This is a genomic window from Streptomyces sp. PH10-H1, assembly GCF_030063355.1.
GTDB lineage: Bacteria > Actinomycetota > Actinomycetes > Streptomycetales > Streptomycetaceae > Actinacidiphila.
Genome location: NZ_JASISZ010000050.1, coordinates 1 through 57,226 on the forward strand (window position 1 = coordinate 1; position 57,226 = coordinate 57,226).

Below are 57,226 nucleotides of genomic sequence, written 5' to 3' on the forward strand. Positions count from 1 at the left end.
ATCCTCACCGAGCCCGAGCCCGGCTTGTTCACCCAGCCCCGCCCCTGAACACCAGCCCACCCCACCGAGCAGGGCACCTCACCCAGACCTCATCGCGAATCGGGCATCACGGCGCGAACCGCACTCTCAGTAACTGCTGTTAGAACTGGGCCAGGACGTTGTGACGTAGGGGGAACGCTGTGAATGACTCAACGCATCACGCCCGCCCGGTGGCTGGCCTCTACGAGAAGCTCATCACGAACCGACTCCAGGAGCGCATCCAGGAGCTCGACGCTGTGGGCTGGCACGCTATCGATGCCGTGGTCGGCAAGGACTCCTCTCCGCATGTTCTCTCGCGCTACATCTCCGCCACCGTGCAGCGGGTCCTCCAGGGGCTCAGTCCCGCCGAGCAGGTGGTCGCCGCTAACCAGATCCTCAAATCCCTCTCCACCATCGACGGCGCCAAAGAGTGGGTGGAGCTCATCGCCGATGGGCCTCGCCAGCTGCTTGCTATCGCCGAGCAGGAGGCTCCGGGCGTCTACGCGATCAGGCCCGCCACTCCCCTGTCCGAGACGGCTCTCCTCACCAACTCACCTGGGGATCCCAGCCTGGGCTTCGAACTCCGTGCCGAGCTGGCCACCGCTGATCGCGTCGATCTGCTCTGCGCTTTCGTGAAGTGGCATGGGCTTCGGGTTCTGGAGAGTTCCCTCAAGGCCGTTCATGAGCGCGGTGTGCGGATTCGTGTCATCACCACCACCTACATCGGCGCCACCGAACGCCGCGCCCTGGATCGACTCGTCCGGGAGTTCGACGCCGAGGTGAAAATCAACTACGAGCTGCGTTCCACGCGCCTTCACGCCAAGGCCTGGCTCTTCCGCCGAAACAGTGGATACGACACCGCCTACGTCGGCAGCTCGAACCTCTCCAAGGCCGCGCTCCTGGACGGCTTGGAGTGGAACGTCCGCCTCTCGTCGGTCGCCACCCCCGCCGTACTGAACAAGTTCGAGGCGACCTTCGACGCGTACTGGAGCGAGGCCGCCTTCGAGTCGTATGACCCGGACAACGACGCCAAGCGCTTGGACGAAGCCCTCCTCCAAGCGGGCGGAACGGGCAACGCCGCCATGCGGAGGATCAGCCTGTCTGGCCTGGAGGTACGGCCCTACCCCCACCAGCGGGACATGCTCGAACGCCTTGAGGTAGAGCGCACGGTCCACGACCGACACCGCAACCTCCTGGTCGCAGCCACCGGCACTGGCAAGACAGTCATGGCCGCACTCGACTACAAACACCTACGCCTCAAACACGGCCGCGACCTCCGCCTGCTCTTCGTTGCCCACCGCAAAGAGATCTTGGATCAGTCTCTGCGCAGCTACCAGGAGATTCTCGTCGACGCGAATTTCGGCGAACTGTTCTACGGCGGGGAGATCCCGGACAACTGGACGCATGTTTTCGCCAGTGTTCAGTCGCTCAACGCCCGTGCGCTGAACAGCTTTTCCGCCGATCACTTCGATGTGATCGTGATCGACGAGTTCCATCACGGCGTATCCGCGACCTACCGAAAGATCCTCGAACACTTCAAGCCGATGGAGCTTCTCGCGCTCACGGCCACTCCAGAGCGCATGGACGGTCGTAACGTCCAAGACGAGTTCTTCGACGGACGTATCGCTGCCGAGATGCGTCTCTGGGAAGCACTCGAGTACGACTTGCTGAGCCCGTTCCACTACTTCGGCATCACCGACAGCACCGACATGAGCGCAATCTCCTGGTCCAAGGGCGCCTATGAGATCAACGCGCTGAGCAACCTCTTCACCGGAAACGACGCCCGCGCCCGACTCGTCGTCAAGGCCGTGAAGGACAAGGTGACCGACCCGGGCTCGATGAAGGCGCTCGGGTTCTGCGTCTCCGTGGCGCACGCCCACTTCATGGCCGACTTCTTCCGCAGGGCCGGGCTCAACGCCAAGGCCCTGTCGGGCGAGTCACCCAAAGACGAGCGCAAGACCGCGCTGGATGAACTCAAAGCGGGCAATTTGCAGGTGATCTTCTCGGTGGACCTCTTCAACGAAGGTCTCGACATCCCTGACATCGACACCTTGCTACTACTGCGCCCAACGTCCAGCGCCACGGTCTTCTTGCAGCAGCTCGGCCGTGGACTTCGCCGCAGCGAAGGCAAGGCCGTACTCACCGTCCTGGACTTCATCGGTCAGCACCGCAAGGAGTTCCGCTTCGAGGAACAGTTCCGCGCCCTCACCAACCTCACCCGAAACCGACTGCTCCACAACATCGAGCACGATTTCCCCCAGCTCCCGTCCGGCTGCCAAATCATCCTTGAGGAGAAGGCCAAGAGTCTGATCGTCAACAACATCAAGGACCAGCTCAACGTCAACATCACCCAACTCGCCCGCGAGATCGGCGCCTACGCCGAGCCCCTGCTCGCCAAGTACCTCCACGACAGCGGCCGTGGGATCAATGAGCTCTACCGGAGCAACCACTCCTGGACAGAGCTACTCCGCAAGGCGAATCTCCTCACCGCCCCCGCACCAGACGGCGAAGACGCTCTCCTCAGACGTGTCTCAGCATTCCTGCACGTCGATGACCCGCTGCGAATCGCCGCCTACAGCAGCCTCCTCGAAGACTCGGCCCCCACCTACGACCAGCTGGACGAACAGGGACAGGCCTACGCCCGCATGTTCTTCTTCTCCATCTGGCCCTTGGGCAACGGCTTCACCAGCTACCAGGCGGCCTTCACCTCGCTGAGTCGTCAGTCCGCCTTCCGCAGCGAACTCCGCCAAGTCCTCGCCTTCAACTTGGACCACACCGAGCACGTCCCGGTCCCTCTCCTCGGCGACCACAAGGGCCTGCCACTCACCGTCCACGCGTCCTACTCCCGCGAAGAGATCCTCCCCGCCCTTGGCCAGTCCGCGATCGGCGGCTTCATGCCGGCAAACTTCCGCGAGGGCGTGAAGTGGTGCGAAAGCATCCAGACGGATGCACTTTTCATCACCCTCGAAAAGGACGAGAAGGATTTCTCCCCACAAACGCGCTACAACGACTTCGCGAAGAGCGAGTCACTCTTTCACTGGGAGTCCCAAAACCAGACCTCAGAAACATCCCCAACTGGCAAGCGGTACCAGAACCATGCGGCCGACGGCAGTCATGTACTCCTCTTTGTCCGCCGCTACAAAAAGACAGACACGGGCGGCCCGCAGCCATGGATACTCCTCGGCCCTGCCGAGTACGTCGCACACGAGGGCAGCAAGCCGATGGGCATCGACTGGCAACTCCGCCACGAACTGCCTGCGGACGTCTGGACCTACTCCGCGATCGCAGTGGGGTGACGGGCACCGTATGTCAATCGCGCCGGTCACACAATAAAATCTTCAAGTTCCCAGCGCGATCGATGAGCCCTGACGAACTGCGGCAGAATATCGTGGCCGTCAGCCTGCCACAACTCGCCCTTGTGCACATTCCCATTCAGACGGTCGATGATCTGTAGGTCATCTGTCAGAACGATGGCGCCCCGATCGAATCGGATATGGCAATTGGGGCACAAGCACAGCATGTTCGACACCTTGTCTGGCCCGTTATGCGGCTCACCCAGCGCCTGTATATGAGCACCCTCGCTATAGCGACCACCGGCCAGGGACACCCGCACCTCTATACGGCATATCTGACACAAGTTGTCGTGGAGACGCTTCACCTCAGCAGTGTTCTTGGCGTCGCGCACCAGACGGCTCTGCTCGACTATCCGGCGGAGCGCACGTTCAACGGGTGTTTCGTCACCGGCTCCCTGCCCCAACTTCGCCTCGTCAGCAGGTACCGGAGCGGGGCGCGCGCCCTTTACAAGTTTGAACTGCCAAATGCGCCATCCGTCGATACCGATCGAGTCCCAACCATCAACAGCCCTATACAATCCGCGATAGCGGTACTTCTTCGACCCACCTTTTACCTCGAATCCCTCGATCACGCGGATTGGATAGCCCTTCGCCATATTGACCAAGAACCCGGCGTTTGGCGAACCGGCCAACGGCATGTCCTCTACGAGGCGTTTCCGATCGTCTTGCTTGTCTCTTCCGGTGTAGAGGATCACGTCACCGTCGTCACGGTCATCTACATAGCCGCCTGACAGGACAATCGAATCGACACCCTCAGCTTCCGTTCCCGATATACCGCGACCGCTTTGGCGGTGAACGCCAAGCTTATTCATCTCCGAATGTCCACTAAATACCATTCCTTCAGCAACGCCCGGAATATCACCAAATGAGACCGCGCTCTTGTTCGCCATGACCGAATACTGCCGAACAAGTCATCGACCGATCAACTGGCGTCGCCTCATCCCTAGTTCATGGCAAGAAATGATCCAGGTGTGTCCGAAAGCGATCCGACAGCCTCGAGATAGGAGTAGCCACTCGACGCATACGCCGCCGTTGTCATCGCAATTCCCGCGAGGAGCGGAGCCGTGCCTCCTCTTGAAAGTCGGCACGTAGCCCTGCGGCCACCTCAGCGAGGGAGTGCAGGATGTGACTGACAGCGGCAGCAACTGAGACGTCAGGCGCAGGACGTAGGTCGCGCCAGTGGATCGCCGCTGAGGAGAGAGTGATTCGCCCCGTGATGTCGACCAGGACAAGGAAGCAGTCGCTGTCCGAGTCAAGGAGTTGGGCGATGGACAGGCCAGACAGCAGGCCAGAGGCCTGAGCGGCGACAAGGAGGTGCTCCAGATTCAGGGAGTCGCCCCAGTACGCTCCCTCGGCGTCAAACTCCAAGAGGAGTGCATCCAGCTTTGCGTCGCTGATCAACACAGCTACGCCTCCGCCGATTCCGCCTCGAAGTGCATCTGCGCGCGGTCCAGAACGTCGTCGGGGTCCAGGCCTTGGACGGTGAGCCAGTAGAGGAGGTCGGCGATCAGGTCTGTCGCGGCCTCCTCCAGGACGGGTGTGCCTCGAGTCAGCAGAACCGGGATGCCGGATTCGCAGGCGTAGGACTCCAGGGCGACGGAGGCGCGTTGAAGTCGGCGGCGTTGGCCGCTCTTCGGGAGGGCGAACTCGCACCACACGAGCTTTCCCGCCGTCGTGCGCAGGGATCCCCAGTCCGAGGTGATCGCGGCGAGGATCAGTAGGCCGCGACCGCATTCGTCGTCGGGTGACGGTTCGGTCGCGGCCGGGGGCTGCGGGCTGCCGTCGTGGAGTTCGAGGCGGAGTGTGTCGTCGTCGAGGTGCATGACGAGGGTGGCCGGGGCGCCGTGGCCTACGTGGTTGACGGCGTTCGCCGCCAGTTCTGTGACGGCGAGTGCGACGGGGTGGGCCAGTTCGGCGTTTCCCCAGACCTTCAGTTGGAGGCGGACGACGCGGCGGAGGCCGGCGATCTCGCCCGGGTCGCCCCCGAAGGGGAGCACGCAAGTTCGTTGGTGATTGTTTCGGTAGATGTGCATGGGAATCAGCCCTCCCTGTTGTCACTATGCGTGCCCGGGTTGGAGCGCGCCGCGACTGCTCTGGCAGGATGGCAGCACACATCCCGCTGTGCAATGTGCACGGATGGATTGGCCGCGAAAGGGTGAACGGTGCTCGTGAGTGTGGATCTGCGGGAAGCTTGTTGCCGCCGCGCTCCGGGCGTCGGAAGACTGATCGCGATCTGCCCCGAGAGGGAGGTACCAGTGGCCGGTTCGCCAACTGCCCGCCGTCGCCGCCTGGCGATCGAGCTCAAGAAGCTCCGCGAGGACAACAAACTCACCTGCGCCCAGGTGGGGAGCGCGCTGGATTGGAGCGGTTCCAAAGTCAACCGGTTGGAGACGGGGAACGGTCGGGTCCAGCCGTCAGACATCGACGCGCTCTGCCGGTATTACACGACCACCGATGAACTGCGTGAGTTTCTGAAGGGGCTGGCCAAGGACTCGAAGGTCCGGGGCTGGTGGCACGCCCACGGCGATGCCGTACCGCCATGGTTCTCGGTGTACGTAGGCCTTGAGCAGGACGCCGCCAGCCTGCGCCAGTACCAGTGCGAGTTCGTGCCCGGCCTGCTGCAGACACCGGAGTACACGGCGGAGTTGCATCGTGCGACGAACCAACTCAGCGGCGAGGAGTTGGAGCGGGCGGTGACCGTCCGTATGGAACGGCAGGCCCTACTCACCCGCGAGAACGCTCCGGATCTGTGGTTGATCGTTCATGAGAGCGCCTTGCGGCATATCGTCGGCGATCGCACGGTGATGCGCAATCAGCTCGAACGTATGCTGGCAGTAGGCCAGCTCGGCAACGTAACGGTGCAGGTCATCGGATTCGACGCGGGGACCTATCCCGCCACGGGAGCGTTCACGATTCTCGGCTTCCCGGAGCAGGAGGACCCCGATGTCGTGTACCGGGATGGGCTGACAGACGCCATCTACCTGGAGACGCCGGACGACGTCAGTCAGTACACGAAGGCCTTCGACAATCTGAGGGCCATTGCATCCAGCCCGCCGCGCTCGGCTGCGTTGATCAAGAAGCTATTGAAGGAGTACTCCTGATGAGCACCAACCCCCAGCAGCCGTTCTCCGAGGCGGGGTGGCGCAAGAGCAGCTACAGCAACGGGTCGGGCGGCGAATGTGTGGAAGCCGCGCCCCTTCACGGCGGCGCCGCCGTGCGGGACTCCAAGGATCCCGACGGGCCGGTGCTTCGCTTCTCGCCTGACGCCTGGGCGTCGTTCATACGCTCGGTGCGCGAGGGCGGGTTGGTGTAGGCGAGGGCCATCGGGTCCAGCAAGCGATAAGAGGACTGTCCAGATGACTGAGACGCCCTCAACTGGATGGTTCGCACCGTCGCGCGAGTTCTGCGGCAGCCTGATCGAACGGGACTTGGACCTGTTCACCACTGTCCATGTCCCGCACAGTGACCGTAGCGGAATCGCGTTCTGCTACGCCGTAGATCACGCAGAAGCGGGCCCCTTGGTCGCTGGCCCACTTCATTTGCTTGGCGAATTTCCCACTCGCTCCGAGGTAGACACCTGTGCGTACCCCGGAGCGGCGGATTTCGGCCGCTAGCCGGAAGGTTTCTGTTGCCAAGTCCTCGCCCATGACCGTGACGGCTACGTCGATCTGCGAGTAGCCGCCTGCTTCACCCTGGCTGATCAGCGGCAAGATGCGTTCGATGCCGAGCGAACCGCCGCACGCTGGGGAGTCTTTGCCGCCGAGGCCGCCAATGAGGCTGTCGTACCGGCCACCGGACGCGATTGATCCGGGCATCCCAGGTGCTGTCACCTCGAAAATGATGCCGGTGTAGTAGTCGAGCCCTCGCACGAGATTCGGCGTGAAACCGATGCGCTCGGCCGGAATCGTGCCCATGGTGAGTTCCAAGAGCCGATCGATTTCCGCGAGGCCTGCCTGACCGGTCTCACTGGACTTGAGGGCCGACCTGACGCGTTCGACGGCGTCCACCGAGGTCAGGTCGTCCACCAGGTCCTTTGCTACGCCGGCTGACAGCCCACGGTTGGAGACCAGTTCGCTCATGACCGCGTCCGGTGAGAGCTTGTCGAACTTGTCGAGCGTGATCAGTACGCCGGAACCGAGGTCGGACGGAACGGCGTACGCCTCCAACAGGCCGAATAGGACGTGCCTGGAGTTCACCAGGAAGCGGAACTCCGGCACGCCGAGCGCGTCCAGCGCGTCATGCAGGGCAAGAACGACTTCGGCGTCGGCCAGCGGCGAGGAGGAACCCACGATGTCCAGGTCGCACTGGACGAACTCACGAAAGCGTCCCTTGCCTGGCCGGTCGGCACGCCACACAGGGGCGATGGCGTAGCGCTTGTACGGGGACGGGAGTTGGCTGCCGTAGGCGGCTGCCGCGCGCGCCAGGGGGACGGTGAGGTCGTAGCGGAGAGCGAGGTCGGCCTCGCCGGTGGCTTCGTGTTCGCCGCGCCGAAGGATTTTGAAGATGAGCTTGTCGCCCTCGTCGCCGTACTTGCCGGTGAGCACGTCCAGCCGCTCGAAAGCGGGAGTCTGGAGCGGCTGGAAGCCGTAGCGGGCGAAGACTGTGCGGATCACCGCGAAGGCACGTTCGCGCCTCTCGTACTCGGCGGCGAGGAAATCACGTGTCCCGGAGGCGGGCTCAAACTGCTTCATCGAGGCCATGTTGGTCATGTTCCCGGAAGCCTGGGGGCGGGGCAAAACGCCTGGGGGCGGTGGCGCGGGCCTGTTGGTGATCGCCGATATGTCAATGGACGCTGCCCGTGCCGGGTCCGTTCGACGCGCTGGGCGTCGCTCCATTGGCGCTCCATTGTTGCTCTGTTGGCGCTCTGGGTACGCCGTCTACGCCGGAACGGCTGATCACTCGTAGGGGTGAACGAGGGTTCACATGGTGGGAGTTGGCGCTACAGTGCGTGACATCACATCACCACATAGTTGACCCCGGCGACGCAGCAACGTCCCGGGGTCCGACACCAGGAGCAAGACCTCCGATGCAGATTCATCGTAGCGCGCACCCCCGCGCGTACACCGTCATTGCCAATGCGGCGCTTCAAGACAATCGCCTCTCCTTCGTCGCACGCGGCGTCCTCGGGTACCTGCTGTCGCGGTTCGACGGCGAGCGGGTCGACGTACGGAAGCTGGCCGCGCTGTGCAAGACGGGGCGGGACCAGGTCGCCAACGCCCTCGACGAGCTGAAGGCCTACGGGTACTACGTCATCGTGCGGGAGCAGGATCCGGAGGCGGCAGCAACCGAGCCCCGGCGCGAGTGCGCGGACTGCGGGCGGCCGCTCGCGGCCGGCCCGGACGGGTGCGGGACGGACGGCACGGGCGATACGGCCAGGACGGGCGGCCCGGACGGGCTGTGCGGGCCGTGTGCGGGGCGGGGTCGTGCGCCGTCGGGCCCGGCCGCGTCCGTCGCGCGGGACGGACGGGCCCGGGTGCGGGCCGCCCTGGCGGGTACGGCCCTGGCGGGGACTGCGCTGGCGAGGACGACCCTGGCTGGGGCGCCGGGTTAGTGCTGGTGACCGGGCTGATTCACCGGGTTGAGGGCTCGCGCCGGTTGGCCGTGGGCCGGTTGGATGTGGGGACACATCCGATGGCCCGCCGCCGATACCGTGGCGTCAGTCCTTGAGTTGGGACCCTCCGCGACTCGGCAATGCGGCTGGTCGGCGACGCCGCGTCATGAGCCCGAAATGCCCTTTTACGAGTCTAGAGTGAATGATGCCGCAATCGGCACATGCGGTGCCGCTTCGCGCGGGCCATCATCCGAGGAAAGGCCATGGGCTGTGTCAGCCGTAATCTCTGACGACCTGAAGAAACTCCTTGACGACGTCCCTGTCTTTGTCACCCTGGCGACCATCCAGCCCGATGGCAGCCCCCAGCTGTCGGTCACATGGATCGCGCGCGACGGTGACGACCTGCTGGTCTCCACGACCATGGGCCGCAGGAAGGAGATGAACCTCCGCCGTGACCCGCGGATCACCGTCATGATCAACCCGCCCACCGCGCCGTACACCTACGCCGAGGTCCGTGGCACCGCCACGCTGACCACGGAGGGCGGCCAAGAGCTGATCAACAAGCTCTCGCGGAAGTACACGGGCAAGGACTACGCCGACTTCAACCCCGCCGCCAAGGAAGACGCTGAGCGCGTCGTCGTTCGCATCATCCCGCACAAGGTCGTCGGCTCGCTCTAGTCTCCCGGTGGTGTCACGGCCGAACCAGCCCACCACGGCCTCGGACGCTCCCGAGGGGGCCTGACGACGAAGATCCGATCTCCCTTGCCCGGTGGCGAATGGGCCGGCCTTCCAGGTGATGGCTTACGCCACGACAACTACGATGCAAGCTCACCCCGTATGAGGTGCGAGCGGGCAAGCGGAGGATGGGGGCGGCCGGTCGTGGGCTGGTACGTGTGGGTCGTCAGGGGGTGGCTGGTGGGGCAATCGGTTCCGCAACGCCATGCGTACCCGGCATGAGCGCAAGGTCGAGCTGATCTCCGCGGAGGGCGAGAAGCAGCGGGCGCTGCAGGCGGCGAACCGGCCGCCTGAGGCGATCTGCGGATGTACCCATCATCTGGCCAAGCACGACAAGCAGGGGAAGTGCCACGAGGTGGTGCAGACACCCACCGCGTGGGACGGGGACAAGAAGCCCCTCTCGTACGAGGCCCGGCCCTGCAACTGCCAGCAGTACATCGGGCCCCGGCCGCTGGAGACGCTCTACGCCGAGGACATCGTCGACCTGTCGTAACCGTGGGGCGCAGGAGGAATGCCGACGGCCCTGGTGTCGGGGGGAAGTCACCAGGGCCGTCGGGGTTTGCGGTTGGTCTGTTCGTCGGCTGGGTCAGACGTCTATGCCGTGGTCGCGCAGCCACGGCATCGGGTCGATCGGGCCGCCTCCGCCGGGGCGGACCTCGATGTGGAGATGCGGCCCCGTGACGTTGCCGGTGGCGCCGACCCGGCCGATGGTCTCGCCCGTGGTGACCTTGCCCGAGGTCTGCACCATGGAGGAGAGGTGGCAGTACCAGATCTCGGTGCCGTCATCGAGGGTGAGGATGATGCGGTAGCCGTAGGAGCCCGCCCAGGCGGCCGAGGTGATGGTGCCGCTGTGGATCGCGGACACCGGCGTGCCGGTGGGGGCCGCGAAGTCCTGGCCGGTGTGGGTGTTGGCCCACAGGGAGCTGGACTGGCCGAAGCTCGCCGTGAGGCTGTAGGAGGCGACCGGCTTGGTGTACGAGGCCGCGAGCTTGGCGAGGCGTTCGGCCTCGGCCTGCGCGGCGGCCTTCGCGGTGGCGTCCTCCGCGGCTTTCTTCTTGGCGGCGGCCTCGGCCTTCGCCGCCGCTGCGGCGTCGCGCACCTTCTGGGCGGCGGCCTCCTTGGCGCCCGTCGCGGCGGCTTCCCCGGCGGCCGCGTCGCGCGCCGCCCGGTCCGCGGCGTCGCGCACCTGGGCCACGTGATCGAGGATCCGCGCGCGGAGGGCCTCACCCGCACCGGCGGCCACGGAGTTCGTGGTCATGCCCGAGGACTGGTGCGAGAAGTCGGACGGCGCCGATGCGCCGGATCTGCCCGACGCGCCATCCGCGCCCATGAGGTCACCGATGCCCGGCATCTCGGACAGCTTCGGGAGGTCCGGCAGCGATATCGGCACCGGGGACTTGTCGGCGGCCGTCGCGATACCGGTCGCACCCCCGATGGCGGCCACTGCCGCGACGCTCAACACGGTCGAACCACGGGCTATGGAACGCTGCTTGGGGAGCCGGTGCTTGCCACGGTCGGCGGCGGCCGAATCGGCGGACGACTCCGTGGTGGGGTTCCATTCGTCCCATTCCCCGGCTTCTGGAGCCTGCGGGGCAGGGGCGCAGGCAGGCTGGTTCGACGCCACTTGTGGCGCTCTCCTTTCCTTCCTTAACGCCTACCGGGTTAGCTGACGGGTTCGGAGCAGGAAGGTCTCCTACGGGCTGACGCGCAGCCCGATTCACCCCAATTAGTGGGTCCCCGGTTCCCGCGGACGGGATTCGGCAAGCGCACGGTGCCGCCTCTACGGCGGCAGTGACGACCGCGCTGCGTTATCGAACGTTAATAGAGCTGGGGGTCTTTTCCAAGCCGAATGCCGGAGTTGGGCCTTGGACCAATAACGCGTATCGGTATGTATAGGGGTGAAGGAGGGTGATGGGAGTGACCCCGCAGTGACGTGAGCGTAAGTCGGTTGTTATCGGAGGGAGTTGAGTCCGCTACATACGGTGAGCGCCCCGGCCGGGTGACCCGGCCGGGGCGCTCATCCCCATCCCTGCGTACCTACGGAGTACCTCCGCAGTACCCACAGCGTTCAGTGCTGGTGGCTCCGACGGCGGCGGAGGCCGAAGAACGCCATGGCCGCGCCGAAGGCGATCAGGACGCCCGCGCCAGTGGCAAGGGTGCCGGTGTTGTCGTCGGCACCGGTGTGGGCGAGGGAGCCCTCCACGTTGGTCGTGGTCGGCGCGTTCGTGGTGGCCGATACGGACGGCGCGGGTGCGTTGGTGGTCGCGGACGATGACGGGACCGGCGAGCCGGTGGGCGTGGTGGCCGGGGCCGCGGGGAGGAAGGAGAGCTTCCCCTCGCCCTGGAGGAGCGGGCGCCCGCTACCGCCGCTCACATAGGTCACAGCCAGCTGCCGCAGCGCCTGGGCGTGCGTGACACCGTTCGCCGAGGCGACGCTGTAGCGCAGCTCGTAGCGGTGCTTCTGCCCGGCGGGGATACCGGAGGTGATCGCCGGGAGCATCCACTCGTTGTCCCGCAGGCCGCGACGCTTCACTTGCACCCAGTGGCCGTTCTCGCGGACCTCCAGGTTGATGACCGGCCAGCGGGTCTCGGAGGCCGAGGAAGGGTAGACGGACAGCTCGGTATCCAGACCCGCGCCGATGGCGCCCTTGCTCTCGTTGTCGATCTCCAGCCAGGTCTCCACCGGCTTGCCGGGGGAGAGCTTGGCCACCGGGCCGAACTTCTCCGTGACGTTCGGGGCACCGGGCCCGGTTCCAGTCCCGGGAGCGGTTCCAGGAGCGGCCTGGAAGGTGACCGAGGGAATCGCACCCGTGCCGTCGTTCTCATAGGTGCCGGTGTCGAAGGTGAGGGTGAGCGACGTGTCGTTCGCCGGGAAGCCGCTCTTCAGACCGGCGGTGATCTTCCAGCTGAAGCTGCTCCTGGCCGGGACCGAGAAGGTCCTGACCTTCTTGCCCTGGGGGTAGAAGCTGGCCAACATCGACGGGCCCTCCGCCCCCAGGGAGAAGGCGGTGGGCGGCGCCGAGAGCGCGTCGATCCGGAAGTTCACCTGGGATCCGGAGATCGCGCTCGGGCCCCCGGGGATGCCGAACACCAGCCCGTTGAACTCCACGGCCTTGTCGTTGTTGTTCGTCGCGGTGACGGTGTACGCCTCCGTGGCACCGCCGCGGGTGAGCGGGCCGGACGGCGACGGGGCGCCGATTTCGATGTGCAGCGGCTTGATGGCCGGGGCGGGGGCATCGGCGTACGCGGCTGCGGCCGGTACGAGCATCGAGCCGCAGACGCCGGCGACAACGGCGACGGCGATGGTGGAAGCGGCGAGGTGTGGACGGCGGGAGAGGGTGCGAGCAGACATGGTGATCCCCCCAGGGAACAGGAACGCGGTGGGTAGAGCTGGATGTTGCGCCCCGCTCAGCTTTCCGTTCGGCGTTCCCGTTCGGCCCTGGCGGCTTGCGATGTGCTGATGTTCACACGGAACCGGTCACTGGATCATGGGCGAACCGTCACCTGCGTGTAACAGCTGAACCCACGGTCCGGCGACGGCTCCGCTCGCGCCGAGCGCTCGTCAACGGCGTCTGAAATCCGGGCTGGAGACCGGGCCGGAGACCGGGAACCCGAACACAACGGAGACAAATCCCGGACCGGAGGTTCACAGCGAATTCCAGGGCCCCTGCATTTATGCATCCCGGCTTCCCGGCCTCCGGGACTTCGTCAAGAATTGGTTTAACGTCTCCTCTGATTACTACTCGCTCACACGTGCGTCAACCTGCGGAAACCCGTACCCAACCCTCCCCCCGACCAGTGTCGCATCGGTGAACATCCCGCTTTCGGAAATGAACAATGCTGTGCCTTTTTCACCGCCTTCCCGTTTCCTCTCCACAAAGCCTCACCTTTGCTCCACGATGTGTCACGGGCGACCTCAAGACGGGGAGATCTGACGGTCGCACGTAGCCCAGTTCACTGGAAAAGGGAGGGCCGTGGGGCGCCTGTGAGGGCTGTCCTGCTGTGCTCTCCCGGGGGAGGAACCATGGGTCGGACGACCCGTCTTGCCACCGCGTGCACTGCCGCGGCGATGCTCACCCTCACCTGGCCCGCCGCCGGAATGAGTTCCGCCACCGCCACGGCCGCCACCGCCGCCACGGCCCTCACACCCAGGATCGATCTGCGGGTGCTCGTCCTCGACGACGGCGGGCCCGCCACGCAGGCCATCGCCGCCGAACTCGACAGCGCGGGCACCCCGTACACCACGGTCGATCTGAACAGCGGCAGCCGGCCGCAGATCACCGCCACCTCCCTGAGCGACACCGTCAGCGGCCGGCCGCGCGCCAAGTACCAGGCCGTTGTGCTGCCGAACGACAACCCGTTCGGCACCGGATCGGCCGAGATGGCCGCGCTGGCCGCGTACGAGACGGCCTTCGGGATCCCGCAGGTCGACGCATACACCTATGCCCGGCCCGAGGTCGGGCTGAACTACGCACAGAACCCCGGCTACATCGGTTCGCTGGACGGAATCACCGCGGCGGTGACGGCCGCCGCCGGTCCCTTCGGCTATCTCCAAGGGAACGTGCCCTTCGAGGACAACTCACCTACGGCGAGCGAGAGTTACGGCTATCTGGCCACGCCGCTCGCGCAACAGGCGGCCGGGGCCGCCTTCACCAGCTACGTGGACGCACCGATCCAGGGCACCAGCGCCCGCGGCTCGCTCATCGGGCAGTACACCCACGACGGCCGCCGTGAACTGGTCGTCACCTTCGTCTACAACCAGTACCAGCAGCAGTACCGGCTGCTGGCGCGCGGCATGGTCGAGTGGATGACGCAGGGCATCCACCTCGGGGCCAACCACAACTACTTCGCGCTCCACATGGATGACGTGTTCCTCGCTGACGACCGCTGGAACAGCACGCTCAACTGCACCCCCGGCGACGTGGACTGCCCCGTCGGAACCGGCCCGGCTACGGACCCCATCCGGATGTCGGCCGCCGACGCCACCTACCTCAAGCAGTGGTCGCAGGCCAACGGCTTCACGCCGGACCTGATGTACAACGGCGGCGGCAGCGAGGACTACAAGGCGGAGGCGGGGCACGCCGGGGCCGACCCGCTGGCGCAGCAGCTCTTCGCCGACAAGAGCGCGTACCGCTGGGTCAACCACACCTACACCCACTCATACCTCGGCTGCGTCCAGGACGTGTCGGTGGTGCCGTGGAAGTGCGCGACCAACGCCGACGGCACGGTGCGGTGGACCAGCCAGGCCGACATCACCGCGCAGATCAAGGACAACACCACGTGGGCGGCGCAGAACGGCCTCACCGTCAACAAGAATGAGCTTCTCACCGGTGAGCACTCCGGCCTGAGGATCCTGCCGCAGCAGCCCGTCGACAACCCGAACCTCGCCCCGTCGCTGTCCGCGACCGGTGTGAACGTTCTGGGCAGCGACAACTCGCGGGACCCGCAGCAGCGCACGGTCGGCCCGGCGCTGAGCGTACCGCGCTTCCCGATGAACGTCTTCTACAACGCGGGTAAGGCGAGCGAAGAAGTCGACGAGTACAACTGGATCTACACCAAGGCGGCCGACGGCGGCAGCGGTATCTGCGAGGGCTCCGCGACGTCCACCTGCCTCCCCGCACCGCTGGACACGGCGAGCGGCTACGCCTCGTACATCGTGCCGTTGGAGGCGCGGATCGACCTCGGGCATGTGTTGTCCAACAACCCGCGGCCGCACTACGTCCACCAGTCGAACTTCGCCGAGGACCGGATCGCGTACCCGGTCATGGAGAAGATCCTCGGCGACTACAAGAACCTCTACGCCGCCAACACGCCCATCGTGAACCTCCGGATGGCCGACATCTCCGCCGAGCTGGCCAAGCGCACCAGCTGGGACACGGCCGTCAAGGCCGACCAGATCACCGCCTACCGGATCGGTGACACCGTCACCATCAGCGCACCGAGCGGGCTGCAGTCCACCGCGACCGTGCCCGCCGGCACCCGCCAGCAGCAGCTGCTCGGCACCACCGCCTTCGGCGGCGCCTACGCCGGACAGCTGGCCGGCTGGGTCGCGCCCGGAGCGCTGCAGAGCCAGGTGACGCTCAAGCTCACGGCCGCTGCCACACCCGCCGTGGTGGCCGCGACTCCGGCCAAGACCGCCCGGAGCGCCACGGCCGCGAAACTGCGGACCCCGGCAAAGGCACTGCCCGTGCCGACGGGTGCGGCCGCGCCGGTTCCGCACGGCCCCGGCGACACCGCCAAGCCGTAGCAGCGCAGCGGTAGCCGTTCGTCCTCGATCGCCGGACGGGCTGAATTCAGCCCGTCCGGCGGCTTCCCAGCGCATTCATTGACGGACCCGTGGGGGGACCGATTCGCCATGCAGACCCAGGTGACGACCCAGGTGACCTTGCTGACCGAGGGCACGTATCCGCACAGCCACGGCGGCGTAAGCGTCTGGTGCGACCAACTCATCCGGGGAATACCGGACTTCGACTTCCGGCTGATAGCCGTGACCGGCACCGGACGGGAGCCGCTCACCTGGGAGCTTCCGGGGAATGTACGGGACTTCACCGAGATACCGCTGTGGGGAAAGCCCCCGGCCGGCCGCGCGCCCCGCGGGCGCGAGGCACAGCTCTTCCGGGCCGGCTACGAGCGCTTCCTGCTGGCCCTGCTCGACCCGGCCGCCGAAGGCGAGTTCGCGGACCAGCTGTACGCGATGGCCGCACTGGCCCGCTCCGGGTCGCTGTCCGCCGCGCTGCGCTCCGAGGACGCCGTACGCATCCTCACGAGTCTGTGGAACCGGCCGCACCTCGCGGCCTCCGCCGCCCGGCCCACCCTGCACGACGCACTCACCGCCACCGATCTGCTGGAACACGCGCTGCGCCCGCTCGCAGCGGTGCCCCGGGCCGGAGTCGTCACCCACGCCGTCAGCGGCGGCCTCGCCACGATCCCCGGCCTGGTGGCGCACCACGAACACGGCACACCGTTCCTGCTCACCGAGCACGGCGTCTACCTGCGGGAGCGCTACCTCGGCTACCGCACAGGGCCGTACGGCTGGCCCGTCAAAGCACTCCTGCTCGGCTTCTACCGTCTGCTCGCCGAGGAGGCGTACCGGCGGGCGGCGCTCGTCACCCCCGGCAGTCGCTACAACCGGCGCTGGGAGGAACGCGGCGGCACCCCGCCGGACCGGATCCGCACGGTGTACAACGGCGTCGACCCCGCCGACTTCCCCTATTCAGGACCCGAGCCCGCCGTACCCACCCTCAGCTGGGCCGGGCGCGTCGACCCGATCAAGGATCTGGAGACGCTGATCCGCGCCTTCGCCGGCGTACGGGCCGAGGTGCCGCGGGCACGGCTGCGGCTCTTCGGCGGGACTCCGAGGGGCGGGGAGGCGTACCGCGATCAATGCGTCTCGCTGGCAGCCGAGTTGGGTGTCGGTGACGCGGTGACCTTCGAGGGGCGCGTCGAGGACATCCGGGACGCCTACGCGGCCGGGAACGTCGTGATGCTCTCCAGCATCAGCGAGGGATTCCCCTTCACCCTCATCGAAGCCATGTCGTGCGGGCGCGCCACCGTCTCCACGGACGTCGGCGGCGTACGGGAAGCGGTCGGCGACACGGGGCTGGTCGTCCCGCCCCGCGACCCCGCCGCGATGGCGAAGGCCGCGCTCGCGCTGCTCCGCGACCCGGCGACCCGCGCCTCCATGGGTGAAGCCGCCCGGCTCCGCGTCATCGACCAGTTCACCCTCCGCCAGACCATCGACACCTTCCGCGGTATCTACGGCGAACTCGCCGCCCGGCAGCCCTGGCTCGTCCTCACCCCCATCGGTGTGGAGTGGCAGGCCCGCCACCACCAGGAGCGCCACCAGGACCACCACCTCACCCTTCACGACAACGACATCACCCAGGACGACGCCATCACCGAGATCGCCCAGTGACCCGCGCGTGGGGCGGTGCGCGATGAGCGGCCCGCTGCGCCTCGTACCGCGGGAAGCGGGTGCACTGCCGAACGTGCCGATGCAGCGGCAGCGCCGACGGCCGTCCTGGGCCGAGGACCCGTTGGAGGAGCTCGCGGAGCGCCTCGCCGAGGTGTGCGCGGCGGCGGTGCACGCGGACGAGATCGCGGCGGTGCTGGAGTCGGACGGGCTGACGCACGAGCTGATCGTCAACCGGTACGGGCGGCGCGATCTGTTCGCGCTGGCCGAGGAGTTGCACGAGCGGAGCGCGGACACCCGCCGCTATCCGGAACCGGCGCCGGGCCCCGACCCCTGGCGCATCGATCCGTGGCGGTGCGTGCTGCGGGGAATCGTCTTCGGGCTGCCGGGGCTGGCGTACGTCCTGGGCGGGACGCTACTGAAGGGGCCTTCGGACGCGTTCGGGCTGCCGGCGGGCACGGTGGCGCTGTCCGCCGCCGCGCTCGTCGGCTGGGCGTGGAACCAGGCGCTGGCGCACCGCGCGTATCTGCGCTTCGGCTCGGACGGACGGCGGTCGGCGGCGCACTGTCTGCTGCGGGGCGCGCCGGCCGGGGCGCTGCTCGCTTCGGCGGTCGCGATCCCGTTCGCCTCCACGGGCAGCCAGGCGGCCTTCGCTGTGGGGCAGTCCGGCTATCTGGCGGCCGCCACGGCACTGCTGGTGCTGGGCCGGGAGCGGGACCTGCTGCTGGCACTCGCGCCGACGACGGCCGGCGCGGCGGCGCTGCTCATGGGGGACCTGCCCGCCTGGGCGAGGGCCTGCCTGGTCATCACGACACCGGTGGCGGCGCTGCTGATCGCCGGCCGGCAGATCGTACGCGGAATGCGCACCCCTCCCGAACCGGGCGAGCCCGCGCCGCCGCCGGTCGCCGCCTCCGTTCCCTACGGGCTGTACGGGCTGGCCAGCGCGGTGCTGGTCCTGGTGCTGGCGCTCGACGCGGGGGTGTCGGCGGTCTCGCTGACGCTGAGCATGGGCGCGGCCGAATGGCTGCTGTACCGCTTCCGCGGGCGTGGTGTGGCCGCGCTGCGGCGCAGCACCGACGCGGCGGGCTTCCAGGCCAGGGCGGCGCTGGCCCTGCTGGGGTGTCTGACGGGATACCTGGTCGTCCTCGGGGTGCTCGAGACGGCCCTCACCCGGCTGTGGCCGGGAGCACCGGCGCCCGGCCCACTGCGGTTGTGCGTACTGCTGGCGCTCGGCGCGGTGCTGTGGCTCTCACTGCTGCTCCAGGCGTTCGGTGCGGCATGGCCGGCGGCGGTGGTGTGCATAGCGGCGGCCGTACCCGAAGTCGCCGCTCTGTGCTGGGAGTTCGGTGACCATCCGATCGTGCAACTGGCCTCCTGCACGGGCGCGGCGGGGTTACTGATCGCCCTCGCCTGCTCCTTGCTGGGCCGGTCCACGGCACACCGCTGAAAGCCCTCTTCCTTCTGACCGAACCTCTCACTGAAACCGGAGTACCGACATGACATGGGTAGCCGTCACCGGCGCCGAAGGCTTCATCGGCTCGCATCTGGTGGAGGCGCTGGTCGCCTCAGGACACCGGGTGCGCGCGATGGCCCAGTACAACTCCTTCTCTTCATTCGGCTGGCTGGAGACGCTGCCCGCCGAGACGATGGACCAGGTCGACGTGGTCCTGGGCGACGTCCGCGATCCCGGCTCCGTCAGGGAACTCGTGAAGGACACGGAGGCCGTCTACCATCTGGCCGCGCTGATCGCGATCCCCTACTCGTACCGGGCACCGCACTCCTACGTCGACACGAACGTCACCGGCACGCTGAACGTGCTGGAGGCCGTACGCCATCTGGAGATCCCGCGCCTGGTGCACACCTCCACCAGCGAGACGTACGGCACCGCGCAGACCGTACCGATCTCCGAGGACCACCCGATCAACACCCAGTCCCCGTACGCCGCTTCGAAAGCGGGCGGCGACCGGCTGGCGGACAGCTATTACGCGAGTTTCGAGACCCCCGTGGTGACGCTGCGGCCGTTCAACACCTTCGGGCCACGGCAGTCCATGCGGGCGGTGATCCCGACGGTGATCGGGCAGGTGGCCGCCGGGGAGCGGACCATCACGCTCGGCGATCTGCGTCCGACGCGCGACTTCACCTATGTACGGGACACGGCGCGGGCGTTCCTCGCGGTGGGGAGCGCGCCCGCCGAGAGCGTGGTCGGGCGGACCTTCAACGCGGGGACCGGCGGTGAGATCTCGGTCGGCGACCTGGTGCAGCTGATCGGCAAGCTCATGGAGACCGACCTCGACGTCATCGAGGAGGCACAGCGCATCCGGCCCGCCGGCTCCGAGGTGATGCGGCTGGTCTGCGACGCCTCGCGGCTGCGCGAGGCCACCGGCTGGGCCCCGGACCACAGCCTGGAACAGGGCCTGGAACACACCATCGGCTTCTTCCGCGACCCGGCGAATCTCGCCCGCTACAAGACCGCGCTCTACAACATCTGATTTGGAAGCTCGACTTGGAAGCTCGACTTCGAGCTGACGTCTGGCCGCGAGGCCAGAGGGGGGACGACCACCATGCACGCAGTCATCCTGGCCGGCGGCAAAGGCGTCCGGCTGCGGCCGTACACGACCGCTCTGCCGAAGCCGCTCGTGCCGATCGGCGACCAGCACGCGATCCTGGAGATCGTGATGCGGCAATTGGCGAGCGCCGGATTCACCACCTGCACCATCGCCATCGGGCATCTGGGCCACATCATCCGCGCCTACGTCGGCAACGGCTCGCAATGGGGGATGCGCGTCGGCTACTCGACCGAGGACAGCCCGCTCGGCACGATGGGGCCGCTGCTCACCATGCTCGACCGGCTTCCCGACCACTTCCTCGTGATGAACGGCGACATCCTCACCGACCTGGACTTCGGCGCCGTACTGCGGCATCACGCGACCACGGACGGTCCGCTGACCATCGCCACCTACGCACGCAAGGTAAAGATCGACTTCGGAGTGCTGACCACGAACGACGGACACGTCGTGGCCTTCACCGAGAAGCCGAGCATCGACTACCGCGTATCGATGGGCGTGTACGGCCTGTCGCGTTCCACCCTCGCCGGCTACACGCCCGGGCTGCCGCTCGGCTTCGACGAGCTGGTGCTCGACCTGCTGAACGCGAACACCCCGCCGAACGCGTACGACTTCGACGGCTACTGGCTCGACATCGGACGTCCCGACGACTACGACCGGGCCAACGCCGAATTCACCACCCATCGCGGACTGCTGCTCAAGGGGGCGTGACCGAGGCCATGCGACGCATTCTCTGCCTGGGTTCCACCGGATTCCTCGGCGGCCACGTCGCCGGGCAGCTGCGCGCCCTCCCGGGCGTGCGGGTGCTCGGCGGCGGCCGGGGCGCCCTCGCCGGACCGCCGGGCGACGTGCCCATCGACGTGCCCATCGACCTGCCCATCGACCTGCCGATCGACCTCGCCACCATCTCCGTCAGGGCGCTCGCGGACGCGTTGCGCGCGTTCGATCCCCACGCCGTCGTCAACTGCGCGGGTGCGGTGGGCGGCAGCCCGCTGCGGCTCGCCGAGGTCAACACCCGTGGTCCCGCCGTACTCTGCGAGGCGCTCCAGCGGGCGGCGCCCGCCGCTCGGCTCGTACATCTCGGCTCGGCCGCCGAGTACGGCGTCACGGCCCCCGGCCGGGCGCTCGACGAATCCGCGCCGACCCGCCCGCCGAGCGCGTACGGGGCCACGAAGCTGGCCGGCACCCTCATCGTCACCGCATCGTCCCTGGACGCCACGGTGTTGCGGATCTTCAACCCGATCGGCCCGGGATCGCCGGCGGCGAGCCTTCCTGGGCGGCTCGCCGCCGAACTGCGGCGCGCGCTCCCTGAGGGTGCGGAGGGGGTGATCCGGGTCGGCGACCTGTCCGCGTACCGCGATTACGTCGATGTACGGGATGTGGCGGCGGCCGTCGTGCTCGCCGCCCTGGCTCCCGGGGCGCTGCCGCGCGTCCTGAACATCGCGGGCGGCTCCGCCACCGCGGTGCGCGTGATCGCCGAGGGACTGGTGGCCGCGTCCGGCTTCCGGGGCAGGGTGGAGGAGAACGGGGCGGGTTCACGACGTTCGGAGTCCGTGTCGTGGCAGCGGGCGGATATCTCCGCGGCGGCCGTCGCCCTCGGCTGGCGGCCCGAGTTCACCCTCGCGGAATCGCTCGCCGCGCTGTGGAACGAGGGGTCACTCATTCCGGCCGTCGCAGCGGGGACTGTCACATCCGGGGCCGTCGCTTCGGCGGCTGCCATCGCATCACCGGTCGCCGCATCACCGGTCGCCGCATCATCGGTTGCCTCACCAGTGCTACCCGCGCCGGAGGTCGCCGCATCACCGGTCGCCGCGTCGGCGGGTGCCCCGCCCGTAGGGGCGGCCGCCGTCCCGGCCGCGCCGTGAACCGCGGATCGCTCCTCGTCCCGCTGTACGTCCACCCGGCCGTCGACCCCGGCGCCTGGCGGACGCTGGTGGAGTCCGCCGACCTGCTCTACGGCGTCGTCCTCAACGTCGCCGACGGCCCGGGTACGGCGCCCGACCCCGCCTTCGCGGCGGTCGCCGGGGAGTTGCGGGCGGCGGGCGTACGCGTCCTGGGCTACGTGGACACCGCGTACGGCCGCCGCCCCACCCACGCGGTCCTCGCCGACCTGTTCCACCACAGCACGTGGTACGGCACGGACGGCGTCTTCCTCGACCAGGCCGCCTCCGACGGCGGCCTGGTCGGCCACTACCGCCGGCTCGCCCGAACCGCCCGCGCCTGCGGCTCCCAGACGGTCGTCCTCAACCCGGGCGTGCACCCCGCGCCCGGGTACGCCCAGGTCGCCGATCTGCTGGTGACCTTCGAGGGCAGCTGGGCCACGTACCGCACCGCCGCCCCCGTACCGGCCTGGACGGGTACGTATCCGGCGGAGCGTTTCTGCCATCTGGTGTACGACGTGCCCGCCGGACTCCGCGGCCTCGTCTCCCGTACCGCCCGGCTGCGCGGCGCGGCCGTGCACTGCGCTGTACCTGGATCCGGCGCCAACCCCTGGCAGGGTGTGTCCTCTGACCTCACCGACCACTCCCGGGAATCACGATCAGCATCGACATCAGCCGCACGCCACCATCAGCAGGAGGAAAGCAGTTGATCCGCAGGTTCGCCACGCGCTCCCTGCCCGTCGCACTTCTCCTTCTGCTGCTCGCCGCCTGCGGCACCAAACCTGACCCCGGCCCGGAGCCGGACGACCGCACCACCCCCGCTCCTTCGTCCGGCCACTGGCAGCCGCGCCCCGGCACCGCGTGGCAGTGGCAGCTCAGCGGCAAGGTCGATACGAGCGTCGATGTACCCGTCTACGACATCGACGGGTTCGAGAACGACGCCGCCGCCGTCTCCCGTCTGCATGCCGACCGTCGCAAGGTGATCTGCTACGTCAACGCGGGTGCCTGGGAGGACTTCCGCTCCGACCGGGCGACCTTTCCCGCCGCCGTCCTCGGGCTGGGCAACGGCTGGAAGGGCGAGCGCTGGCTCGACATCCGCCGCATCGACGTCCTGCGCCCGCTGATGGCCAAACGTTTCGACATGTGCCGCGCCAAGGGCTTCGACGCGGTCGAGCCCGACCTCATGGACGCGTACACCAACCGTTCGGGCTTCCCGCTGACCGCCGCCGACCAGCTCGCCTACAACCGCATGCTCGCCGGGCTCGCCCACGAGCGCGGTATGTCGGTCGGCCTCAAGAACGATCTGGAGCAGATCCCGCAGCTGGTCGGCGACTTCGACTTCGCCGTCAACGAGGAGTGCGCGCAGAACCAGGAATGCGACGCGCTGACTCCGTTCATCAAGGCGGGCAAAGCGGTGTTCCACACCGAGTACACCCTGACGACGGAGAAGTTCTGCCCGCTCGCCCGACAACTCGGCCTCAGCTCCATGCAGAAGCGTCCCGGCCTCGACGCGTGGCGGCGGCCCTGCTAGGACCTGTCCGGCCGTAGCGCCGTGGCCGGCGGCTGAATGCAGACCGTCCGGTACGGGAAGATCCTGTACCGGACGAGTCTTGTTACCCTCACGGTATGGCACCCAAAGCGACCCCCGCCGCCCACAAGACCGCCGTCGCACCCGTACGGCGCGTCCCGGATCTCACGTTCCAGCTGAAGCACATCGCGCATGTGCTCACCACCGAGCTGACGGCGGCGCTCGCCGAGATCGACAGCTCGCCGCGCCTGCACTGTGTGCTGGCGCACGCGCTGACGGGCAAACTCACCCAGGCGCAGGTGGCGGAGCTGGCGGACCTCGACAAGACCACGATGGTCGTGACGATGGACGAGCTGGAGAAGGCCGGGCTCGCGGAGCGCCGCCCGTCGAGCACGGACCGCCGGGCACGGATCATCTCGGTCACCGAGGCGGGCGTACAGCACATCGCCGACGGCCTGGTGATCATCGACCGCATCCACAGCGAGGTGCTCGGCACGCTTCCGGAGGACGAACGGAAGGTGTTCGCCTCCGCGGTGCAGCGACTGACGGAGGGCCGGCTGTCCACGCCCATCGAGTCTCCGCGCCCGGTCCGGCGGGCCCGGGAGGCACGGATCCGGTGACGATCTAGTTCCGAAAGATATCGTCTATTACAGAACTATGATCATCCTGGACGGCAGCATCGTGACCGTGGCGCTGCCCGCCATCCAGAGCGACCTCGGCTTCTCGCAGTCCGACCTCGCCTGGGTCGTCAACGCCTACATGATCGCCTTCGGCGGACTGCTGCTCCTGGCAGGCCGGCTCGGCGATCTGATCGGCCGCAAGCGAATGTTCCTGGCGGGCATCACCCTCTTCACCGCCGCCTCGCTGCTGTGCGGGGTGGCGGGTTCCCCGGAACTGCTGATCGCCGGGCGTTTCGTCCAGGGAATCGGCGGCGCGATGGCCTCGGCGGTGAGCCTCGGCATGATCGTGACGCTGTTCCCCGAGCCGCTGGAGCGGCGAAGGCCATCGGCGCGTTCAGCTTCGTCGGTGCCGCCGGGGCCTCGATCGGCCTGGTGCTCGGCGGGGTTCTCACCCAGTCCGCCAGCTGGCACTGGATTTTCTTCATCAACCTGCCGATCGGCCTCGCCGCCGGCGTACTGGCCGCCCGCACCCTTGTCGCCGACCGCGGGCTCGCGCTGCGTACCGGGGCGGACGCGACGGGCGCCGCGCTCGTCACCGCCGGTCTGATGCTCGGCGTCCACACCATCGTCAAGGCGGGCGAGAACGGCTGGGCCTCGGCCCGCACCCTCGGTCTCGGCGCCCTGGCGATCGTCCTGCTCGCCGCGTTCGTCCTCCGCCAGGCGAAGGCCGCCGCCCCGCTGCTGCCGCTGCGGGTGTTCCGCTCCCGCCAGGTCTCCGGGGCCAACGCGATCCAGGTCCTCATGATCGCCGCCCTGTTCGGCTTCCAGGTCCTCGTTGTCCTCTATATGCAGCACGTGCTCGGCTACGGCGCCGCGATGAGCGGGCTCGCCCTGCTGCCGTCCGCCGTGGTGATCGGGATCGTCTCGCTCGGCTTCTCCGCCCGCCTGACCGCCCGACTCGGCGAGCGCACCATGGTCGTCTCCGGTCTGGCGGTCCTGCTCGCGGGGCTCCTGCTACTCAGCCGCGTACCCGTCCACGGTGACTACCTCACCGACCTGCTGCCGGCGATGCTGTCGCTCAGCGGTTTCGGGCTGGCCATTCCGGCCCTGACCGGGCTCGGTATGTCCGGGGCCACCGAGCGGGACGCCGGCGTCGCGTCCGGCCTGTTCAACACCACCCAGCAGATCGGCGGCGCACTCGGCCTCGCCCTCCTCAACACCCTCGCCACCTCCCGCACCGACCACCTGCTCGCCGCCGGAAGCTCCACCCCCGCCGCGCTGACCGGCGGCTACCACCTGGCCTTCGCGATCGGCGCGGGCTTGATCGCGCTGGCGCTCGTCCTCGCCAGCACGACCCTCCCGGCACGGCGCCCGGCCTGACCCCCGCCGGACCTGAGCCCCGCCAGGCCGGAACCACCCGGCCTGACCCGTAAGTCGCTCACGCGGCGACGACGACCGACCCACGGGTCAGGACCGGCTTCGCGGTGCCCCGGCTCCCGGCCGTGGCCGTGGCCCGGGTCGCGAAGACCATCACCCGCAGCACCACGAAGCGCCCGACACCCGCCAGGCCGGAGGCGGACAGGTAGACACCCTGCTCCAGCAGCCGACCCGGGTTCGGGTGCACCGCGTACAGGGTGAGCAGGGCACCGGTGGTGAACAGGTAGCAAACGGTAGCGGTGAGACCGGACTTGAGATGGTCGGCCAGCTGGGCTCGTCCGGCGCGGAAGGTGAACCGGCCGTGCAGCTCGGTGGCCAGCAGGGTGGACGCCACCGTCACCACCGCGTTCGCCAGTGGCAGCGAAACCCGTCCGGAGAGCATCAGCAGTACCCCGCTGGACAGCAGTCCAACTCCCCCACCGCACACCACGAAGCGCACGAATGCCGCCAGGGGCCCGGTGGCGACCGGCGCTGGTACCGAGGTGGCGGCCATGTCGAACTCCTTGTCAGCGGCGGGTGTCACTGACTTTGCCGCACCGGACGACCCCGGCCCATCCGGCTCATGCCCCATAACTCGTGGGGGTTATCCCTACCCCGTCCCCTAGCGGCATCCCTGAGGAACTCCGCCGCCGCGCACGAGAGAACGCACCGAAAGGACGCGCTCAGCCAGGTCAGCCGTTTCCGGGCATCCGGTCGACCGCGTCCTTGGCTTCCTTCAGACCGGCGCCCGTCAGCTCCCGGTAGACCTTGATCGCCTGGATCTTCTTCCCTTGCCGCACAAGCTCGTCGATCTCCCGCAGATCGGGGGATACCTCCTCGAACGCGATCCCCAGGTGACTCAGGATCAGCTCCTGACGGCGTTCGATCCGTTCGAGCCTGCGCTCCATCAGCTGGAGCCTCCGCTCCGCTCCGGAAAAGATCATTTCGCCACCGCCGGAGCGGGCAACACCACTGGGTACGTCATCCACGAGACTTTACAGAGGGTCACGTGCGGCCCCGGCACAGAGGCGCGCCCCGGTCGGGAAACCCGACCGGGGCGCTCTCGCAGGACGCCGGTGGCGAGACCGGTACGCCTGCGGGTAGGCCATGTGGGACTCGAACCCACAACCAATGGATTAAAAGTCCACTGCTCTAACCATTGAGCTAACGGCCCGTTCTCTTCCCAGCATAGCCGGGCGCGGACCGGGTCCGTGCCGCGTCGCGGCCGGTCAGACGTGGCGGCACGCGGCGGGACGGGCTCGGGAGGCAGTGGGCCGCAGCGGGACGCGACCGCCCCGGGCCGGACGGCCACCGGCGGCCGGATCCAGCCCCCGGCACAGAGAAACCGCAGGTCGGTGTGGTATGACCTGCGGCTCTCATGGTGGGCCATGTCGGACTCGAACCGACAACCAATGGATTAAAAGTCCACTGCTCTGCCAATTGAGCTAATGGCCCCGCCCCGCAGCATAGCCCGGCGAGGCGTGCAGGTCCGAGTCTTATCGGCTGTGGATGATCTGCGTCCTGGCTTCGGCCATGCTGCGGAGGATCCGCCGCTCGGGTCAGCCCGGCTCAGGGGCGGACTCGACGGCGGTGTCGGTGTCGGTGTCGGTGTCGGCGACCGACTCGGTGGCGGCCGGTTTCAGGAACCAGTGACGGGCGGAGACCAGCCACCAGGTGGCGGCGAAGCCGAGGACGGCGAGCACCGCCACCGGCGCGTAGTTGAAGCTGTCCGCCGTGACGGGGCTCACCTGCGGCAGCATGAACAGCACGGTGATCAGCGCGACCCACCCCACCGAGAGGATCCCGATCGGCCGGCTCCAGCGCCCCAGGTGCCAGGGGCCGCGCTCGAAGGCGTCGCCCTTGCGCAGCCGGAGGAACGTCGGGATGACGTAGGCGATGTACAGGCCGATCACGGCGATCGACGTCACGGCGGCGTAGGCGGTGGGGTTGATCAGATACGGCAGGCCGAGCAGCAGCGCGCCGGAGGCCGCCAGCCACACGGCGTTGGTGGGCGTGCGGGTGCGCTCGTTGATGCGGTGCCAGACGCGGGAGTAGGGGAGAGCGCCGTCGCGCGAGAACGCGTAGATCATGCGGCTGTTGGCCGTGACGGAGGCCATCCCGCAGAACAGCTGCGCGACGATCACCACGAGCAGCAGCGCCTTGCCGCCGGTCGCCCCGAGTCCGTCGATCAGGATCTGGGCGGGCGGGACGCCGGTGTCGCTGCCCAGGACGCCGCTGTAGCTGTGGATGGAGAAGGTGAACCCGAGCAGCAGCACGAAGCCGGCGATCCAGGACGTCCAGATGGAACGGACGATGCCGCGCGGCCCGGCGACGGACGCGTCGTGGGTCTCCTCGGTCATATGGGCGGAGGCGTCGTAACCGGTGAAGGTGTACTGCGCCATCAGCAGGCCGATGAGCACCACGTAGAGCCCGCTGCCCCAGCCGGTGTTGTTGACGAACTCGGTGAAGACGAAGGACGCCGACTGATGGCTGTCGGGGACGATCGCGAGCGCTCCGACGATGACGGCCACGCCGATCACGTGCCACCACACGCTGATGTCGTTCAGCAGGGCGACGATCCGCACCCCGAAGGTGTTGAGCACTCCGTGCAGGACGAGGATCGCCGCGAACAGGATCATCGTGTGGCCCGGGGTGGCCGGCCAGTCGAACTGCAGCGTCAGATAGGCGTTGAGGAAGCTCGCCGCCCCGAAGTCGATGCCCGCCGTCACCGCGACTTGCCCCAGCACGTTGAACCAGCCGGTGAACCACGCCCAGGCGGCGGCGCTGCGCTCCGGGGCCAGAACGCGCGCCCAGTAGTAGAGCCCGGCCGAGGTCGGATACGCCGAACAGACCTCCGCCATCGCGAGCCCGACGACCAGTGTCATCAGCCCGACACCGACCCAGCCCCAGGTGATGACCGCCGGGCCGCCGGTGTTCATGCCGAACATGAACAGCGTCAGACACCCGGACAGGACCGAGATGATCGTGAACGACACCGCGAAGTTCGAGAACGCCGACATCCGTCGCGCGAGAACCTGCGTATAGCCCATCTGCCGCAGCCGCTCCTCGTCGGAGCCCGCGACGGGATCCGGCGTGGCCGGGTCCGGTTGGTCTTCGTGCGGCTGACCTTCTTGCGTTGTTGTCATGCCCCCAGCAATTCCCCCGCCGGGGGCACACCATGCGGCACACCCTGCGCGAAAACGGGCCCGCCCGATACCAATGGCATCGGGCGGGCCCGTAGACGTTCAGCCGACGTGGTCAGCCGTGATCAGGCGTGCAGCGCGATCAGTTGGCCTTCCAGCGCGGCTTGCGGTCGATCGAGCCGGTGCCGGTGTTGCCCGGGCGGCTGTCACGGCGCTCGAAGGTGCGGCCGGCGGGACGGTCGTCACGACGGTCACGGTTGAACGGACGGTCGCCGCCGGTGCGGAAGCCGCCACCCGTGGCCGGACGCTCTTCGCGACGGTCACGGTTGAAGCCACCCGTGGCCGGACGGTCGCCGCCGGAGCGGAAACCACCGGTGGCCGGACGCTCGTCACGACGCTCGAAGGAACGGCCGCCGGTCGGACGGTCACCGGTCGGACGGTCGCCACCGGAACGGAAGCCACCACCCGAGGACGGACGCTCGTCACGACGCTCGAAAGAACGGCCGCCACTGGGGCGCTCGTCACGACGGTCACGGTTGAAGCCACCCGAGGACGGGCGGTCGTCACGGCGCTCGAAGGAACGGCCACCGGTCGGACGGTCGCCACCGGAACGGAAGCCACCACCCGAGGACGGACGCTCATCGCGACGCTCGAAAGAACGGCCACCGGTCGGACGGTCACCACCGGAACGGAAACCACCACCCGAGGACGGACGCTCGTCACGACGCTCGAAAGAACGGCCGCCACTGGGGCGCTCGTCACGACGGTCACGGCCGCCGCCGTAGCCACCGGAGGACGGACGGTCGTCACGACGGCCGTAGTTGCCACGCTCGTCACGGTCACGACGGGGCTCGGGCTGGACCGGGATGGCCGCGATACGAGCGGCCTCGGCAGCGGCGGCCTCGGCGATTTCCAGCGCCTTGGCGGCGACGGCCTCTTCCGGGTCCTCGCCACGCTCGCGGGCCGAACGCATGGTGAGGCGGTCGGCCTCCTCACGCAGCTCGGTGGCGCGGCGCTGCAGCTTCTCCAGCTCGCGGGTCATGTCCGCGACGTCACGCTCGGCCTGCGCCGCGGCGTTCTGTACGGAGTCGGCCTGGACGTCGGTCATCGAGCGGGCGCCGGTGATCATGGCGACCTCCTCGTCGAAGACGCCCGAGCCGCCGATGATGTGGCGCGAGGCGTCGACGCCCGCGTCCTCCATCAGACGGAAGATGGTCTTGCGCTGGTGCGGAAGCGCCAGCGACACGACCGTGCCGCTCTCGCCGGCACGGGCGGTACGGCCGGACCGGTGGAGGTAGTCCTTGTGGTCGGCGGCCGGGTCGACGTTCAGCACGAGGCCGATGCCGTCGACGTGGATGCCGCGCGCGGCCACATCGGTCGCGACGAGGACGTTGACGAGACCGCCCTTGAAGTCCTCCAGCACGCGGGTACGCGCGCCCTGCGTCATACCGCCGTGCAGCGCGTCGGCCTTGACGCCCGACTCGATGAGCTGCTCGGCGACGCGGTCGGCGCCCATCTGGGTGCGGACGAAGATGATGGTGCGGCCCTTACGGGCGGCGATGGCGGCGGTGACCGGCGCCTTGTCCTTCGGCTTCACGACGAGCACGTGGTGGGTCATGGTGGTGACCGCGCCCTGCGCCGCGTCGACCTCGTGGGTGACCGGGTTCTTCAGGTAGCGCTTGACGAGGGAGTCGATCTCGTTCTCCAGGGTGGCGGAGAACAGCAGACGCTGGCCACCGACCGGAACCTGGTCGAGGATCTCGGTGACCTCGGGCAGGAAGCCCATGTCGGCCATCTGGTCGGCCTCGTCGAGGACCGCGATCTGGATCTTGTCGAGCGAAGCGGCGCCACGGTTCATCAGGTCGCGCAGCCGGCCCGGGGTGGCGACGAGGATGTCGACACCGCGCTCCAGCGCGTAGATCTGGTTGGACATCGAGGTACCGCCGCAGACGACCTTCATCTTGAGGCCGAGAACGTCACCGTACGGCTGCAGCGCGTCGGCGACCTGCATGGCGAGCTCACGCGTCGGTGTGAGGATGATGCCGCGCGGGCGCTTCTTCTCGGTGTGACCACCGGAGAGCAGCGTCAGGAGCGGCAGGCCGAAGGAGAGCGTCTTGCCGGAACCGGTACGGCCACGGCCCAGGATGTCCTTGCCGTCCAGCGCGTCCGGGATGGTCGCGGCCTGGATCGGGAACGGCTTGGTGACACCGTTCTGCGCGAGCTTGCGGACGATGCCCTCGGCCAGGCCGAGGTCTCCGAAAGTGACGCCGGTGTATTCCTCTTCGTCATCCGCATCCGCGGAGTCTGCGGCGTCCGTGCTGTCCGCGTCCGTGCTGTCCGCGTCATCGGCGGCCACGGCCTCGTCGGCGGTGTCGTCGCCGGCCGTGTCGCCGGCCGCGGTGGTGGTGTCAGTGGTGCTGTCGGCCTCGACGATGTCGGTCTCTGCGGACTCGACGTCGGTGATCTCGGCCGTGGTGTCGATCGTGGTGTCGTCAGCCACGGAGTCGTCCATGGGCATGGCGGTACGGTCGGCGGTGTTAATGGGCATGCTAAAGCTGAACCTCTCGGAGACTCGGCACGCGCCAGCTCCGGGGTTCGCATACAACCGCCTCAATGCGGTCAGCAGCCTGGAGAAAAGGAACGCGCCACGCGGCGCTCTTCGGATTCGGCGCCGGGCATTAGGATCAAACGATCTACCAGCATACGCATCTCCGGACCGATTTACCAATCGGACCGGAGGAGCTCAGCTGACCTCCTACTTTACACCGGTAACGCGGGCTACGCCGGGGGGGCCGGTGTTGTGGTCGTCACTACGGGAGTGGGGGTGGCGCTCGGAGGTGCCGAGGGCGCCGTGGTCGCCGGCGCCGGGGCGGACGTCGCCGGCTGGGCGGGCTGCGCGGAGGCGGTGGCCTGCCCAGGCCCGGCGGACGGCTTGCCGGGGCCGGGGGAAGGCGCGGGCTTCGCCGCCACCGGGGCGCCGCCCAGCGGCGGCACACCGTGGGGCGACGCGGACGCGGACGGCGAACCGTTCGGCCGGGGCTTGCGCCCGCCCGGGGCGACCTTGCCGCCGTCCTGCTGGGTGCCCTCCGGCGCCCCGTCGACCCGCGCGACCGGCGCACCGGACGGCTTCGGGTCCTGCGAGCCATCGGTGCTCAGGCAGCCGGCCGTCAGCAGGACGGCGGTGGCGGCCAGGACGGCTCCGGCGGTGCGGGCGACGGCGCGGGAGGAGGAAGGGGGCACGTGCATGCACCTCGGGAAGTCAGGACGCGGCGGGCAGGATCTCTGGTGCCCAACGCCCGCGCCACCCCTCAGGACACGCTCCACCGGTGACTACCGTCACGTTCGACCGGTCACGCGCGCGGCCGGCGTGCACCGTCGCCTTCCACCGTCACCCGTCACCCGTAGCCGAGCGCGTGCAGCCGCTCGTCGTCGATCCCGAAGTGGTGGGCGATCTCGTGAACGACCGTCACCTCGGTCTCCGCGACCACCTCGGCACGGCTGTCGCACATCCGCAGCGTCGGCCCCCGGTAGATCGTGATCCGGTCGGGCAGGACTCCGGCGTACCACTCGCCGCGCTCGGTGAGGGGTGTCCCTTCATAGAGGCCGAGCAGGTCGGGGTCCTTCGGGTCCGGCTCGTCCTCGACGAATACGGCGACGTTGTCCATCAGCCGCGTCAGATCAGCGGGAATCCGGTCGAGCGCCTCGCCGACCAGTTCCTCGAACTCCTCGCTCGTCATCTCCAGCACCAGCCCATTGTCGGTCATGGGCGGCGCTTTCCCCCGGCACGTGACACCACTTCCCCCGGCGGGCGGTGCGGCCTCCCCCAGGACCCCGTCACCGACCCCGCCCCCGGCCCCGTCACCCTCCCCCCTGCCCGCCCCCGCGACCGGCCGGTAAACCGTTTTGGCGATACCCGGCGGCATCCCATATGCTTCTCACGTCCCCGACGGCGCCGACAAGCGCCCAAGGCGGGCCAATTAGCCCTCATCGTCTAGTGGCCCAGGACGCCGCCCTTTCAAGGCGGTAGCACGGGTTCGAATCCCGTTGGGGGTACGCTTTACCGTGTGTGAGACTCGTCTTACACATAGCTAGGTCCTGTGGAGCAGTTTGGAGTGCTCGCCACCCTGTCAAGGTGGAGGCCGCGGGTTCAAATCCCGTCAGGACCGCTGCGGCTGGGTAGCTCAGTTGGTACGAGCGACCGCCTGAAAAGCGGTAGGTCGCCGGTTCGACCCCGGCCCCAGCCACCGCACGACGAAGGCCCCGTCTCCGGACGGGGCCTTCGTCGTTGTCGAAATGATTCGCGAACTCTTCCGACCGGGTGAGATCCTGGGGGCCGTATGTCTACGCAGCCTGCTTCCGCCTCCAGTGCCTCCGGCCAGCCCGGCCCCGCCACCCTCGCCGACCTGGGATCCCGTCTCTCCGCACTGTCGCTCCGCGACGAAGTGCGGCTCGGCCGCCGTCTCGAGGGCGCCCGCCGGATCCGTAAGACCGAAGCCCGCGCGACGGTGCTGGCGGAGATCGCCGGCCAGATCGAGCAGGGCGAGGCGCGCGTGGAGCTCCGGCGCGCCGCCGTGCCCAAGATCAGCTATCCCGAGCAGCTGCCGGTCAGCCAGCGCAAGGACGAGATCCTGGCGGCGGTCCGGGACCACCAGGTCGTGATCGTCGCGGGCGAGACCGGTTCGGGCAAGACCACCCAGATCCCGAAGATCTGCCTGGAACTGGGGCGCGGGGTGCGGGGGCTGATCGGCCATACCCAGCCCCGGCGTATCGCGGCCCGCACCGTGGCGGACCGGATCGCGGAGGAGCTGAACACCCCGCTCGGCGAGGCCGTCGGCTGGAAGGTCCGCTTCACCGACCAGGTCGGCGACCGCACGCTGGTCAAACTGATGACCGACGGCATCATGCTCGCCGAGATCCAGACCGACCGCGAGCTGCTGCAGTACGACACGATCATCATCGACGAGGCGCACGAGCGCAGCCTCAACATCGACTTCATCCTGGGCTATCTCGCCCAGCTGCTCCCCCGCCGCCCCGACCTCAAGGTGATCATCACCTCGGCCACCATCGACCCGCAGCGCTTCTCGCGGCACTTCGCGGACGCCCCGGTCGTCGAGGTGAGCGGGCGGACGTTTCCGGTGGAGGTCCGCTACCGGCCGCTGCTCGCCGAAGAGGGCGACGACGAGGACCGCGACCAGGTCACCGCGATCTGCGACGCGGTGGAGGAACTCCAGCGCGAGGGCCCCGGCGACATCCTGGTCTTCCTGTCGGGCGAACGTGAGATCCGTGACACCGCGGACGCCCTCAACAAGCAGAACCTGCGCTCCACCGAGGTGCTGCCGCTGTACGCGCGGCTGTCGTCGGCCGAGCAGCACCGTGTCTTCCAGCAGCACGCCGGGCGCCGCGTCGTACTGGCCACGAACGTCGCCGAGACGTCTCTGACCGTGCCCGGCATCCGGTATGTCATCGACCCGGGCAATGCCCGTATCTCCCGCTACAGCCATCGCACCAAGGTGCAGCGGCTGCCGATCGAGGGGATCTCGCAGGCCAGCGCCAACCAGCGCAAGGGCCGTTGCGGGCGTACCTCGGACGGCATCTGTGTGCGGCTGTATTCGGAGGAGGACTTCGAGTCCCGCCCGGAGTTCACCGACCCGGAGATCCTGCGGACCAACCTGGCGTCCGTCATCCTCCAGATGACGGCGGCCGGTCTCGGCGACATCGCCCGGTTCCCCTTCATCGACCCGCCGGACAGCCGCCACATCAAGGACGGCGTCCAGCTCCTGGAGGAGCTCGGCGCGCTCGACCCGAAGGAGAAGGATCACCAGAAGCGGCTGACGCCGCTGGGCCGCAAGCTGGCGCAGCTGCCGGTGGACCCGCGGCTGGCCAGGATGGTGCTGGAGGCCGACAAGAACGGCTGTGTCCGCGAGGTCATGGTGATCGCGGCGGCGCTGTCGATCCAGGACCCGCGTGAGCGGCCGGCGGAGAAGAAGCAGCAGTCGGACGAGAAGCACCGCCGCTTCGCCGACGAGACCAGCGACTTCCTGGCGTTCCTGAATCTGTGGCGCTATGTGCGCGAGCAGCAGAAGGAGCTCTCGTCGTCGGCCTTCCGCCGGATGTGCCGCAGCGAGTATCTGAACTATCTGCGGATCCGCGAGTGGCAGGACATCTACAGCCAGCTGCGTTCGGTGGCCAAGACGATGGGCATCCAGCTGGTCGAGGGCGACCACGCCGCTCCGGACTCGCAGCGGCTGCACACGTCGCTCTTGGCGGGGCTGCTGTCGCACCTCGGCCTGAAGGACACGGACAAGAACGAGTACCTGGGCGCCAGGAGCGCCAAGTTCGCGATCTTCCCCGGCTCGGCTCTGTTCAAGAAGCCGCCGCGCTGGATCATGTCGGCGGAGCTGGTGGAGACCTCGCGGCTGTGGGCGCGGGTGAACGCGAAGATCGAGCCGGAGTGGGTCGAGCCGCTCGCGCAGCACCTGGTGAAGCGCACGTACAGCGAGCCGCACTGGGAGAAGGACCAGTCCGCGGTGATGGCGTTCGAGCGGGTGACGCTGTACGGCGTGCCGATCGTCGCGCAGCGCAAGGTCAACTACGGGCGGATCGACGCGGAGGTGTCGCGGGACCTGTTCATCCGCAACGCCCTGGTCGAGGGCGACTGGCGCACCCACCACCAGTTCTTCCACGACAACCGCAAGCTGCTGGGTGAGGTCGAGGAGCTGGAGCACCGGGCCCGGCGCCGGGACATCATGGTCGACGACGAGACGCTCTTCGACTTCTACGATCAGAAGTTGCCGCAAGACGTCGTATCCGGCGCCCACTTCGACTCCTGGTGGAAGAAGAAGCACCGCGAGGAACCGGAACTGCTCAACTTCGAGCAGTCGATGCTGATCAACGAGGCGGCCCAGACCGTCACCAAGGACGACTATCCGGACTCCTGGCGCCAGGGCCGGCTCACGTTCAAGGTGACGTACCAGTTCGAACCGGGCGCGGACGCGGACGGCGTGACCGTCCACATCCCGCTCCAGGTGCTCAACCAGGTCACCCCTGACGGCTTCGACTGGCAGATCCCCGGCCTGCGCGAGGAGGTCGTCACCGAGCTGATCCGCTCCCTCCCCAAACCGGTCCGCCGGCACTACGTACCCGCGCCGAACTACGCGAAGGCCTTCCTGGACCGGGTGGTGCCCGTCCAGGACCCGCTGCCCGACACCCTCGCCCGCGAGTTGCAGCGGATGGTCGGCGTCCGGGTGGACACCGCGGACTTCGACCTCGCCAAGGTCCCCGACCACCTCAAGATCACCTTCCGGGTGACCGACGAGCAGGGGCGCAAGCTCGCCGAGGACAAGGACCTGGAGGCGCTCACCCTCCGGCTCAAGCCGAAGACCCGCGAGGTGATCTCCAAGGCCGCCGACGCGATCGGCATCGAGCAGCGCACCGGGCTGACGCAGTGGACCATCGGGAGCCTGCCGCGCACCTTCGAGACCCGGCGTGGCGGCCAGCCCGTCAAGGCGTACCCGGCGCTGGTCGACGAGGGCGCCGGCGTCGCCGTACGGCTCTTCGACACCGAGGCCGAGCAGACCGCGGCGATGTGGCGAGGCACCCGCCGGCTGATCCTGCTCAACATCCCCTCGAACCCGTCGAAGTTCGCCCAGGGCCAGTTGAACAACGAGGCCAAGCTGGCGCTCTCGCGCAACCCGCACGGCAGTATCCAGGCGCTCTTCGACGACTGTGTGACCGCCGCCGCCGACAAGCTCATCGCCGACCACGGCGGTCCCGCCTGGGACGAGGAATCATTCCGGAAGCTCTTCGACAAGGTGCGCGCCGATCTGGTCGAGGCGACCGTACGGACGGTCTCCCGGGTCCAGCAGGTGCTGGCCGCCTGGCAGGCCTGTGAGCGCCGTCTGAAGGCCACCACGAGCCTCGTCCTGGTCGCGAACCTCACGGACGTCAAGGAGCAGCTGGCGGCCCTCGTGCCCGCCGGTTTCGTCACGGCCACCGGTCTGCGGCGGCTGCCGGACCTCATGCGGTACCTGGTGGCGGTCGACCGCCGGCTCCAGCAGATGCCCACGAACGTCCAGCGGGACACCATGCGCATGGAGAAGGTCCTGGAAATCCAGCGGGAGTACGCGGAGCTGCTGGCCGCGCAGCCGGGCGGGCGCCCGGTTCCGGACAAGGTTCGGGACATTCGCTGGTTGATCGAGGAGCTGCGCGTCAGCTACTTCGCGCATGCGCTGGGCACCTCCCAGCCGGTCTCCGACAAGCGCATCTTCAAGGTGCTGGACGAGGCCTGGGGCTGACCGGAGGGTCGGTCCCGGCGGTCGGCGAGGCGGCTGTGGACCGGCCGTCGGCCGCCCCGCGGCCGTGCCGCCGAACGGGTTCGACCCCACCCCCTGACCTGCTGTACAGTCTCTCTCGCAGCGCAGGAAGTTCGGCGCCGCACAGCTTGGTCCTGTGGAGCAGTTTGGAGTGCTCGCCACCCTGTCAAGGTGGAGGCCGCGGGTTCAAATCCCGTCAGGACCGCATCAGATACGACCCGGATCCCTTGAGGATCCGGGTCGTTTTCGTTGTGGCGCGACCTCGCGGGTCCCCGTGATCGCCCCGTTTCCAGGGCTGTGCGCGGTCTTGACGCGCCCCAACGGGCGCCGGTACGCCTGCGGTATGACGGTGACTCCCAGGCACGAGACGCGGGCGCTGCTGCGCGCCCATCTGGCGGCCGCTGCGGGGAACGGGCACCTCACCCGGCACTGCGTCACCTGCCACCGCCTGCTGCGGCTGGCGCTCCTGAAGCCGGAAACCCCATTACCCCAAGGGTCTGAGCAGCCACAAGAGCGGTGCATGTGACGGGCGTCACCCAAAGATTTCCGGAACTCGGGGAACCCGGTGCCTTTTTGAGGGGTGTCAATTTAATATGTGCAATTGCACGTGCGGCCGATCCGCCGCCAGTTGACGTCGGCTGCTGCCGACAGGTCACCGCAAGATGCTCACAAGACCCCACAGCGGCACACCCGCGACCCCCCGCAACGAGCCGCAACGGGCGCGCAGCCGGCCCACCGGAACTCCTCCGAGAGCCCGCAAAGCCCCACAACGCCCCCTGGGGGCACAAAAAAGATCGCATCGGACCCGGCGGAGTCCGATGCGATCTCTGTGTCCGTGAGGCGCCCTGATGGGGGCAGGGAGCCCGTGGAGCGGGTGACTTATGGGGTGGGGGCCCCACAAGACGCCCCTTTAGGGCGTGTCAGGGCTAGTCAGGCCTCGCTGCGCTGCTGCGGAATGCCCGCCAGAAGTGCGCGGACCTCCGCCTCGCGGTAGCGGCGGTGCCCGCCGAGCGTGCGGATGGACGTGAGCTTCCCAGCCTTGGCCCAGCGCGTGACCGTCTTCGGGTCCACGCGGAACATCGTGGCGACCTCAGCGGGGGTCAGCAGCGGCTCGGCATCAGGGGTGCGAGCGGTCATGAGCGGCCTCCTCGAGAGAACCGAACCAGCGCGGTTCTTCCTCTAAATTCTGCACCTTGACCCGTGTTGCCCGAAATGGCGGACGCGGGCCGAGTCGGTAATAGGACGAACGGCTTGTCCTCGGCACTACAACTACACCATCCGTCCAGCCTCGTCGGCCAAACCGATGGAATTGCCCTCTCAGGGGTTCAAGCTCTACGGAAGCCGATGGACCATGCCATAACGGACAGTCACGCCAACGTGACGATCAGTCACAGTATGATCAGCAGCCCCATCCCCGCCTCAAGATGTGCAATACCAGACAATCCGCCCATTGCTGGACGGAACAAGCTCTTCCAGGACTCGTTGTCCTATATTGGCACGACCGGTGGGGATGTCTGCAAGAGTCCTGATACGTGCTCTCCGTCACGCTTGAGCCAATGGCCCGGATCGGGACCATGGTTCCGGGGTCTCAGGAGCGGACCTGACGCCGGCCTCGCACCGCTCCGGCAGTGGTCCCCGGCGCCGGCCCGACGGCGCCCCGGCGTCAGCTCGCGAACTGCAGCTCGCGGATCGTCCGCCAGCGCTCGGTGAGCCGCTCGTACGCCTCGGCGGCCGCCGCCCCCGCCCCGTCCTTGAGCGCCGCCAGTCCCTCGGCCACATCGGCGGCCGACCGGTCCTCCGCGAGATCGGCCTCGGGGATGGCGTGCACCAGGCCGCCGTAGTCCAGCTCGACCAGGGAGCGCGGGTGGAACTCCTCCAGCCACCGGCCCACGTCGATCAGCCCGTCGATCAGCGGGCCGTCCTCCAGCGCGTCCTTGAGCACCCGCAGCGAGCGCGCCACCCGGCGCCTGGCCTGCACCATGGGCGTCCGGTACCGCATCAGCGGCTCCTTGGCCTCGCCGAGGCCGGCCGGCTCGTACTCGCGCTCGTCATCGCCGAAGAGCGCGAACCAGCGCACCGGAACGTGCCAGGTCGCGGAGCGGATCCACGGCCGCGCGTCCGGGTTGCGCTCCCGCCACGCCTCGTAGTCCGCCGCCGTCTGGGCGCGGACCACGGCGGGCAGCACGGCGTCCAGCACCGTCTCCGGAAGCTGCTCGGTGAGGGCGTCCAGCGCAAGCCAGCCGCGCAGCCGGGTACGCCAGGGGCAGATGTGCGTCACGCCGTTGACGACGGCCACGAAAGCGTCGCGGCTCTCGTGCACCGGGACCGCGACCGGCGGTACCGGCAGCAGATCCGCGAGCGACTGCCGCAGTTCGTCCTGTGCGGTCCGCGTCGCACCCGCGGCCGCGTAGCGGTACCAGTGGGTGCGTTCGGGCTCGGGGAACGCCGCCAGCGGCTCGTAGACCCGCAGATACGCCGCGTACGGGACCCGCACCGATGACAAGCCCACACCCGCTCCCTCGTGACCGCCTCGCCCCCGAATCGTCCCACGCCCCGGCCCGCCGCGGGGGTGATCCACAGCACTGGGGCCTGTCCGGCGGATCATGGGCGGTCCAGGCGTCGTCTGGTGCGGTGCCTCGCAAGGCGCCGGAGCACCCGCATACCGGTTGTATTCGGGTGTTTCGGTAACGCAGCGAGGGGCCGTGCCGGGCGGCGAAAGGGCCGTTCGTGATCCGCCGGACATCCGCGGGCGTTGCGCAGTGGAGGGCGCGCGGGATCCGCAGGCGTTGCACGAGCCTTCGGCGGGCGTACGGCGGCCCGTTGGCGGGCGTTCCGCGGGCGATTCGGCCACCCGGCGGGATGTCCCGCCCGCGGTCCCCGGTCGGTTGGCGGTCGGCTGGACCGGCCCTGCGCACGTCCGGGCCCCGGCGGGCAATACGCTTGCGCCAACCGGCCCTCCCCACCCGCATGGAGGGCAACCTCTGGACTGCAGGAGTCACCACCGTGACCGACGTTCTTCAGACTTCCAGCGTCGTCTCCAAACTGTTCCGGTCGGAACAGGGCGGGCACGAGCAAGTCGTCTTCTGCCAGGACCGTGCCAGCGGCCTCAGGGCCGTCATCGCGCTCCACTCCACCGCGCTGGGCCCCGCCCTGGGCGGTACCCGCTTCTACGACTACGCGACCGACGACGAGGCCGCCCTCGACGCCCTCAACCTCTCCCGCGGCATGTCGTACAAGAACGCTCTCGCCGGGCTCGACCACGGCGGCGGCAAGGCCGTGATCATCGGTGATCCGGACGCGATCAAGACCGAAGAACTCCTGCTCGCCTACGGTCGCTTCGTGGCCTCACTCGGCGGCCGTTACGTCACCGCCTGCGATGTCGGCACCTACGTCGCCGACATGGACGTCGTGGCCCGCGAGAACCGCTGGACGACCGGCCGCTCCCCCGAGAACGGCGGCGCCGGCGACTCCTCGGTGCTGACCGCCTTCGGCGTCTTCCAGGGCATGCGCGCCGCCGCGCGCACCCAGTGGGGCGAGCCCACGCTGCGCGGCCGCCGGGTCGGCATCGCCGGCGTCGGCAAGGTCGGCCACCACCTCGTGGAGCACCTGATCGAGGACGGCGCCGAGGTCGTGATCACCGACGTTCGCGCCGACGCCGTCGACCGGATCCGCGCCCGTCACCCGCAGATCACCGCCGTCACCGACGCTGACGTCCTGATCCGCACCCCGCTCGACGTCTACGCGCCCTGCGCGCTGGGCGGCGCGCTGAACGACGAGACCGTGCCGGCCCTCACCGCCACCATCGTGTGCGGCGCGGCCAACAACCAGCTCGCCCACCCGGGCGTCGAGAAGGACCTCGCCGATCGCGGAATCCTCTACGCGCCCGACTACGTGGTGAACGCCGGTGGCGTGATCCAGGTCGCGGATGAGCTGCACGGCTTCGACTTCGACCGGGCCAAGGCCAAGGCGACGAAGATTTTCGACACCACCGCCGCCATTTTCGACCGCGCCAGGACCGACGGCATCCCGCCGGCCGCCGCCGCCGACCGCCTCGCCGAGCAGCGCATCGCCGACCGCACCCCGGCCGCCGACTGGCTGCGCCCCGAGGCCGGCTGATCCCGGAGGCGGCGTGATCCCCGGGACAGGCTGATTCCAGCCACTTGCCGGCCGGTCGCCCGCCGCTCACCTGCTGTCCGGCGGGCGGTCACCTGCCCCGGGGCGGGCGACGGCCGCCGGGTCCCTAGGTGGTCGCCGCCGGGTCCGCTCGGTGGTCGCCGCCGGACCCGGTCGGTGCCGGCAGCGGTCACCGAGCGGACCGGCTCGGTAACCGCTTCCAGGTTCGCTCAGTGACCGAACGCACGACGCGATAGCAAGTTCGCGCTAGAACCGGTTAAAATCACGGCTGACCAGCCAGGACAGGGTTCGATTCGGCTCCCGCTCCGACGCGCGTCGTGCGGGCGACGTACCGTGCGGCTCCGGAAGCAGGTACCGTTGAAGCTCTACGGACCGGTCTCTCTCCTGAGAGACCGCTCCGATTCATGAACGCGTGTCAAGACTCGGGGCCATCGAGCCCCGCCGTTGAGGGGGTCGAGCCATGGGGCGCGGCCGGGCCAAGGCCAAGCAGACGAAGGTCGCCCGCCAGCTGAAGTACAACAGCGGCGGAACAGATCTCACACGTCTGGCCGACGAGCTGGGCGCATCGTCACCACTTCCGGTACTTCCGCCGGAGCCTGTTGTGGACGATGACGACGAGAACGACGACGACCCGTACGCTCAGTACGCGAGTCGTTACAACGATGACGACGAGGACGAGGACTCCGAGCCCTCTCCGCAACGTCGTCACTCTTGACGCTGCACTTCTACAGACCCGGTCCGGGGCCCGCCCCGGACCGGGTTTCGTCATGGCCCGCGACGCCCCGGCGCGCGGACCCGCTGTCTACTTCGCGTAGTCGCCGGTCAGGGTCACGACTTCGGCGTGGTCACCGCGCTCCACGACCTCGCCGCTCACCCATGCCTCAACACCGCGGTCCGCGAAGGTGGCGAGCGCCACATCCACCGAATCCTGCGGCACGACCGCGATCATGCCGACGCCCATGTTCAGCGTCTTCTCCAGTTCCAGCCGCTCGACCCCGCCGAGCTCACCGACCGTGGTGAAGACCGGGTCCGGCCGCCACGTCGAACGGTCGACCGTGGCGTGCAGGTGGTCCGGGATGACGCGGCCCAGGTTGTTGGCCAGGCCGCCGCCGGTGATGTGCGAGAAGGCGTGCACCGGGGCGAGGCGGGTGAGCGCCAGGCAGTCCAGCGAGTAGATCTTGGTCGGCTCCAGCAGCTCCTCGCCGAGGGTCCGGCCGAACTCCGGAACCTCGCGGTCCAGCTCCCAGCCGGCCCGGTCGAAGAAGACATGCCGGACCAGCGAGTACCCGTTGGAGTGAAGTCCCGACGACTCGATCGCGATCACCGCGTCACCCGTACGGATACGATCCGCGCCCAGCACCTGATCGGCCTCGACCACACCGGTACCGGCACCCGCGACATCGAAGTCGTCCGGGCCGAGCAGCCCCGGGTGCTCGGCGGTCTCGCCGCCGACCAGCGCACAGCCGGCCAGCACACAGCCCTCGGCGATGCCCTTGACGATCGCCGCGACCCGCTCGGGGAAGACCTTGCCGACGCAGATGTAGTCGGTCATGAAGAGCGGCTCGGCGCCGCACACGACCAGGTCGTCCACGACCATGCCGACCAGGTCGTGACCGATCGTGTCGTACACGCCCATCTTCCGGGCGATGTCGACCTTGGTCCCGACGCCGTCCGTGGCGGAGGCGAGCAACGGCCGCTCGTATCGCTTGAGAGCGGAGGCGTCGAAGAGCCCGGCGAATCCGCCGAGGCCGCCGACGACCTCGGGACGGGTGGCCTTCTTCACCCACTGCTTCATCAGGTCGACGGCGCGGTCGCCCGCTTCGATGTCAACGCCGGCGGAGGCGTAGCTGGCGCCAGTGGTCTCAGGCATGGCTGGGAAACCTTCACGTCGTCGAGTAGATGCGGTGTGATGCGGAGTGCCGGATTGCCGTATTGCCGGATTCAACAGTGGCGCTTCAAGATTGCCGGATTACGGACGGCGGAGCGCGTCGGCGGCGTCCGTGCCACCGGCCAGCTCGCTCTCCAGGAGCTGCTTGCCCAGCAGCTCCGGATCCGGCAGGTCCATCGGGTACACGCCGTCGAAGCAGGCGCGGCACAGGTTCGGCTTGGCGATCGTGGTCGCCTCGACCATCGCGTCCAGCGAGATGTACGCGAGCGAGTCCGCGCCCAGCGACTTGCCGATCTCCTCGACGGACATGCCGTTGGCGATCAGCTCGGCGCGGGTCGCGAAGTCGATGCCGAAGAAGCACGGCCACTTGACCGGCGGGGACGAGATCCGGATGTGGATCTCGGCAGCGCCCGCCTCGCGGAGCATCTTCACCAGCGCGCGCTGGGTGTTGCCGCGGACGATCGAGTCGTCCACGACCACCAGGCGCTTGCCCTTGATGACATCCTTGAGCGGGTTGAGCTTGAGCCGGATACCCAGCTGCCGGATGGTCTGCGACGGCTGGATGAACGTCCGGCCGACGTAGGAGTTCTTGACCAGGCCGGTGCCGTAAGGGATACCGCTCGCCTCGGCGTAGCCGACGGCGGCCGGCGTGCCGGACTCCGGAGTCGGTATCACCAGATCAGCTTCGACCGGGGCCTCGGCCGCGAGCTTGCGGCCCATCTCCACCCGGGACAGATACACGTTCCGGCCGGCGATGTCGGTGTCCGGTCGGGCCAGGTACACGTATTCGAAAATGCAGCCCTTGGGCTTGGCCTCCGCGAAGCGGGAGGCCCGCATCCCGTTCTCGTCGATCGCGATCAGCTCGCCCGGCTCGATCTCCCGGACGAAGACGGCACCGCAGATGTCGAGGGCGGCGGTCTCCGAGGCGACGACCCAGCCGCGCTCCAGTCGGCCCAGCACGAGCGGACGGATGCCCTGCGGGTCACGCGCCGCGTAGAGGGTGTGCTCATCCATGAAGACAAGGCTGAAAGCACCCTTGACCAACGGCAGCACCTTGGAGGCGGCGAGCTCGACGGAGAGCGGCTTGCCGTCCTCGTCCACCTGTCCGGCCAGCAGCGCGGTCACCAGATCGGTGTCATTGGTCGCGGCCACCCGAGTGGCCCGGCCGTTGCCCTGCGGCAGGTCGGCGACCAGCTCGGCGAGCTCCGCCGTGTTGACCAGGTTGCCGTTGTGACCGAGCGCGATCGACCCGTTGGCGGTGGCACGGAACGTGGGCTGGGCGTTCTCCCACACCGAGGCACCGGTGGTCGAGTAGCGGGCATGACCGACGGCGATATGGCCGGTCAGCGAAGCGAGAGAGGTCTCGTCGAAGACCTGGGAAACGAGCCCCATGTCCTTGAAGACCAGGATCTGGGAGCCATTGCTCACAGCGATGCCCGCAGACTCCTGTCCGCGGTGCTGCAGGGCGTACAGACCGAAATAGGTGAGCTTGGAGACCTCTTCGCCGGGGGCCCAGACACCAAAGACGCCGCAAGCGTCCTGGGGGCCCTTCTCGCCGGGGAGCAGGTCGTGGTTGAGTCGTCCATCACCACGAGGCACATCACCGAGTCTAAGGCAGTTCCCCGGTTCGGCCGAACCGGGGAGCGAGCCGGAACCCCGTGACCACCGGCCTCTTCGCGCAGGTGAGGCGAGGATCACGCTGCGTGCGGACTCGGGGTGAGCAGGACGCTACGCTCTGGCACGGACTTCGTCAGCCAGGCCGAGATATCCACCCGGGAGGTTGCCGCCATGACCAAGCGACTCGTCGACGTCGATGACGCCACACTCGCCAAGGCCATGGAAGCGCTGGGCACGGCAACCCTCGAAGACACGGTCAACGAGGCTCTGCGCTTCGTGGTGGGCAAGCGCGAGGAAGCCAAGAAGCGCCCCTGGGAGAAACTGTCTGCCAAGGGCCCGCCCCGGCCGGGAATGGCTCGGCCCTGAACGTATTGCACGCGTATCGCCCGGACAACGGGATCGCCGCCGATGTACGTGCGGCGCGCGAGGTGGTCACGGACGAGGTGAGCGGGGCATGGCCCGACGCCTGATTCTCGATAGCGGAATCCTCTAGTCCGCCCCAGCCGGAGCGGCTGCGCGCGGTCAGCGGGTGAGCTTGGAGACCACCGGCTCAGCCGAGTACGGGGAGGTAGGGGGCGAGATCGGCGCGCTCGCCGCTCGCCGAGACGTCGGCCGCTTCGAGGGCGGACTTCCAGTCCGTGCGCCCGGTGGCGAGCCGGATCCAGGTGATCGGATCGGTCTCGACGACGTTCGCCGGCGTGCCGCGGGTGTGCCGGGGGCCCGCCACACACTGGACAGCCGCATACGGCGGGATCCGGACCTCCACGGAGTTGCCGGGCGCCTTGACGGCCAGGGCGTCGGCCAGCAGCCGGGTGACGGCGGCCACGGCCTGCCGGTCGTGGGCGACCTCGACGCCGGTGGCGCGCGCCAGGTCGTCGCCGTGGACGACCAGCTCCACGAGCCGGGTGACGGTCAGATCCAGGGCCCGCATCGCGCCGAAGATGTGCGGAACGATCCGGTCCGCCCGTACCGCCTCGTCCAGGACCGGTTCCAGCCGCGCGGCGGCGGCATCGATCGCCGCCGCCGGATCCTGGATGCCGGCCGCGGTCTCGCGGGTCGTCGCGTCGAGCCGGTCCGCGAGCGCGGCCGTCGACACCGCCCACGTCGACAGATCGGTGACCGGCGGCGCCGGGTCCGGTACGGGCTCGCCGAGCAGCATCGGCACCGCGTCGATCTGCCGCACGATGTGCGCGACCAGCAGCGTCACGTCCCAGCCGGGCAGCCCGGCGGGCAGCGCGAGCTGCTCGGGCGTGAGCGCATGCACCGCCGAACGCACCGCGCTCACCTGCGCGATGAGCGCGGCACGCGTCCTGGCGGGGTCATAGGTACGGGCACGGCGACCGGCTGACGTCATACCCGCGAGCCTATTCGGCTGCCCCGCGGCTTGTCGTGAGGCTTTCTCCCTGGGCGGGTGGCCCTGGGCTCAGGCCTGGCGCGGGCGCTCGAAGGTGAGGAGCAGACCCTCGACCGCGCCGGGGCCTATGCGGCCCTTGACGTCAGCAGCGGTGATCGACTTCAGCGCCCAGCCGTCGCCGGCCTGCTTGTTGAGCGTCTTCTCCAGCTTGTCGCCGTCCAGCGCGTCACCGATCAGCGATTCACGGAACGAAACAACCTTGTACTCGAACATGGCCCAGCCCCTCGTGCGTACGTACGGAATCCGTCGGCGCCAGCCAATCATGCGACCAGCCCCGCAGGTTAGTTGCTGCTGACCCCTGATCGGAATGGAGGACGCATCATGCGAGGCCTGGGGATAAGGCTCGGGGATGTGATGGAGTGCCGAGTGGAGCGACTTCTCACCGTCGGGAGACCTCAGTTGAGTGCGGAGTCTCAGCCACGCCGCGGCGTAGTGCGAGCACAGGCTTCGCATGTAGTACCGATCCATTGATGTCACGCCGGCTGCGTCGGCATCGTCCAGCGTGTCGGACCAGGTGCGGCTTCGGTTGAGCAGAGAGCCGTCGTCCGGGACCAGGTCGTCCTTCAACATCTCGAGGAGCTCATCGAAGCTGCGGTCCGGCTTCTTGTCCCTCGTCTCATCGCACAGCTGAAGCATCCCAGGGGGAAACTCGGCCTGCTCCGCCAGGGCTGGATCGCATGCCTGGACGGCTCGTATGAGATTGAGGCGGTCCGGCCAGTGCCGCGCATGACCTTTGACAAAGTCGCCGAGGCGCTCCCACGCCTCCACTTCGGACCGGATCCACCGGGCCAGGACATGGATGTCGACGGGGTGATGAGGCGTGCGGGCACGCACACGACGCGCTCAACCTCGTGGAGAAGGTCCAGCACGGCGAGACTCTGCGCCGGGTCTCAGAGCTTCAGCGGACCCTGCGGATGAAAAACACCCCGGCGACCCGCAGCCTCACCGAGCACCTCATCGACACCCGCGCACTCGTCGCCTCCGGGGGCCGGGCATGACCCGCCGCACCGGTCTCATCCTCGATTTCGGCGGAGTGCTGACCACCAGTGTCCCCGGCTGCGCTGCGGGATTCGATCGCCGGGAAGGGCTACCGCCTGGGACGTTTCTCCGGGCCATCGCCGTCAACCCGGAAGGTGCGGCGCTCTATGCGGACCTGGAGCGCGGAGCGGTCACCCAGACCGAGTGGAACGAACGTACTGGTGCGCTGCTCGGTATCGACGGCACGGACCTGCTTGGCCGGGTCCTGGTCGATCTCCATCCGGAGGCGTCCGTCATCGCTGCCGCGCGGGCTGCCCGAGCCGCAGGCATCAAGGTCGGCATTCTCTCCAACAGCCTCGGCATGGAGCCGTACGACTACAACGCGGGGTTGCTCGCGCACCGGCTCGGCGACGCCAACGTGGTCACGGTCGAGGTCGACGCGGCAGTGGCCGGAGCGGCACGCACCGCGCTGCACGGGGCCGGGCTGCACCCCACGGTGGTCAAGGGCGATGGGGCGCAAGGGAACTGGGATCGCGCTCCCTACGACCGGATCCTCGCTACCTGTTCGGTCCGGCGGATCCCCCGGGCGTGGGTCGAGCAGTCCCGCGCCGGGGGTGAGATCGTCGCCCCCGTGACGACGCTGTTCGGTGGGGGCGCTGTCGTCCGCCTGACGGTGAACGAAGACGGCAACGCCCGAGGAAACGTCACGCGCGATGCGGCGTTCATGCGCCTTCGACAGCAGCGGTTCACCGCGCCCGGCACGGACGCTTATCTCCCCGGGGACTGGCCCGGCGACGCCGAGCAGTCCATGACGTCCCTGGACCCCGAGGAGATCGGCGAGAACTGGCTGGCACAGCTCCTGGTCGGCTCCTGCGTACCGGACGTGTTCACCCGACGCGCGAAAGAGGGCGACGGCTGGACGTGGTGGCTGTTCGACACCGCCGTGACCTCCTGGGCAACGGTGGACTCCGTTCCCGGAGCGGCGGAGTTCGACGTCCGGCAGTCCGGCCCGCGCCGCCTGTGGGACGAGGTCGAAGCCGCATACCGCTGGTGGGAAGAGAAGGGTAAACCGGGCTACGAACGGCTCGGCCTCACCGTCACCGCCAGCGGGGAGCACCACACCTGGATCGACGACCCGAGCACATTCTGGACCCTCTGAACAGCGCCACCACAAAGGCCCGGGGTACGCGTGCCGTACCCCGGCCCCGGACCGTCGTTGGGAGCATGAGGCCCGTGAGCGATCCCACGCCGATCCACGCAGCGCCCGAACACCCCGGCGGGGAGTTGATCACCAGGCCCGAGCAAACCCCGGACGCTCTGCGGGTAGCAATCGCCCGCATCGCACCACACCGGCTGGAGGAGATGGAGACGCAGAAGAACGAAGCGTTCTCCATGGCTGCCCAGCATGACGTCCCCGGCCCCATTCGGATGTGGCTGCTGATCTGGTCCGGCGAGGTCGAGATCGAGCGGCGTCCGGACCTCTCCGAACGACGGCGCGACGCCGAGCGTGCGGCTCAGACGCTCCCCAGAGATGATCCCGCCTGGCGTGCAGCCATGGACGCGATCGTCGCCCTGACGGACGAAGCACGTGCGGCCGTGGCCGGATGAGTTGGTCCTGGGAGTACGACCCGAAGGAGGAACAGGTCATCGGCGGAAACCCCCGCATCCGATGACCTACTGGAGGAACGCCTGACTCGGCGGGGTCACCAGACGGAGTTTGTCGGGGTTGCGGACCACGCGGACCCCCACGATGCCGGTCTCGTTCAGCTCCAGCACGATCACGTTGTCCGCGACCCCGGCGGAGGTGACCAGCAGGCCCGGCTGGCCGTTCACGTCCACATGGTGGACGGCCATGTCGGGCACCGGCGTGGCGAGGATGCCGAGGATCCAGCGCACTGCCTTGTCCGCGCCGAAGATCGGCCGCAGCGCCGCGCGGACCTTGCCGCCGCCGTCCGACCACACGGTCACGTCCGGTGCGAGCATCTCCATCATCCGGTTGAGGTCGCCCCCGACGCACGCCGCCAGGAACTCGTCCGTGACCTTGCGGCGCACCTCCGGCGGGGCTTCATAGCGCGGGCGGCGGGCCAGGACGTGCGAGCGCGCCCGGCTGCCGACCTGCCGTACGGACGCTTCGGTGCGGTCGACCATTCCGGCGATCTCGGCATACGGGAAGCCGAAGACCTCCTTGAGGATGAACACCGCCCGCTCCAGCGGCGACAGCGACTCCAGCACCACCAGCATCGCCAGCGAGATCGCCTCTGCCTGCTCGACCCCGCCGCTCGCGTCCGGCGCGGTCACCAGCGGCTCCGGCAGCCATGGCCCGACATATGACTCCCGCTGCACCGCGGCCGAGCCCAGCCGGTTGAGCGAGAGATTGGTGACCGTACGGGCCAGATAGGCGCGGGGCTCGGTGATCCCGGCAGTGTCCACCCTGCTCCAGGCGAGCCAGGCGTCCTGCAGGATGTCCTCGGCGTCCGCCGCGCTGCCCAGCATCCGATAGGCGATGCCGAACAGCACGGAGCGGTGCTCCTGGAACAGCGAGAGGGCCAGTGCGGGGGTTTCATCGGTCACGCCGTGGAAGTTACTCCACGCGCCGGGATCTCGCACCGGTCCTTGAACCCCTGCCCGACCAGGCCGAACGCGCTGTTCACCCGGGAGCGAAGGTTCTCCACCGCGATCATCGTGGTGAGTTCCACGAACGCCGCCTCACCGAGGTCCCCGATCAGACACCGCGCCATCTCGTCGGTGACCGTCGGCACGGTCTGCGTCATCGCCTCGGCGTACTCCATCACCAGGCGCTCCAGGTCGGTGTACACGCCCTTCGCCGCACGCCAGTCGGGGATGTTGCGCAGCTTCTCGGGGGTGATGCCGCGCTCATGGCTCTCCCAGTAACCGAAGTCCATGCACCAGGAGCAGCCGATGGTCGCGGCCGAGGCCATCACGGCGAGGGCCTTGAGCCCCGGGTCGAGCTTGTTCCACTTGGCGAGCCGCAGCTCGAAACGGGTGGTGGCCAGCAGCACCCGGGTGTTGTGCGCGTACGCCTTGCCGGGGTCGAGAACCTCGCCGTAGGTGCGCTTGGAGTACCACTCGCCGAGGCGGTAGAGAAGGGTACGGGGAGGGGTGAGGGAGATGCGGGCCATGGTTGCTGCCTCCTTGGTTACGGGCTTTCGAAGGGGAGACAGAACAGCCTCGGAGAATGTGACACGTCCCTGCGCGGGCGCGCGGCCTCAGTTGATCACGCGCGGACGTCGCGCATCACGGCGGAGACGTCGCGCATCACGGCCGGCCCGGAGGCGCCGTGAACGCCGTGAACGCACACGGCGGGCCCGCGACCGAAGTCGCGGGCCCGCCGTCTTTTGTGGGGCACCTGCCGCTGCGCGTCAGGCCAGGAGAGCCGGGATCGTGGCCTCGTGGGCCTGATTCAGTTCGGGGAGCGGGATCGTGAACTGGTCCTGGATCTCGATGGATTCGCCGTCGACGACACCGATGCGGGCGGCCGGAAGGCCGCGCGCGCCGCACATGTCGTTGAAGCGGAGCTCCTCGCTGCGCGGGACGGCGACGACCGCGCGGCCGGCCGACTCGCTGAAGAGGAAGACGAACGGGTCGAGGTCGTCGGGGACGACGATCCGCGCGCCCTTGCCGCCACGCAGGCACGACTCGGTGACGGCCTGGATGAGGCCGCCGTCGGAGAGGTCGTGCGCGGCGTCGATCATGCCGTCGCGGGAGCCGGCGATGAGGATCTCGCCGAGCAGCCGCTCGCGTTCCAGGTCCACCACGGGCGGCAGGCCGCCGAGGTGGTTGTGGACGACCTCGGACCAGGCCGAGCCGCCGAGTTCTTCCTTGGTGTCGCCGAGGAGGTAGAGGAGCTGGCCCTCTTCCGCGAAGGCGATCGGCGTACGGCGGTTGACGTCGTCGATGACACCGAGCACCGCGACCACGGGGGTCGGGTGGATGGCGACGTCGCCGGTCTGGTTGTAGAGCGAGACGTTGCCGCCGGTGACCGGGGTACCCAGGATCAGGCAGCCGTCGGCGAGACCACGGGTGGCCTCGGCGAACTGCCACATGACGTCCGGGTCCTCGGGGGAGCCGAAGTTGAGGCAGTCGGAGATGGCGAGCGGCTTGGCGCCGGTGGCGGCGACATTGCGGTACGCCTCCGCCAGGGCGAGCTGCGCGCCGGTGTACGGGTCGAGCTTCGTGAACCGGCCGTTGCCGTCGGTGGCGATGGCGACGCCGAGGTTGGTGTCCTCGTCGATGCGGACCATGCCCGAGTCCTCGGGGTGGGACAGCACCGTGTTGCCCTGCACGAAGCGGTCGTACTGGTCGGTGACCCAGGACTTCGACGCCTGGTTGGGCGAGGAGACCAGGGCGAGGACCTGACGGCGCAGCTCGTCACCGCTCGCGGGCCGGGCGAGCTTGTTCGCGTCGTCGGCCTGCAGGGCGTCCTGCCAGGAGGGACGGGCGAACGGGCGGTCGTAGACCGGGCCTTCGTGGGCGACGGTGCGCGGCGGAACGTCGACGATCTGCTCGCCGTGCCAGAAGATCTCCAGCCGCTCCCCGTCGGTGACCTCACCGATGACGGTGGCGATGACGTCCCACTTCTCGCAGATCTCCAGGAAGCGCTCGACCTTTCCTGGCTCGACGATCGCGCACATGCGCTCCTGGGACTCGCTCATGAGGATTTCCTCGGGCGAGAGCGAGGAGTCGCGCAGGTGCACGGTGTCGAGCTCGACGCGCATACCGCCGGATCCGGCCGAGGCCAGTTCCGAGGTGGCGCAGGACAGGCCCGCGCCGCCGAGGTCCTGGATGCCGTCGACGAGGTCGGCCTTGAAGATCTCCAGGGTGCACTCGATGAGGAGCTTCTCCTGGAACGGGTCGCCGACCTGGACGGCGGGGCGCTTGGTCGGCTTGGCGTCGTCGAAGGTCTCCGACGCGAGGACCGAGACGCCGCCGATGCCGTCGCCGCCGGTGCGTGCACCGTAGAGGATGACCTTGTTGCCGGCGCCGGACGCCTTGGCGAGGTGGATGTCCTCGTGCTTCATGACGCCGACGCACAGCGCGTTGACGAGCGGGTTGCCCTGGTAGCAGGAGTCGAAGACGACCTCGCCGCCGATGTTGGGCAGGCCGAGACAGTTGCCGTAGCTGCCGATGCCGGAGACGACACCGAGCAGCACGCGCTTGGTGTCGGGATGGTCGGCGGCGCCGAAGCGCAGCGGGTCCATGACGGCGACCGGCCGGGCACCCATCGCGAGGATGTCGCGGACGATGCCGCCGATGCCGGTGGCCGCGCCCTGGTGGGGCTCGATGTACGAGGGGTGGTTGTGCGACTCGATCTTGAAGGTGACCGCGTAGCCCTGGCCGACGTCGACCACACCGGCGTTCTCGCCGATGCCGACGAGCATCACGTCGTTCTCTGGGACCTTCTCGCCGAACTGGCGCAGGTGCACCTTGCTCGACTTGTACGAGCAGTGCTCGGACCACATGACGGAGTACATGGCGAGTTCGGCGCCGGTCGGGCGGCGGCCGAGGATCTCGCGGATGCGCGCGTATTCGTCGGACTTGAGGCCGAGTTCGGCCCAGGGCTGGTCGGCCTCGGGGGTCTTTTCGGCGTTCGTGACAGTGTCGAGGGTCATGCGTTGACCAGCTTCTTCAGGATCGAGGTGAAGAATCCCAGACCGTCCGTCCGACCCGTTCCGATCAGCGGCTCGACGGCGTGCTCGGGGTGCGGCATGAGGCCGACGACGTTTCCTGCGGCGTTGGAGATGCCGGCGATGTCGCGCAGCGAGCCGTTCGGATTTCCGTATCCATCAGCGGCTGCGCCGCGGGCCAGGTAGCGGAAGACCACGCGGCCCTCGGCCTCCAGCTCGTCCAGCGTCCGCTCGTCGGCCACGTAGCGGCCGTCGATGTTCTTCAGCGGGATGGAGATCTCCTGGCCGGCCTCGTAGTCGGCGGTCCAGGCGGTGCCGGCGTTCTCCACCCGCAGCTTCTGATCGCGGCAGATGAAGTGCAGGTGGTTGTTGCGCAGCATCGCGCCGGGCAGCAGGTGCGACTCGGTCAGCACCTGGAAGCCGTTGCAGATGCCGAGGACCGGAAGGCCGTCCTTGGCGCCCGCGATGACCGACTCCATGACCGGGGAGAAGCGCGAGATCGCACCCGCCCGCAGATAGTCACCGTAGGAGAAGCCGCCGGGCAGGACGACCGCGTCGACCTGGTGGAGGTCCTTGTCGCGGTGCCACAGCGGCACCGGCTCGGCACCCGCGACGCGGACCGCGCGCTGGGTGTCGCGGTCGTCGAGGGTGCCGGGGAAGGTGACGACCCCGACGCGTGCCGTCACGACTCCACCTTCACGTCGAAGTCCTCGATGACGGTGTTGGCAAGGAAAGTTTCGGCCAGTTCCCGGATGCGGGCGAGGGCGGCGTCGTCGACCGGCCCCTCGACCTCGAGTTCAAAGCGCTTTCCCTGGCGGACGTCCGCGATCCCTTCGAACCCGAGACGCGGCAGTGCACGTTGCACCGCCTGGCCCTGGGGGTCGAGGATCTCCGGCTTGAGCATGACGTCGACTACGACGCGTGCCACTGGCACTCCCGGTGTTGTGGTGGTGCGTGAAGTGACTTCAGCGTACCCGTCGCAAAAATCTACGCGAGTAGATATCCTGTTCTCCACCGGTTGCCGCTGATCACGTTTAAGTATCGGCCGTACGATTCTCTAGGGGATGCGTTTCAAGAAACGTAGGGTCCCGATTGCGGCGTGACACGCGGAGGAATAATCCTCCGGCTTCCCGGCGTAATGCATGGCATCGTACAAATGAAAGCTTATTTTCCCCGACTTCTCGGCTTCATCGCATCGCCCCAGCTCAGCCGTAGCATCAGCCGGGCTCAGATGCTAGAAGAAGCCGGTTCCGCACGAAAGGACCGACACCCATGGCGCAGCGCGTAGTGGTCAGCCTCTCCGACGATCTCGACGGCGGCGAGGCAGCGGAGACGATCGTTTTCGGGATCGACGGTAAGTCCTTCGAGATCGACTTGTCGGCTGTCAATGCCGACAAGCTGCGGAGCGCGCTGTCGCCGTATGTCGTCGCCGGCCGCAAGCACGCCCGCTCGGGAAAGGTCTACAAGCGCACGGCCGTCGCACCCGACCCCGCGGCGGTGCGCGCCTGGGCCCGGTCCAACGGCTTCGACGTCCCGCCGCGCGGCCGCATCCCGAAGAAGGTCTACGAGGCGTTCAACGAGGCGAGTTGAGCCGTCGCCCGGCCGGAGCCCTACCGACTGGACAGGCACCCCCTGTGTTCCGCTAGTGTTTGGAGCACGCCGAGGGCATGGTCGAAAAGACCAGGTCATCGGTAGTCACGCGGGTGTAGCTCAGTAGTAGAGCGCCCCCCTTCCAGGGGGGAGGCGCAGTGTGCGATCCCTGTCACCCGCTCTGACTGTTCTGACCGGTCCAACTGATCGGGTAGAGTAGTTCTGCGCAACTGCGCATGCGGACGTGGCTCAGTGGTAGAGCATCACCTTGCCAAGGTGAGGGTCGCGAGTTCGAATCTCGTCGTCCGCTCAGATTGACGAAGTCCCCAGTCGGATCTCCGATTGGGGACTTCGTCGTTTCCCGCTGCTTCCCGGAAGGACCGACGGCCTTCCTCATGACATTCGTCATCAATGCCGGTGACAGCGCGCACTGACCGGACGGGCCTGCCGGCGGAACGCTGGCTATATGGACAAGGACAGCGGGGACACCCACGCGAAGGTGATCGATGTCACCGGATTGCGCCGTCGATATGACGGGCAATTCGAGGCGGTGCGGGGAGTGACGTTCACGGTGGGGCGCGGGGAGCTGTTCGCGCTGCTGGGGACGAACGGGGCGGGCAAGACCTCCACGGTCGAACTGCTGGAAGGGCTGGCCCGGCCCAGCGGCGGGCAGGTCCGGGTACTGGGGAGCGATCCCTACCGGGAGCGGGCGCGGGTGCGGCCGCGGATCGGCGTAATGCTCCAGGAAGGCGGCTTTCCGTCCGATCTGACGGTGGCCGAAACCGCACGCATGTGGGCCGGGTGCACCACCGGGGCCCGGCCGGTGGGCGAGGCGCTGGAGATGGTCGGCCTCGGCGCCCGCCACAAGGTGCGGGTCAAGCAGCTGTCGGGCGGTGAGCGGCGGCGGCTGGACCTGTCGATGGCGCTGCTCGGCCGCCCCGAGGTGCTCTTCCTGGACGAGCCGACCACCGGACTCGACGCGGAGGGACGGTACGAGACCCAGCGGCTGGTGCGCGAGCTGCGGGACCAGGGCACCACCGTCCTGCTGACCACCCACTACCTGGAGGAGGCCGGGGACCTCGCCGACCGGCTGGCGATCATGCGTGACGGACAGATCGTCGCGTCCGGCACTCCGGCCGAGGTGACGGCGAGCCGGCCGGCCCGGATCCGCTTCACGCTGCCGGACGGCGTGACGGCGGCCGAACTGCCGCTGTCCGTCCCGTCCGCCGCCGAAGGGCGCCGGATCGAGGTGCGGACGGACCGGCTGCAGGAGCACCTGCTGGAACTGCTGACATGGGCGCGCCACAAAGACGTACAGCTCATCGGGCTCGACGCCCGGGCCGCGTCGCTGGAAGAGGCCTTCATGGACATCGCGAAGACAGACATCGCGAAAACGGACATCGCCAAGGGGGACGGACGATGAGTACGGAGACGGTCGCGGCCATGCGGACCAGGCGCGACACCCGGCGGCGCCGGGGCGGTACGGGGCGGATGCTGGCGTTGGGACGGGCCGAGGCCACCCTGCTGTGGCGGAACCGGACGGCGCTGTACACGGCACTGCTGCTGCCGGTCTCCATGGTGTGGGTGCTGCGTTCCGCGGTCGCGAAGAACGACCTCGCGAAGAGCGGGATGAGCGCCAACGCCGTCTCGATGAGCGGTGGCATCGGCATCGTCCTGCTCTTCGTCGTCTACTACAACCTGGTGACGGCGTATGTGGCGCGGCGGGAGGAGCTGGTGCTCAAGCGGCTGCGGACCGGGGAACCGACCGATCTGGAGATCCTCGCCGGGACGGCGCTCCCGGCGGCGGCCGTGGCGCTCGTGCAGTGCGTCGCGCTGGTCGTGGCGGGGGCGGTGATGCTGGATCTCTCCGCTCCGCGCCGGCCCGAACTGCTCGTCGCGGGCGTGCTGTTGGGGATCGTGCTGCTGACCGCGCTGGCGGCGGCCTCGACCGTCTTCACCCGGAGCGTGGAAGTGGCACAGCTGACCACCATGCCGCTGCTGATGGTGTCGCTCATCGGATCCGGGCTGTTCGTGCCGCTGGCGCTGCTGCCCGACCGGGTCGCCGATGTGTGCCGGTTCCTGCCCGTCACGCCCATCACCGACCTTGTACGGTTCGGCTGGCTTGGCGGCGCCGGGGCGGGTCAGGTGCTGTGCGCGCTGGGGCTCGCGGTGGCCTGGACGGTGCTCGCGGTGTTTGCTGTAGGACGGTGGTTCCGTTGGGAACCGAGGCGTTGAGCAGGGGGAGCGGGGACGACAGGTGACCAGGCTGACGGGGTGGTGGGACCGGCGCAGCGATCCGGCCCGCTTCGAGCTGTATACGCGCTGGTCGCTGTACTCGTTCGGGCTGATCGAGGCGTTCCTCATCGCCGGCTCGGTCCCGCGCTCCGGCATCGCGCCGGGCGCGGCCGCCGTCCTGTACGCACTGGCCGTCGTGCACGCCGTGCTGTGCGCGGTGCTGGTCTCGGTGGTGCTGGACTGGACGCTGCAGCGGCGCGAGCGCCCGACGCGGCTGCTCGCCGTCACCGGCGGGCTCACGGCCGTCGTGGTTCTGGCCGTCGTGATCCTGCACGCGTCGGGCGCGCTGCCGTCGGCCGGGGACGCGCTCCAGATCATCCTCGGTTTCACCGTCTTCGTCCTCGGCCCCGCGGTGCTCAACGTCCGCAGCGTGGGACGGATCGTGCTGCTCGTCCTGGGCACGGCCGCGCTGATGGCGGCGTTCGCCGCGGCGGCGGGACTGCCGGGGCACGAGATCATCGGCGACACCGTCGCGGTGGCCCTGGGGGGCGCCGGAATGACGTTCACCTACCGCGGTTCCGCGTGGATCCTCGTCATTGTCTGCGAGTTGGACGCGGCGCGGGAGGTGCAGTCCCGGCTGGCGGTCGCAGAGGAACGGCTGCGGTTCGGGCGGGATCTGCACGATGTGCTGGG

49 protein-coding genes, 8 tRNA genes, 2 pseudogenes and 1 riboswitch (1 of these 60 cut by a window edge) are annotated in these 57,226 nt (G+C 68.5%); of the genes and pseudogenes, 34 read left to right on the plus strand and 25 right to left on the minus strand.

The genetic code is table 11. The features are described 5' to 3' along the window. Positions 1-179 precede the first annotated feature (179 nt). A complete protein-coding gene (locus tag QMK24_RS26440) occupies positions 180-3,314 on the plus strand; it encodes a DEAD/DEAH box helicase (protein WP_283469292.1) in 3,135 nt (1,044 codons plus the stop codon). 26 nt (positions 3,315-3,340) lie between these two features. On the opposite strand, the gene QMK24_RS26445 is transcribed toward QMK24_RS26440, so the two are convergent. The 3 genes from QMK24_RS26445 to QMK24_RS26455 form a co-directional block, all read right to left on the minus strand. Then, positions 3,341-4,261, minus strand: coding sequence for a YDG/SRA domain-containing protein (locus tag QMK24_RS26445; protein ID WP_283469293.1), 921 nt, complete (start codon positions 4,259-4,261; stop codon positions 3,341-3,343). Between the two features lie 145 nt (positions 4,262-4,406). Next, the gene (locus tag QMK24_RS26450) at positions 4,407-4,775 is read right to left on the minus strand and encodes a hypothetical protein (RefSeq protein ID WP_283469294.1); all 369 of its coding nucleotides are present in this window, start codon (positions 4,773-4,775) and stop codon (positions 4,407-4,409) included. Positions 4,776-4,777: 2 nt separating this feature from the next. After that, positions 4,778-5,404, minus strand: a complete 627-nt coding sequence (locus QMK24_RS26455; RefSeq protein ID WP_283469295.1) for an ATP-binding protein — start codon at positions 5,402-5,404, stop codon at positions 4,778-4,780. A 222-nt stretch (positions 5,405-5,626) separates the two neighbouring features. Between QMK24_RS26455 and QMK24_RS26460 the strand changes: the two genes are divergently transcribed. Further along, positions 5,627-6,472, plus strand: coding sequence for a helix-turn-helix domain-containing protein (locus QMK24_RS26460; protein WP_283469296.1), 846 nt, complete (start codon positions 5,627-5,629; stop codon positions 6,470-6,472). Beyond that, positions 6,472-6,684 carry a DUF397 domain-containing protein gene (locus QMK24_RS26465; protein WP_283469297.1) on the plus strand — a complete coding sequence of 71 codons (213 nt, stop codon included), beginning with the start codon at positions 6,472-6,474 and terminating at the stop codon, positions 6,682-6,684. Before QMK24_RS26460 ends, QMK24_RS26465 begins: the two co-directional genes overlap by 1 nt. A 58-nt stretch (positions 6,685-6,742) precedes the next feature. Here the strand turns inward: QMK24_RS26465 and hisS are convergent, their stop codons facing one another. Continuing rightward, positions 6,743-8,071 (minus strand): histidine--tRNA ligase, encoded by a 1,329-nt coding sequence (hisS, locus tag QMK24_RS26470; protein WP_283469298.1) that lies wholly within the window; start codon positions 8,069-8,071, stop codon positions 6,743-6,745. Between the two features lie 326 nt (positions 8,072-8,397). Here hisS and QMK24_RS26475 point away from each other — a divergent pair, with 326 nt between their 5' ends. The 3 genes from QMK24_RS26475 (at position 8,398) to QMK24_RS26485 (ending at position 10,150) form a co-directional block, all read left to right on the plus strand. Beyond that, positions 8,398-8,922: a helix-turn-helix domain-containing protein gene (locus tag QMK24_RS26475; RefSeq protein WP_283469299.1), complete on the plus strand. Its 525-nt coding sequence runs from the start codon at positions 8,398-8,400 to the stop codon at positions 8,920-8,922. A gap of 270 nt (positions 8,923-9,192) precedes the next feature. After that, positions 9,193-9,600 (plus strand): PPOX class F420-dependent oxidoreductase, encoded by a 408-nt coding sequence (locus QMK24_RS26480; protein ID WP_283469300.1) that lies wholly within the window; start codon positions 9,193-9,195, stop codon positions 9,598-9,600. Positions 9,601-9,862: 262 nt separating this feature from the next. After that, complete coding sequence (locus tag QMK24_RS26485; protein WP_283469301.1) at positions 9,863-10,150, plus strand: hypothetical protein; 288 nt, start codon at positions 9,863-9,865, stop codon at positions 10,148-10,150. Between the two features lie 93 nt (positions 10,151-10,243). Here the strand turns inward: QMK24_RS26485 and QMK24_RS26490 are convergent, their stop codons facing one another. Together QMK24_RS26490 and QMK24_RS26495 are read right to left on the minus strand one after the other, a co-directional pair. Further along, positions 10,244-11,281: a M23 family metallopeptidase gene (locus QMK24_RS26490; RefSeq protein ID WP_283469302.1), complete on the minus strand. Its 1,038-nt coding sequence runs from the start codon at positions 11,279-11,281 to the stop codon at positions 10,244-10,246. 12 nt (positions 11,282-11,293) lie between these two features. Next, positions 11,294-11,430: riboswitch (cyclic di-AMP (ydaO/yuaA leader) on the minus strand. Between the two features lie 295 nt (positions 11,431-11,725). After that, positions 11,726-13,009 (minus strand): hypothetical protein, encoded by a 1,284-nt coding sequence (locus QMK24_RS26495; protein WP_283469303.1) that lies wholly within the window; start codon positions 13,007-13,009, stop codon positions 11,726-11,728. Positions 13,010-13,681: 672 nt separating this feature from the next. Between QMK24_RS26495 and QMK24_RS26500 the strand changes: the two genes are divergently transcribed. The 10 genes and pseudogenes from QMK24_RS26500 to QMK24_RS26545 form a co-directional block, all read left to right on the plus strand. Continuing rightward, entirely contained in the window at positions 13,682-15,904 is a 2,223-nt protein-coding gene (locus tag QMK24_RS26500) for a hypothetical protein (RefSeq protein ID WP_283469304.1), read from the plus strand. Between the two features lie 108 nt (positions 15,905-16,012). Then, positions 16,013-17,572 (plus strand): GT4 family glycosyltransferase PelF, encoded by a 1,560-nt coding sequence (gene pelF / locus QMK24_RS26505; protein WP_283469305.1) that lies wholly within the window; start codon positions 16,013-16,015, stop codon positions 17,570-17,572. Positions 17,573-17,594: 22 nt separating this feature from the next. Beyond that, entirely contained in the window at positions 17,595-19,016 is a 1,422-nt protein-coding gene (locus QMK24_RS26510; protein ID WP_283469306.1) for a hypothetical protein, read from the plus strand. A gap of 49 nt (positions 19,017-19,065) precedes the next feature. After that, on the plus strand, positions 19,066-20,058 hold the full coding sequence (locus tag QMK24_RS26515; protein WP_283469307.1) for an SDR family NAD(P)-dependent oxidoreductase: 993 nt from the start codon (positions 19,066-19,068) through the stop codon (positions 20,056-20,058). A 72-nt stretch (positions 20,059-20,130) separates the two neighbouring features. Next, the gene (locus QMK24_RS26520) at positions 20,131-20,844 is read left to right on the plus strand and encodes a sugar phosphate nucleotidyltransferase (protein WP_283469308.1); all 714 of its coding nucleotides are present in this window, start codon (positions 20,131-20,133) and stop codon (positions 20,842-20,844) included. Between the two features lie 8 nt (positions 20,845-20,852). After that, positions 20,853-21,791 (plus strand): annotated as a pseudogene (locus tag QMK24_RS26525) (NAD-dependent epimerase/dehydratase family protein); the annotation flags it as partial. A gap of 203 nt (positions 21,792-21,994) precedes the next feature. Further along, the gene (locus tag QMK24_RS26530; protein WP_283469309.1) at positions 21,995-22,723 is read left to right on the plus strand and encodes a spherulation-specific family 4 protein; all 729 of its coding nucleotides are present in this window, start codon (positions 21,995-21,997) and stop codon (positions 22,721-22,723) included. Next, positions 22,723-23,544 carry an endo alpha-1,4 polygalactosaminidase gene (locus tag QMK24_RS26535; RefSeq protein WP_283469340.1) on the plus strand — a complete coding sequence of 274 codons (822 nt, stop codon included), beginning with the start codon at positions 22,723-22,725 and terminating at the stop codon, positions 23,542-23,544. The genes QMK24_RS26530 and QMK24_RS26535 overlap by 1 nt, the downstream gene beginning before the upstream one ends. Positions 23,545-23,639: 95 nt before the next feature. Then, positions 23,640-24,161 carry a MarR family winged helix-turn-helix transcriptional regulator gene (locus QMK24_RS26540; protein ID WP_283469310.1) on the plus strand — a complete coding sequence of 174 codons (522 nt, stop codon included), beginning with the start codon at positions 23,640-23,642 and terminating at the stop codon, positions 24,159-24,161. A gap of 37 nt (positions 24,162-24,198) precedes the next feature. Next, positions 24,199-25,535 (plus strand): annotated as a pseudogene (locus QMK24_RS26545) (DHA2 family efflux MFS transporter permease subunit); the annotation flags it as partial. 64 nt (positions 25,536-25,599) lie between these two features. On the opposite strand, the gene QMK24_RS26550 reads toward QMK24_RS26545, so the two are convergent. From QMK24_RS26550 to QMK24_RS26585, 8 genes are all read right to left on the minus strand, one after another. Beyond that, the gene (locus tag QMK24_RS26550; protein ID WP_283469311.1) at positions 25,600-26,091 is read right to left on the minus strand and encodes a GtrA family protein; all 492 of its coding nucleotides are present in this window, start codon (positions 26,089-26,091) and stop codon (positions 25,600-25,602) included. Positions 26,092-26,269: 178 nt separating this feature from the next. Beyond that, positions 26,270-26,521 (minus strand): ribosomal protein L7/L12, encoded by a 252-nt coding sequence (locus tag QMK24_RS26555; RefSeq protein WP_283469312.1) that lies wholly within the window; start codon positions 26,519-26,521, stop codon positions 26,270-26,272. A 157-nt stretch (positions 26,522-26,678) separates the two neighbouring features. Beyond that, positions 26,679-26,751, minus strand: a tRNA-Lys gene (locus QMK24_RS26560). A 205-nt stretch (positions 26,752-26,956) separates the two neighbouring features. Then, a tRNA-Lys gene (locus QMK24_RS26565) sits at positions 26,957-27,032 on the minus strand. 104 nt (positions 27,033-27,136) lie between these two features. Continuing rightward, a complete protein-coding gene (locus QMK24_RS26570) occupies positions 27,137-28,627 on the minus strand; it encodes an amino acid permease (protein ID WP_283469341.1) in 1,491 nt (496 codons plus the stop codon). A 235-nt stretch (positions 28,628-28,862) separates the two neighbouring features. After that, positions 28,863-31,268 (minus strand): DEAD/DEAH box helicase, encoded by a 2,406-nt coding sequence (locus QMK24_RS26575; RefSeq protein WP_283469313.1) that lies wholly within the window; start codon positions 31,266-31,268, stop codon positions 28,863-28,865. Positions 31,269-31,498: 230 nt separating this feature from the next. After that, complete coding sequence (locus tag QMK24_RS26580; RefSeq protein ID WP_283469314.1) at positions 31,499-31,960, minus strand: hypothetical protein; 462 nt, start codon at positions 31,958-31,960, stop codon at positions 31,499-31,501. 155 nt (positions 31,961-32,115) lie between these two features. After that, the gene (locus tag QMK24_RS26585) at positions 32,116-32,466 is read right to left on the minus strand and encodes a metallopeptidase family protein (protein WP_283469342.1); all 351 of its coding nucleotides are present in this window, start codon (positions 32,464-32,466) and stop codon (positions 32,116-32,118) included. A gap of 234 nt (positions 32,467-32,700) precedes the next feature. Here QMK24_RS26585 and QMK24_RS26590 point away from each other — a divergent pair. From QMK24_RS26590 to QMK24_RS26615, 6 genes are all read left to right on the plus strand, one after another. Next, positions 32,701-32,773, plus strand: a tRNA-Glu gene (locus tag QMK24_RS26590). 38 nt (positions 32,774-32,811) lie between these two features. Further along, positions 32,812-32,886, plus strand: a tRNA-Asp gene (locus QMK24_RS26595). Between the two features lie 4 nt (positions 32,887-32,890). After that, a tRNA-Phe gene (locus QMK24_RS26600) sits at positions 32,891-32,964 on the plus strand. Positions 32,965-33,057: 93 nt separating this feature from the next. After that, positions 33,058-37,014, plus strand: a complete 3,957-nt coding sequence (gene hrpA, locus QMK24_RS26605) for an ATP-dependent RNA helicase HrpA (RefSeq protein ID WP_283469315.1) — start codon at positions 33,058-33,060, stop codon at positions 37,012-37,014. A 148-nt stretch (positions 37,015-37,162) separates the two neighbouring features. Continuing rightward, positions 37,163-37,237 (plus strand) — tRNA-Asp (locus QMK24_RS26610). Positions 37,238-37,375: 138 nt separating this feature from the next. Continuing rightward, positions 37,376-37,558 (plus strand): DUF6274 family protein, encoded by a 183-nt coding sequence (locus tag QMK24_RS26615; RefSeq protein WP_502962646.1) that lies wholly within the window; start codon positions 37,376-37,378, stop codon positions 37,556-37,558. Between the two features lie 404 nt (positions 37,559-37,962). On the opposite strand, the gene bldC is transcribed toward QMK24_RS26615, so the two are convergent. Then, the gene (bldC, locus tag QMK24_RS26620; RefSeq protein WP_003949541.1) at positions 37,963-38,169 is read right to left on the minus strand and encodes a developmental transcriptional regulator BldC; all 207 of its coding nucleotides are present in this window, start codon (positions 38,167-38,169) and stop codon (positions 37,963-37,965) included. A 526-nt stretch (positions 38,170-38,695) separates the two neighbouring features. Beyond that, positions 38,696-39,541, minus strand: coding sequence for a DUF8083 family protein (locus QMK24_RS26625; protein WP_283469316.1), 846 nt, complete (start codon positions 39,539-39,541; stop codon positions 38,696-38,698). 458 nt (positions 39,542-39,999) lie between these two features. On the opposite strand from QMK24_RS26625, the gene QMK24_RS26630 reads away from it, so the two are divergent. After that, positions 40,000-41,148 carry a Glu/Leu/Phe/Val dehydrogenase dimerization domain-containing protein gene (locus QMK24_RS26630; RefSeq protein ID WP_283469317.1) on the plus strand — a complete coding sequence of 383 codons (1,149 nt, stop codon included), beginning with the start codon at positions 40,000-40,002 and terminating at the stop codon, positions 41,146-41,148. A gap of 478 nt (positions 41,149-41,626) precedes the next feature. Further along, the gene (locus tag QMK24_RS26635; protein WP_283469318.1) at positions 41,627-41,881 is read left to right on the plus strand and encodes a DUF3073 domain-containing protein; all 255 of its coding nucleotides are present in this window, start codon (positions 41,627-41,629) and stop codon (positions 41,879-41,881) included. Positions 41,882-41,968: 87 nt separating this feature from the next. On the opposite strand, the gene purM is transcribed toward QMK24_RS26635, so the two are convergent. Together purM and purF are read right to left on the minus strand one after the other, a co-directional pair. Beyond that, positions 41,969-43,036: a phosphoribosylformylglycinamidine cyclo-ligase gene (gene purM, locus QMK24_RS26640; RefSeq protein ID WP_283469319.1), complete on the minus strand. Its 1,068-nt coding sequence runs from the start codon at positions 43,034-43,036 to the stop codon at positions 41,969-41,971. Positions 43,037-43,135: 99 nt separating this feature from the next. Further along, positions 43,136-44,653 carry an amidophosphoribosyltransferase gene (gene purF, locus QMK24_RS26645; RefSeq protein ID WP_283469320.1) on the minus strand — a complete coding sequence of 506 codons (1,518 nt, stop codon included), beginning with the start codon at positions 44,651-44,653 and terminating at the stop codon, positions 43,136-43,138. A gap of 189 nt (positions 44,654-44,842) precedes the next feature. Here purF and QMK24_RS26650 point away from each other — a divergent pair, with 189 nt between their 5' ends. Continuing rightward, the gene (locus tag QMK24_RS26650; RefSeq protein ID WP_283469321.1) at positions 44,843-45,037 is read left to right on the plus strand and encodes a type II toxin-antitoxin system VapB family antitoxin; all 195 of its coding nucleotides are present in this window, start codon (positions 44,843-44,845) and stop codon (positions 45,035-45,037) included. A 184-nt stretch (positions 45,038-45,221) separates the two neighbouring features. Here QMK24_RS26650 and QMK24_RS26655 read toward each other — a convergent pair whose 3' ends face one another. Both QMK24_RS26655 and QMK24_RS26660 read right to left on the minus strand, forming a co-directional pair. Beyond that, a complete protein-coding gene (locus QMK24_RS26655; protein WP_283469322.1) occupies positions 45,222-46,025 on the minus strand; it encodes a maleylpyruvate isomerase family mycothiol-dependent enzyme in 804 nt (267 codons plus the stop codon). Between the two features lie 69 nt (positions 46,026-46,094). After that, on the minus strand, positions 46,095-46,919 hold the full coding sequence (locus QMK24_RS26660; RefSeq protein WP_283469323.1) for a DUF4177 domain-containing protein: 825 nt from the start codon (positions 46,917-46,919) through the stop codon (positions 46,095-46,097). Positions 46,920-46,936: 17 nt separating this feature from the next. Here QMK24_RS26660 and QMK24_RS26665 point away from each other — a divergent pair, with 17 nt between their 5' ends. The 3 genes from QMK24_RS26665 to QMK24_RS26675 all read left to right on the plus strand — a co-directional run bounded on the left by QMK24_RS26665 (position 46,937) and on the right by QMK24_RS26675 (position 48,671). After that, positions 46,937-47,083 carry a hypothetical protein gene (locus tag QMK24_RS26665; RefSeq protein WP_283469324.1) on the plus strand — a complete coding sequence of 49 codons (147 nt, stop codon included), beginning with the start codon at positions 46,937-46,939 and terminating at the stop codon, positions 47,081-47,083. Further along, complete coding sequence (locus QMK24_RS26670) at positions 47,080-48,222, plus strand: protein-L-isoaspartate(D-aspartate) O-methyltransferase (RefSeq protein ID WP_283469325.1); 1,143 nt, start codon at positions 47,080-47,082, stop codon at positions 48,220-48,222. The genes QMK24_RS26665 and QMK24_RS26670 overlap by 4 nt, the downstream gene beginning before the upstream one ends. 74 nt (positions 48,223-48,296) lie before the next feature. Further along, positions 48,297-48,671 (plus strand): hypothetical protein, encoded by a 375-nt coding sequence (locus QMK24_RS26675; RefSeq protein ID WP_283469326.1) that lies wholly within the window; start codon positions 48,297-48,299, stop codon positions 48,669-48,671. A gap of 66 nt (positions 48,672-48,737) precedes the next feature. Here QMK24_RS26675 and QMK24_RS26680 read toward each other — a convergent pair whose 3' ends face one another. The 5 genes from QMK24_RS26680 to purS form a co-directional block, all read right to left on the minus strand. Then, a complete protein-coding gene (locus QMK24_RS26680) occupies positions 48,738-49,634 on the minus strand; it encodes an RNA polymerase sigma-70 factor (protein ID WP_283469327.1) in 897 nt (298 codons plus the stop codon). Next, on the minus strand, positions 49,631-50,203 hold the full coding sequence (locus tag QMK24_RS26685; protein ID WP_283469328.1) for a carboxymuconolactone decarboxylase family protein: 573 nt from the start codon (positions 50,201-50,203) through the stop codon (positions 49,631-49,633). The genes QMK24_RS26680 and QMK24_RS26685 overlap by 4 nt, the downstream gene beginning before the upstream one ends. Positions 50,204-50,443: 240 nt before the next feature. Continuing rightward, positions 50,444-52,693 carry a phosphoribosylformylglycinamidine synthase subunit PurL gene (purL, locus tag QMK24_RS26690; protein ID WP_283469329.1) on the minus strand — a complete coding sequence of 750 codons (2,250 nt, stop codon included), beginning with the start codon at positions 52,691-52,693 and terminating at the stop codon, positions 50,444-50,446. Next, positions 52,690-53,394 (minus strand): phosphoribosylformylglycinamidine synthase subunit PurQ, encoded by a 705-nt coding sequence (gene purQ, locus QMK24_RS26695; protein ID WP_283469330.1) that lies wholly within the window; start codon positions 53,392-53,394, stop codon positions 52,690-52,692. The genes purL and purQ overlap by 4 nt, the downstream gene beginning before the upstream one ends. After that, the gene (gene purS / locus QMK24_RS26700) at positions 53,391-53,636 is read right to left on the minus strand and encodes a phosphoribosylformylglycinamidine synthase subunit PurS (protein WP_283469331.1); all 246 of its coding nucleotides are present in this window, start codon (positions 53,634-53,636) and stop codon (positions 53,391-53,393) included. Before purS ends, purQ begins: the two co-directional genes overlap by 4 nt. A gap of 344 nt (positions 53,637-53,980) precedes the next feature. Between purS and QMK24_RS26705 the strand changes: the two genes are divergently transcribed. The 6 genes from QMK24_RS26705 to QMK24_RS26730 all read left to right on the plus strand — a co-directional run. Next, positions 53,981-54,298 (plus strand): histone-like nucleoid-structuring protein Lsr2, encoded by a 318-nt coding sequence (locus tag QMK24_RS26705; protein WP_283469332.1) that lies wholly within the window; start codon positions 53,981-53,983, stop codon positions 54,296-54,298. 109 nt (positions 54,299-54,407) lie between these two features. Then, positions 54,408-54,479, plus strand: a tRNA-Gly gene (locus QMK24_RS26710). A 57-nt stretch (positions 54,480-54,536) separates the two neighbouring features. Further along, a tRNA-Gly gene (locus QMK24_RS26715) sits at positions 54,537-54,608 on the plus strand. Positions 54,609-54,764: 156 nt separating this feature from the next. Then, positions 54,765-55,721 carry an ABC transporter ATP-binding protein gene (locus tag QMK24_RS26720; protein WP_283469333.1) on the plus strand — a complete coding sequence of 319 codons (957 nt, stop codon included), beginning with the start codon at positions 54,765-54,767 and terminating at the stop codon, positions 55,719-55,721. Next, on the plus strand, positions 55,718-56,533 hold the full coding sequence (locus QMK24_RS26725) for an ABC transporter permease (protein WP_502962645.1): 816 nt from the start codon (positions 55,718-55,720) through the stop codon (positions 56,531-56,533). The genes QMK24_RS26720 and QMK24_RS26725 overlap by 4 nt, the downstream gene beginning before the upstream one ends. 22 nt (positions 56,534-56,555) lie before the next feature. Then, positions 56,556-57,226, plus strand: the 5' portion of a protein-coding gene (locus tag QMK24_RS26730) for a sensor histidine kinase (protein ID WP_283469334.1). Its footprint extends 643 nt past the window's final position; the window shows 671 of its 1,314 coding nt (coding positions 1-671); its start codon is at positions 56,556-56,558; its stop codon lies off the right edge, out of view.

What these genes read in the sequence shown, in the direction of transcription:
- hrpA (WP_283469315.1), top strand. Translation starts at nt 33,058, where the DNA reads ATGTCTACGCAGCCTGCTTCCGCCTCCAGTGCCTCCGGCCAGCCCGGC.
- QMK24_RS26495 (WP_283469303.1), bottom strand. Translation starts at nt 13,009, where the DNA reads ATGTCTGCTCGCACCCTCTCCCGCCGTCCACACCTCGCCGCTTCCACC.
- QMK24_RS26475 (WP_283469299.1), top strand. Translation starts at nt 8,398, where the DNA reads ATGCAGATTCATCGTAGCGCGCACCCCCGCGCGTACACCGTCATTGCC.
- QMK24_RS26705 (WP_283469332.1), top strand. Translation starts at nt 53,981, where the DNA reads ATGGCGCAGCGCGTAGTGGTCAGCCTCTCCGACGATCTCGACGGCGGC.
- QMK24_RS26445 (WP_283469293.1), bottom strand. Translation starts at nt 4,261, where the DNA reads ATGGCGAACAAGAGCGCGGTCTCATTTGGTGATATTCCGGGCGTTGCT.
- QMK24_RS26515 (WP_283469307.1), top strand. Translation starts at nt 19,066, where the DNA reads ATGACATGGGTAGCCGTCACCGGCGCCGAAGGCTTCATCGGCTCGCAT.
- QMK24_RS26655 (WP_283469322.1), bottom strand. Translation starts at nt 46,025, where the DNA reads ATGACGTCAGCCGGTCGCCGTGCCCGTACCTATGACCCCGCCAGGACG.
- QMK24_RS26720 (WP_283469333.1), top strand. Translation starts at nt 54,765, where the DNA reads ATGGACAAGGACAGCGGGGACACCCACGCGAAGGTGATCGATGTCACC.
- QMK24_RS26465 (WP_283469297.1), top strand. Translation starts at nt 6,472, where the DNA reads ATGAGCACCAACCCCCAGCAGCCGTTCTCCGAGGCGGGGTGGCGCAAG.
- QMK24_RS26500 (WP_283469304.1), top strand. Translation starts at nt 13,682, where the DNA reads ATGGGTCGGACGACCCGTCTTGCCACCGCGTGCACTGCCGCGGCGATG.
- purM (WP_283469319.1), bottom strand. Translation starts at nt 43,036, where the DNA reads ATGCCTGAGACCACTGGCGCCAGCTACGCCTCCGCCGGCGTTGACATC.
- QMK24_RS26555 (WP_283469312.1), bottom strand. Translation starts at nt 26,521, where the DNA reads ATGATCTTTTCCGGAGCGGAGCGGAGGCTCCAGCTGATGGAGCGCAGG.
- QMK24_RS26685 (WP_283469328.1), bottom strand. Translation starts at nt 50,203, where the DNA reads ATGGCCCGCATCTCCCTCACCCCTCCCCGTACCCTTCTCTACCGCCTC.
- QMK24_RS26550 (WP_283469311.1), bottom strand. Translation starts at nt 26,091, where the DNA reads ATGGCCGCCACCTCGGTACCAGCGCCGGTCGCCACCGGGCCCCTGGCG.
- QMK24_RS26670 (WP_283469325.1), top strand. Translation starts at nt 47,080, where the DNA reads ATGACCCGCCGCACCGGTCTCATCCTCGATTTCGGCGGAGTGCTGACC.
- QMK24_RS26485 (WP_283469301.1), top strand. Translation starts at nt 9,863, where the DNA reads ATGCGTACCCGGCATGAGCGCAAGGTCGAGCTGATCTCCGCGGAGGGC.
- QMK24_RS26650 (WP_283469321.1), top strand. Translation starts at nt 44,843, where the DNA reads ATGACCAAGCGACTCGTCGACGTCGATGACGCCACACTCGCCAAGGCC.
- hisS (WP_283469298.1), bottom strand. Translation starts at nt 8,071, where the DNA reads ATGGCCTCGATGAAGCAGTTTGAGCCCGCCTCCGGGACACGTGATTTC.
- QMK24_RS26575 (WP_283469313.1), bottom strand. Translation starts at nt 31,268, where the DNA reads ATGCCCATTAACACCGCCGACCGTACCGCCATGCCCATGGACGACTCC.
- purL (WP_283469329.1), bottom strand. Translation starts at nt 52,693, where the DNA reads ATGACCCTCGACACTGTCACGAACGCCGAAAAGACCCCCGAGGCCGAC.
- QMK24_RS26455 (WP_283469295.1), bottom strand. Translation starts at nt 5,404, where the DNA reads ATGCACATCTACCGAAACAATCACCAACGAACTTGCGTGCTCCCCTTC.
- QMK24_RS26570 (WP_283469341.1), bottom strand. Translation starts at nt 28,627, where the DNA reads ATGGGCTATACGCAGGTTCTCGCGCGACGGATGTCGGCGTTCTCGAAC.
- QMK24_RS26540 (WP_283469310.1), top strand. Translation starts at nt 23,640, where the DNA reads ATGGCACCCAAAGCGACCCCCGCCGCCCACAAGACCGCCGTCGCACCC.
- QMK24_RS26630 (WP_283469317.1), top strand. Translation starts at nt 40,000, where the DNA reads ATGGAGGGCAACCTCTGGACTGCAGGAGTCACCACCGTGACCGACGTT.
- QMK24_RS26510 (WP_283469306.1), top strand. Translation starts at nt 17,595, where the DNA reads ATGAGCGGCCCGCTGCGCCTCGTACCGCGGGAAGCGGGTGCACTGCCG.
- QMK24_RS26520 (WP_283469308.1), top strand. Translation starts at nt 20,131, where the DNA reads ATGCACGCAGTCATCCTGGCCGGCGGCAAAGGCGTCCGGCTGCGGCCG.
- QMK24_RS26725 (WP_502962645.1), top strand. Translation starts at nt 55,718, where the DNA reads ATGAGTACGGAGACGGTCGCGGCCATGCGGACCAGGCGCGACACCCGG.
- QMK24_RS26615 (WP_502962646.1), top strand. Translation starts at nt 37,376, where the DNA reads ATGACGGTGACTCCCAGGCACGAGACGCGGGCGCTGCTGCGCGCCCAT.
- bldC (WP_003949541.1), bottom strand. Translation starts at nt 38,169, where the DNA reads ATGACCGCTCGCACCCCTGATGCCGAGCCGCTGCTGACCCCCGCTGAG.
- QMK24_RS26635 (WP_283469318.1), top strand. Translation starts at nt 41,627, where the DNA reads ATGGGGCGCGGCCGGGCCAAGGCCAAGCAGACGAAGGTCGCCCGCCAG.
- pelF (WP_283469305.1), top strand. Translation starts at nt 16,013, where the DNA reads ATGCAGACCCAGGTGACGACCCAGGTGACCTTGCTGACCGAGGGCACG.